The organism is Kribbella pittospori (genome assembly GCF_004331465.1).
Taxonomy (GTDB): Bacteria; Actinomycetota; Actinomycetes; order Propionibacteriales; family Kribbellaceae; genus Kribbella; species Kribbella pittospori.
In genome coordinates, this window is the sequence record NZ_SJKB01000013.1 from 1 (window position 1) to 56,369 (window position 56,369).

57 protein-coding genes, 2 tRNA genes and 1 pseudogene (1 of these 60 running past the window's edge) are annotated in these 56,369 nt (G+C 68.1%); 26 read left to right on the top strand and 34 right to left on the bottom strand.

Annotation, left to right across the window (positions count from 1 at the left end; genetic code table 11):
• The first annotated feature begins 97 nt into the window (after positions 1–97).
• Positions 98–1,036 (top strand): hypothetical protein, encoded by a 939-nt coding sequence (locus E0H73_RS33420; protein WP_131363175.1) that lies wholly within the window; start codon positions 98–100, stop codon positions 1,034–1,036.
• A 44-nt stretch (positions 1,037–1,080) separates the two neighbouring features.
• Here the strand turns inward: E0H73_RS33420 and E0H73_RS33425 are convergent, their stop codons facing one another.
• From E0H73_RS33425 to arfA, 4 genes are all read right to left on the bottom strand, one after another.
• The gene (locus E0H73_RS33425) at positions 1,081–1,986 is read right to left on the bottom strand and encodes a hypothetical protein (protein WP_131363177.1); all 906 of its coding nucleotides are present in this window, start codon (positions 1,984–1,986) and stop codon (positions 1,081–1,083) included.
• Positions 1,987–2,330: 344 nt separating this feature from the next.
• Positions 2,331–3,233: a glycoside hydrolase family 43 protein gene (locus E0H73_RS33430; RefSeq protein ID WP_131363179.1), complete on the bottom strand. Its 903-nt coding sequence runs from the start codon at positions 3,231–3,233 to the stop codon at positions 2,331–2,333.
• 35 nt (positions 3,234–3,268) lie between these two features.
• Complete coding sequence (locus E0H73_RS33435) at positions 3,269–5,491, bottom strand: family 43 glycosylhydrolase (RefSeq protein WP_238164437.1); 2,223 nt, start codon at positions 5,489–5,491, stop codon at positions 3,269–3,271.
• A 26-nt stretch (positions 5,492–5,517) separates the two neighbouring features.
• The gene (gene arfA, locus E0H73_RS33440) at positions 5,518–7,020 is read right to left on the bottom strand and encodes an arabinosylfuranosidase ArfA (protein ID WP_131363181.1); all 1,503 of its coding nucleotides are present in this window, start codon (positions 7,018–7,020) and stop codon (positions 5,518–5,520) included.
• Between the two features lie 125 nt (positions 7,021–7,145).
• Between arfA and E0H73_RS33445 the strand changes: the two genes are divergently transcribed.
• A complete protein-coding gene (locus E0H73_RS33445; RefSeq protein ID WP_131363182.1) occupies positions 7,146–8,147 on the top strand; it encodes a LacI family DNA-binding transcriptional regulator in 1,002 nt (333 codons plus the stop codon).
• Positions 8,148–8,181: 34 nt separating this feature from the next.
• Here E0H73_RS33445 and E0H73_RS33450 read toward each other — a convergent pair whose 3' ends face one another.
• Positions 8,182–9,327 carry an FAD-dependent oxidoreductase gene (locus tag E0H73_RS33450; protein WP_131363184.1) on the bottom strand — a complete coding sequence of 382 codons (1,146 nt, stop codon included), beginning with the start codon at positions 9,325–9,327 and terminating at the stop codon, positions 8,182–8,184.
• 93 nt (positions 9,328–9,420) lie between these two features.
• On the opposite strand from E0H73_RS33450, the gene E0H73_RS33455 reads away from it, so the two are divergent.
• Positions 9,421–9,972 carry a TetR/AcrR family transcriptional regulator gene (locus E0H73_RS33455; RefSeq protein ID WP_131363186.1) on the top strand — a complete coding sequence of 184 codons (552 nt, stop codon included), beginning with the start codon at positions 9,421–9,423 and terminating at the stop codon, positions 9,970–9,972.
• Here the strand turns inward: E0H73_RS33455 and E0H73_RS33460 are convergent.
• The 3 genes from E0H73_RS33460 to E0H73_RS33470 form a co-directional block, all read right to left on the bottom strand.
• Positions 9,948–10,733: a sugar phosphate isomerase/epimerase family protein gene (locus E0H73_RS33460; RefSeq protein WP_131363188.1), complete on the bottom strand. Its 786-nt coding sequence runs from the start codon at positions 10,731–10,733 to the stop codon at positions 9,948–9,950. The genes E0H73_RS33455 and E0H73_RS33460 overlap by 25 nt on opposite strands.
• 12 nt (positions 10,734–10,745) lie before the next feature.
• Positions 10,746–12,986, bottom strand: coding sequence for a DUF4328 domain-containing protein (locus E0H73_RS33465; protein ID WP_238164438.1), 2,241 nt, complete (start codon positions 12,984–12,986; stop codon positions 10,746–10,748).
• Between the two features lie 235 nt (positions 12,987–13,221).
• A complete protein-coding gene (locus tag E0H73_RS33470) occupies positions 13,222–13,947 on the bottom strand; it encodes a DUF4328 domain-containing protein (protein WP_131363191.1) in 726 nt (241 codons plus the stop codon).
• A 143-nt stretch (positions 13,948–14,090) separates the two neighbouring features.
• On the opposite strand from E0H73_RS33470, the gene E0H73_RS33475 reads away from it, so the two are divergent.
• Positions 14,091–14,564: a methylated-DNA--[protein]-cysteine S-methyltransferase gene (locus E0H73_RS33475; RefSeq protein WP_131363193.1), complete on the top strand. Its 474-nt coding sequence runs from the start codon at positions 14,091–14,093 to the stop codon at positions 14,562–14,564.
• 186 nt (positions 14,565–14,750) lie between these two features.
• On the top strand, positions 14,751–15,107 hold the full coding sequence (locus tag E0H73_RS33480) for a hypothetical protein (RefSeq protein WP_131363195.1): 357 nt from the start codon (positions 14,751–14,753) through the stop codon (positions 15,105–15,107).
• 85 nt (positions 15,108–15,192) lie between these two features.
• Here the strand turns inward: E0H73_RS33480 and E0H73_RS46150 are convergent, their stop codons facing one another.
• A complete protein-coding gene (locus tag E0H73_RS46150; RefSeq protein ID WP_165555923.1) occupies positions 15,193–16,071 on the bottom strand; it encodes a hypothetical protein in 879 nt (292 codons plus the stop codon).
• Positions 16,072–16,320: 249 nt separating this feature from the next.
• Between E0H73_RS46150 and E0H73_RS33485 the strand changes: the two genes are divergently transcribed.
• Together E0H73_RS33485 and E0H73_RS33490 are read left to right on the top strand one after the other, a co-directional pair.
• Positions 16,321–16,863, top strand: coding sequence for a peptidylprolyl isomerase (locus E0H73_RS33485; RefSeq protein ID WP_131363197.1), 543 nt, complete (start codon positions 16,321–16,323; stop codon positions 16,861–16,863).
• A gap of 63 nt (positions 16,864–16,926) precedes the next feature.
• Positions 16,927–17,667: a rhomboid family intramembrane serine protease gene (locus E0H73_RS33490; RefSeq protein WP_131363199.1), complete on the top strand. Its 741-nt coding sequence runs from the start codon at positions 16,927–16,929 to the stop codon at positions 17,665–17,667.
• On the opposite strand, the gene E0H73_RS33495 is transcribed toward E0H73_RS33490, so the two are convergent.
• Positions 17,664–18,080, bottom strand: coding sequence for a PPOX class F420-dependent oxidoreductase (locus E0H73_RS33495; protein WP_131363200.1), 417 nt, complete (start codon positions 18,078–18,080; stop codon positions 17,664–17,666). The two genes, E0H73_RS33490 and E0H73_RS33495, sit on opposite strands and share 4 nt — an antisense overlap.
• A 45-nt stretch (positions 18,081–18,125) precedes the next feature.
• On the opposite strand from E0H73_RS33495, the gene E0H73_RS33500 reads away from it, so the two are divergent.
• The gene (locus E0H73_RS33500; RefSeq protein ID WP_131363201.1) at positions 18,126–18,728 is read left to right on the top strand and encodes a TetR/AcrR family transcriptional regulator; all 603 of its coding nucleotides are present in this window, start codon (positions 18,126–18,128) and stop codon (positions 18,726–18,728) included.
• Positions 18,729–18,926: 198 nt separating this feature from the next.
• Here E0H73_RS33500 and E0H73_RS33505 read toward each other — a convergent pair whose 3' ends face one another.
• The 3 genes from E0H73_RS33505 to E0H73_RS33515 are packed head-to-tail and all read right to left on the bottom strand — an operon-like array spanning position 18,927 to position 22,263.
• Entirely contained in the window at positions 18,927–19,958 is a 1,032-nt protein-coding gene (locus E0H73_RS33505) for an S-adenosylmethionine:tRNA ribosyltransferase-isomerase (protein WP_131363202.1), read from the bottom strand.
• Positions 19,955–20,674, bottom strand: a complete 720-nt coding sequence (locus E0H73_RS33510) for an SDR family NAD(P)-dependent oxidoreductase (RefSeq protein ID WP_131363203.1) — start codon at positions 20,672–20,674, stop codon at positions 19,955–19,957. Before E0H73_RS33510 ends, E0H73_RS33505 begins: the two co-directional genes overlap by 4 nt.
• 29 nt (positions 20,675–20,703) lie before the next feature.
• Positions 20,704–22,263: an FAD-binding oxidoreductase gene (locus E0H73_RS33515; RefSeq protein WP_131363204.1), complete on the bottom strand. Its 1,560-nt coding sequence runs from the start codon at positions 22,261–22,263 to the stop codon at positions 20,704–20,706.
• Between the two features lie 118 nt (positions 22,264–22,381).
• On the opposite strand from E0H73_RS33515, the gene E0H73_RS33520 reads away from it, so the two are divergent.
• Genes E0H73_RS33520 through E0H73_RS33530 form a run of 3 tightly spaced genes read left to right on the top strand, consistent with a single transcriptional unit; the run spans position 22,382 to position 25,537 of the window.
• Positions 22,382–23,002 (top strand): TetR/AcrR family transcriptional regulator, encoded by a 621-nt coding sequence (locus E0H73_RS33520; RefSeq protein WP_131363205.1) that lies wholly within the window; start codon positions 22,382–22,384, stop codon positions 23,000–23,002.
• Between the two features lie 38 nt (positions 23,003–23,040).
• Positions 23,041–24,573: a glycerol-3-phosphate dehydrogenase/oxidase gene (locus E0H73_RS33525; RefSeq protein ID WP_238164439.1), complete on the top strand. Its 1,533-nt coding sequence runs from the start codon at positions 23,041–23,043 to the stop codon at positions 24,571–24,573.
• Between the two features lie 43 nt (positions 24,574–24,616).
• A complete protein-coding gene (locus tag E0H73_RS33530) occupies positions 24,617–25,537 on the top strand; it encodes a DUF4328 domain-containing protein (protein WP_131363208.1) in 921 nt (306 codons plus the stop codon).
• Between the two features lie 9 nt (positions 25,538–25,546).
• Here the strand turns inward: E0H73_RS33530 and E0H73_RS33535 are convergent, their stop codons facing one another.
• On the bottom strand, positions 25,547–26,305 hold the full coding sequence (locus tag E0H73_RS33535; protein ID WP_131363210.1) for a protein phosphatase 2C domain-containing protein: 759 nt from the start codon (positions 26,303–26,305) through the stop codon (positions 25,547–25,549).
• A gap of 39 nt (positions 26,306–26,344) precedes the next feature.
• Positions 26,345–27,232, bottom strand: coding sequence for an NAD-dependent epimerase/dehydratase family protein (locus E0H73_RS33540; protein ID WP_238164440.1), 888 nt, complete (start codon positions 27,230–27,232; stop codon positions 26,345–26,347).
• 150 nt (positions 27,233–27,382) lie between these two features.
• Here E0H73_RS33540 and E0H73_RS33545 point away from each other — a divergent pair, with 150 nt between their 5' ends.
• Positions 27,383–27,988 carry a pentapeptide repeat-containing protein gene (locus E0H73_RS33545; protein ID WP_131363212.1) on the top strand — a complete coding sequence of 202 codons (606 nt, stop codon included), beginning with the start codon at positions 27,383–27,385 and terminating at the stop codon, positions 27,986–27,988.
• Positions 27,989–28,067: 79 nt separating this feature from the next.
• On the opposite strand, the gene E0H73_RS33550 is transcribed toward E0H73_RS33545, so the two are convergent.
• The 4 genes from E0H73_RS33550 to E0H73_RS33565 all read right to left on the bottom strand — a co-directional run bounded on the left by E0H73_RS33550 (position 28,068) and on the right by E0H73_RS33565 (position 31,311).
• Positions 28,068–28,712: a VanZ family protein gene (locus E0H73_RS33550; protein ID WP_165555924.1), complete on the bottom strand. Its 645-nt coding sequence runs from the start codon at positions 28,710–28,712 to the stop codon at positions 28,068–28,070.
• A gap of 415 nt (positions 28,713–29,127) precedes the next feature.
• Positions 29,128–29,739: an FMN-binding negative transcriptional regulator gene (locus E0H73_RS33555; RefSeq protein ID WP_131363216.1), complete on the bottom strand. Its 612-nt coding sequence runs from the start codon at positions 29,737–29,739 to the stop codon at positions 29,128–29,130.
• 93 nt (positions 29,740–29,832) lie between these two features.
• A complete protein-coding gene (locus tag E0H73_RS33560; protein ID WP_131363218.1) occupies positions 29,833–30,471 on the bottom strand; it encodes an SDR family NAD(P)-dependent oxidoreductase in 639 nt (212 codons plus the stop codon).
• Between the two features lie 42 nt (positions 30,472–30,513).
• Entirely contained in the window at positions 30,514–31,311 is a 798-nt protein-coding gene (locus E0H73_RS33565) for an LLM class flavin-dependent oxidoreductase (RefSeq protein WP_131363220.1), read from the bottom strand.
• A gap of 56 nt (positions 31,312–31,367) precedes the next feature.
• Here E0H73_RS33565 and E0H73_RS33570 point away from each other — a divergent pair, with 56 nt between their 5' ends.
• Positions 31,368–31,871 (top strand): nitroreductase family deazaflavin-dependent oxidoreductase, encoded by a 504-nt coding sequence (locus tag E0H73_RS33570; protein ID WP_131363222.1) that lies wholly within the window; start codon positions 31,368–31,370, stop codon positions 31,869–31,871.
• Between the two features lie 25 nt (positions 31,872–31,896).
• Here E0H73_RS33570 and E0H73_RS33575 read toward each other — a convergent pair whose 3' ends face one another.
• Complete coding sequence (locus tag E0H73_RS33575; protein ID WP_238164441.1) at positions 31,897–32,370, bottom strand: GyrI-like domain-containing protein; 474 nt, start codon at positions 32,368–32,370, stop codon at positions 31,897–31,899.
• 83 nt (positions 32,371–32,453) lie between these two features.
• Between E0H73_RS33575 and E0H73_RS33580 the strand changes: the two genes are divergently transcribed.
• On the top strand, positions 32,454–33,260 hold the full coding sequence (locus tag E0H73_RS33580) for a metalloregulator ArsR/SmtB family transcription factor (protein WP_131363226.1): 807 nt from the start codon (positions 32,454–32,456) through the stop codon (positions 33,258–33,260).
• Positions 33,257–33,847: a dihydrofolate reductase family protein gene (locus tag E0H73_RS33585; protein ID WP_131363228.1), complete on the top strand. Its 591-nt coding sequence runs from the start codon at positions 33,257–33,259 to the stop codon at positions 33,845–33,847. The genes E0H73_RS33580 and E0H73_RS33585 overlap by 4 nt, the downstream gene beginning before the upstream one ends.
• Here the strand turns inward: E0H73_RS33585 and E0H73_RS33590 are convergent.
• Positions 33,829–34,665, bottom strand: coding sequence for a class I SAM-dependent methyltransferase (locus tag E0H73_RS33590; RefSeq protein ID WP_131363230.1), 837 nt, complete (start codon positions 34,663–34,665; stop codon positions 33,829–33,831). The genes E0H73_RS33585 and E0H73_RS33590 overlap by 19 nt on opposite strands.
• A 111-nt stretch (positions 34,666–34,776) precedes the next feature.
• On the opposite strand from E0H73_RS33590, the gene E0H73_RS33595 reads away from it, so the two are divergent.
• The 3 genes from E0H73_RS33595 to E0H73_RS33605 all read left to right on the top strand — a co-directional run bounded on the left by E0H73_RS33595 (position 34,777) and on the right by E0H73_RS33605 (position 35,954).
• Positions 34,777–35,121 carry a ClpX C4-type zinc finger protein gene (locus tag E0H73_RS33595; RefSeq protein WP_165555925.1) on the top strand — a complete coding sequence of 115 codons (345 nt, stop codon included), beginning with the start codon at positions 34,777–34,779 and terminating at the stop codon, positions 35,119–35,121.
• A gap of 72 nt (positions 35,122–35,193) precedes the next feature.
• Positions 35,194–35,412 (top strand): hypothetical protein, encoded by a 219-nt coding sequence (locus E0H73_RS33600; protein ID WP_131363232.1) that lies wholly within the window; start codon positions 35,194–35,196, stop codon positions 35,410–35,412.
• Positions 35,370–35,954, top strand: coding sequence for an META domain-containing protein (locus E0H73_RS33605; protein WP_131363233.1), 585 nt, complete (start codon positions 35,370–35,372; stop codon positions 35,952–35,954). The genes E0H73_RS33600 and E0H73_RS33605 overlap by 43 nt, the downstream gene beginning before the upstream one ends.
• 141 nt (positions 35,955–36,095) lie before the next feature.
• Here E0H73_RS33605 and E0H73_RS33610 read toward each other — a convergent pair whose 3' ends face one another.
• The 7 genes from E0H73_RS33610 to gyrB form a co-directional block, all read right to left on the bottom strand.
• Entirely contained in the window at positions 36,096–36,659 is a 564-nt protein-coding gene (locus tag E0H73_RS33610) for a GNAT family N-acetyltransferase (protein WP_131363235.1), read from the bottom strand.
• A 270-nt stretch (positions 36,660–36,929) separates the two neighbouring features.
• A tRNA-Ala gene (locus E0H73_RS33615) sits at positions 36,930–37,005 on the bottom strand.
• Between the two features lie 13 nt (positions 37,006–37,018).
• Positions 37,019–37,150: a DLW-39 family protein gene (locus tag E0H73_RS47525; RefSeq protein WP_238164442.1), complete on the bottom strand. Its 132-nt coding sequence runs from the start codon at positions 37,148–37,150 to the stop codon at positions 37,019–37,021.
• Positions 37,151–37,183: 33 nt separating this feature from the next.
• Positions 37,184–37,260, bottom strand: a tRNA-Ile gene (locus E0H73_RS33620).
• A gap of 108 nt (positions 37,261–37,368) precedes the next feature.
• Positions 37,369–38,307 (bottom strand): DUF3566 domain-containing protein, encoded by a 939-nt coding sequence (locus E0H73_RS33625; RefSeq protein WP_131363237.1) that lies wholly within the window; start codon positions 38,305–38,307, stop codon positions 37,369–37,371.
• Complete coding sequence (gene gyrA, locus E0H73_RS33630; protein ID WP_131363239.1) at positions 38,307–40,988, bottom strand: DNA gyrase subunit A; 2,682 nt, start codon at positions 40,986–40,988, stop codon at positions 38,307–38,309. Before gyrA ends, E0H73_RS33625 begins: the two co-directional genes overlap by 1 nt.
• 81 nt (positions 40,989–41,069) lie before the next feature.
• Positions 41,070–43,046, bottom strand: coding sequence for a DNA topoisomerase (ATP-hydrolyzing) subunit B (gene gyrB / locus E0H73_RS33635; protein ID WP_131363508.1), 1,977 nt, complete (start codon positions 43,044–43,046; stop codon positions 41,070–41,072).
• Between the two features lie 452 nt (positions 43,047–43,498).
• Here gyrB and E0H73_RS33640 point away from each other — a divergent pair, with 452 nt between their 5' ends.
• Genes E0H73_RS33640 through E0H73_RS33650 form a run of 3 tightly spaced genes read left to right on the top strand, consistent with a single transcriptional unit; the run spans position 43,499 to position 45,284 of the window.
• Positions 43,499–44,134, top strand: coding sequence for a hypothetical protein (locus E0H73_RS33640; RefSeq protein ID WP_131363241.1), 636 nt, complete (start codon positions 43,499–43,501; stop codon positions 44,132–44,134).
• Complete coding sequence (locus E0H73_RS33645) at positions 44,131–44,724, top strand: type 2 periplasmic-binding domain-containing protein (RefSeq protein ID WP_131363243.1); 594 nt, start codon at positions 44,131–44,133, stop codon at positions 44,722–44,724. Before E0H73_RS33640 ends, E0H73_RS33645 begins: the two co-directional genes overlap by 4 nt.
• 2 nt (positions 44,725–44,726) lie before the next feature.
• Positions 44,727–45,284 (top strand): hypothetical protein, encoded by a 558-nt coding sequence (locus E0H73_RS33650; RefSeq protein ID WP_131363245.1) that lies wholly within the window; start codon positions 44,727–44,729, stop codon positions 45,282–45,284.
• Between the two features lie 13 nt (positions 45,285–45,297).
• Here E0H73_RS33650 and E0H73_RS33655 read toward each other — a convergent pair whose 3' ends face one another.
• From E0H73_RS33655 to dnaA, 6 genes are all read right to left on the bottom strand, one after another.
• Positions 45,298–46,641, bottom strand: coding sequence for a hypothetical protein (locus E0H73_RS33655; protein WP_131363247.1), 1,344 nt, complete (start codon positions 46,639–46,641; stop codon positions 45,298–45,300).
• Between the two features lie 43 nt (positions 46,642–46,684).
• Positions 46,685–47,263, bottom strand: a complete 579-nt coding sequence (locus E0H73_RS33660) for a DciA family protein (RefSeq protein ID WP_131363249.1) — start codon at positions 47,261–47,263, stop codon at positions 46,685–46,687.
• Positions 47,256–48,395 (bottom strand): DNA replication/repair protein RecF, encoded by a 1,140-nt coding sequence (recF, locus tag E0H73_RS33665; protein WP_131363251.1) that lies wholly within the window; start codon positions 48,393–48,395, stop codon positions 47,256–47,258. Before recF ends, E0H73_RS33660 begins: the two co-directional genes overlap by 8 nt.
• 1 nt (position 48,396) lies before the next feature.
• Positions 48,397–49,317: a phosphogluconate dehydrogenase (NAD(+)-dependent, decarboxylating) gene (gene gnd / locus E0H73_RS33670; protein ID WP_131363253.1), complete on the bottom strand. Its 921-nt coding sequence runs from the start codon at positions 49,315–49,317 to the stop codon at positions 48,397–48,399.
• 26 nt (positions 49,318–49,343) lie between these two features.
• A complete protein-coding gene (dnaN, locus tag E0H73_RS33675) occupies positions 49,344–50,489 on the bottom strand; it encodes a DNA polymerase III subunit beta (RefSeq protein ID WP_131363255.1) in 1,146 nt (381 codons plus the stop codon).
• Positions 50,490–51,009: 520 nt separating this feature from the next.
• Positions 51,010–52,560, bottom strand: a complete 1,551-nt coding sequence (dnaA, locus tag E0H73_RS33680) for a chromosomal replication initiator protein DnaA (protein ID WP_131363509.1) — start codon at positions 52,558–52,560, stop codon at positions 51,010–51,012.
• 1,211 nt (positions 52,561–53,771) lie between these two features.
• Between dnaA and rpmH the strand changes: the two genes are divergently transcribed.
• The 5 genes and pseudogenes from rpmH to E0H73_RS33705 all read left to right on the top strand — a co-directional run.
• Entirely contained in the window at positions 53,772–53,909 is a 138-nt protein-coding gene (gene rpmH / locus E0H73_RS33685) for a 50S ribosomal protein L34 (protein WP_130386492.1), read from the top strand.
• 26 nt (positions 53,910–53,935) lie between these two features.
• Complete coding sequence (gene rnpA, locus E0H73_RS33690; protein ID WP_131363257.1) at positions 53,936–54,295, top strand: ribonuclease P protein component; 360 nt, start codon at positions 53,936–53,938, stop codon at positions 54,293–54,295.
• Complete coding sequence (yidD, locus tag E0H73_RS33695) at positions 54,292–54,603, top strand: membrane protein insertion efficiency factor YidD (protein WP_131363259.1); 312 nt, start codon at positions 54,292–54,294, stop codon at positions 54,601–54,603. The genes rnpA and yidD overlap by 4 nt, the downstream gene beginning before the upstream one ends.
• 66 nt (positions 54,604–54,669) lie before the next feature.
• A pseudogene (gene yidC, locus E0H73_RS33700) lies at positions 54,670–55,587 on the top strand (membrane protein insertase YidC); the annotation flags it as partial.
• Positions 55,588–55,915: 328 nt separating this feature from the next.
• On the top strand, positions 55,916–56,369 hold the 5' portion of the coding sequence (locus E0H73_RS33705) for a Jag family protein (RefSeq protein WP_475009307.1). The gene runs 65 nt beyond the window's last position; only the first 454 of its 519 coding nucleotides appear in the window; the start codon lies at positions 55,916–55,918; its stop codon lies off the right edge, out of view.

Genomic DNA, 56,369 nt, shown 5'->3' on the forward strand with positions numbered 1-56,369 from the left:
CCGACCAAAACCCCGACCAAGCCACGAGGCGCCCGCCCCGGCAACCGGGACGGGCGCCTCACCCTGCCACTTGACAAGAACTCACTCCATATCAGCTGTGCTGGCACTCGGCATCCCGGTGCTGGCACCGGTGGCTACGGCGGCGGCCGCACCGCCTGAGCAGTGCCTACAACATCCGATGGCCACACTGCCCGAGCTGACAGCGTTCGGCCCGAGTGCCGTCGCACCCGGCGGGCGGTTCGTGTCCGGGGGCGCCGAAGCGGCGGCCGACCGGCAAACCGCAGTGCAGTGGATCGACGGCGTACCCGAGAACGTCGGCATGGTCGCCGAGTACACGTTCGCGTCGGATGTGAACGACGCCGGACAGCTCGTGGTCCTGGGAAGGACCAGGGGCAGCTACAGGAGCTTCATCTACGACGATGGCACCCTGCAGAACCTGCCGACACCGCCGGGTTACACCCAGGCCGTCGCCAGATTCATCAGCAACACCACGGGTGTCGTGGCCGGCGTCACCTACTCTGATGCCTCGAAGTTGCGCGCCGTCATCTGGGGTGCCGATCATCAGCCGCACGTCCTGCCGGTCCCGGACGGGTTCGATGACGTGACGGTCAACGACATCGACGAGGACGGGACGGTCGTAGGGTCCGTCATCGCCCGGGATGGCGACGTCGTGTCGGCAGCGTACTGGCTCCCGGACGGGACGGTCACGCTGCTGCCGGGGACGTCGTCGTCCGAGGTGACAGCAGTTCGTGATGGTGTTGCCGTGGGCACCGATTCTGGACAGGCGGTGCGGTGGGTGCTCGGCTCGGGAGAGCCGGGTACGCCGTTCGCCGCCGGCCGGCCGGTAGCGATTGCGGGTGATGGGACCGTGCTGATGGAGCACAGTGTGATCACGCCCGACGGCGTCGAACGGCAGCTGGAGCAGAAGCATCCGGATGAGTACGGTGTGTGGGCCGCCGGGATCGATGACAACCATCAGGTCTACGGGCTCGAGAACGCCTTCACCGGTGGAGCGGTGCGGTGGGACTGTAGCTGACAGACGAGACCGGCCCGGCCGGTGCCAGGGCCGGTCTGTTGGTGTCAGTCGCCGTTCAGTGGGTCCAGGTCGGCGACGACGCCCCAGCGGAAGTTGACGGGGTCGGGGAAGGTGCCGTTGACCTTGCCGCGGCTCTGGATGACGGTGGCGGTGCCGTTGGCGTGGCCCACGGCGTACAGGTAGCCGGACTTGGTGTCCTTGTCGATGCCGAGCAGGAGGGTGCTGTTCACGCCGCACTTGGTCGCGGTCAGTTTCTCGAAGCCCTGCCAGGTGCCGGCGCGGACCTGCTTCACGATCGGTTTCATCGGGGCCGTGGTGGGGATCCGGATGGTGTAGAGCGAACCGCCGCGGAGGTTCGCCAGGAACGTGTCGTACGTCGGGGTCTTGCTGATGAGCGCCATCGACTTCACCGCGCCGAACCCGGTCGCCGAACCCGTGAGGCGCCAACTCGAGCCGATGTTCCACCGGTACAGCGTGCCGTCGCTCCGCAACCCGTAGGCGGTCTGACGGTAGACGGTGAAGTTCACATCGGCGTACTGCGACACCTCCAGCGCGGTGTAGTTCGTCCAGCCGCCACCGATCCGGGTGAGCTTCTTTTGCTCCGGCTCGTTCGTCGAGTAGAAGCTGCGGTACAACCCGTCGCCCTGCACCACCCAGCCCGACACGTCCACGCCCGGGATGTTCGGCTCATGGATGAACGTCGTCGCGAGCCGCACCTGGCCGGGCTGATAGATCCCGGGCGTGGTGCCGGTCGCGCTCTTGCCAGGCGGAGTGGTAGCCGTAATCACACTGCCGGCGTCCGTCCCATTCGCCGTAATCGACTCGGCAACCAGACTGCACGCAGCGGCCGTTCCCTCCGCGGCCGCTACACCCGCCTGAGCCGGCACCCCAAGCACCGCCGCAGCAGTCAGCACCGACGCCCCAGCCAGACCCCCAACAAACCGTCGCATCACAGCCGCTCCCCGCTCTCGAGTGCCTCTATACACATCGATGCAAGAGCAACCAAAAAGGTTGCAACCGGCCTCAGTCCCCGTTGAGCGGATCGAAGACGCCACGCCAACGGAAGTACAAGTTCTCAGGGAACGTCCCCTGGACCTTGCCAAGACTCTGGATCACCGTGGACGTCCCATTCGCGTGCCCTCCCGGGTCCGCAGTCGCGGAAGTGGCTCGATCGCACGCCACCACAGTGTTTTCCGTTGAGGAGCACGCGACGGCAGGAGCGCGCGTACGAGGGGCGCGTGGGACGCCCGGCGGAGGAGGGACGACGGAGCGAACGTGCCGGGCGCGGGGGTTTCTACGGGGTGAGGGGATTGTGGCGCAGTGGCGGTTGGACGGTGGGGACCTCGTCGGGCCAAGTGAGTTCGGAGAGCCACATGGTTCGGCCGCGGGGGTCGGTGCCGGGGGACTCGGGGTGCCAGGCGTGGTAGACGAACCAGTCGCGTCCGCCGTGGTGGAGGACCATGTTGTGGCCAGGCCCAGCGGCGTCCGGGGAGGAGGACAAGATGGGGTCGCCGGACTTCGTGCACGGGCCGGTGGGCGACGAGCAGCGCGCATGACCGACGGCGTACTCGGCGCGGTCGAAGGCGTTCGCCGAGTAGAAGAGATGGAAGACGCCTGACCGTTCCACCATGTACGGCGCTTCGACCAGCGCACCCTCCCACGGGAGGTCCTGCTTGATCAGCCGATGCACCGGACCGGTCAACGAAAGACCGTCGGGCGACAGTTCCGACGCGTAGATCCAGGTGTCGACGCCGATCGAGTTGCCGTCGTTCTTCCAGTACAGCCAGCGCCGCCCGGACGAGTCCTGGAACGGCGACGCGTCGATCGAACCGCCCTCGTCTGCCTGACAAATCAACGGTTCAGACGATTTGTCGACATATGGACCTGTCGGCTCGGACGCGACCGCAACCCCGATGCACTGCCGGCCGAAGGCAGTCCCGTGAGTCGTGTAATACATGACGTACCGATCGGGCCCGTGCACCGAAATCTCCGGCGCCCAGACCCGACCCGGCGACGACCAATCCGGCAACGACGGCAGAGCGTCGCCGACCTGCTCCCACGCCACCAGGTCGGCAGACCGCAGAGTCTGCACGTTCCCCAGCGGACCGTTGGTCGCGAAGGCGTAGAAGCCGTTGCCCACCGCAATGATGGCTGGGTCGGCGAAGTTGCCGTCGTAGACCGGATTGGTGAATCCCACGTGTCTCCCTACGTGCTCTCGCAGAACCGCACGAACTACTTGCTCTCGTAGAACCGCAGATAATCGAACGTCGCCACCGGCGCCGGGTTCGCACCGGTGAACTCACCATGTGCATACAACCCCAGCTTCGGCGTCTGCCCCGCAGGCAGCACCCACGACGCACCCCACGTCCAGTTCTTCCCATCCACCGAAGTCCCAGCCCGGTAGACATTCTCACCAGCAGCGTTCTTGCTATACGCGATCCGCATCCACAACGTCGACGCCGACCGCCCGATCGCCGCCGCACCGTACGTAGTCGCACCATCCGACGGTCGCGCCACCAACTCACGCCCGTACTCCGTCTGCCGTGTCTTCCAGATCGAGACGGAGCCAAGCCGCGCGAAGTCGTCGTCGTTGAGATAGACGATCATCCCGGCCTGCTGATAGTTGCGTACGTCGTCCGCACCGAGGTCGAGGTGCAGTTTGGTCTCGGCGATCCAACTGTTCCCGGCCGGCGTCTGGTGGAACAGCAACCCCGCGTTGTTCCCACTGCCGACCATGTCCGCGTTCTCCAACGGCCACGATAACTTGCCATCAGCAACAACCGCGTTGGCGTCCTGACGCACCCACGACCACTCGTCACCCAGGTCCGACGAGAAGTCGTCCCCAGCCAACAGCTCCCCGGTCCGCGGTACGTCGGCCATCCGTCGTACCGGCTCCGCCACCGGCCGGACGGTCAGGTTGTCGACCTCGGCCGACCCGAGCCACCGCACCGGCGCAGCCCGAAGCTTCAGACCGGGTACGGCGAGCTGCGCCTCGGCGTACACGTCACCTAAACCGGCGTCGTTCACCCGAGCAGACACAGTCGTACCGGAGACCTGCACGCTCAGCTTGTTCCATTGCGACCGGTCGAAGTCGGCCGGCAGCGCGGCCGAAGCAGTCCGGTGTCCCGCCACAACCGTCACCTTGCCGCCAGACACAGTAGCGACGACCTCGTTGCCGAGCACCGTGCTGAACGAACCGCCCAAGAGGACGTCGGCCTCGACACGGAGCGAACCACCCGGCGCGGACTGACGCGTCTGCGCAGCACCGGAAATCGACGCCGTCGGTCCGCCCAAAGCATCACCAGGTTGCCGGCCGGCACCAACCAGACCGCCAGCCGGATCGGTCGAGTCGATCCCGAGTCCGGACCCGGTCGTCGGCGCGGGCACCGGGCCCTCGGACGGGCCGAGACCGGCTCGGGTCCGCGGCCAGCCGTCGATCCAGTCGATCCGGTCGATCAGCATCGGCCGGCGGTTGACGCCGAGCGGGTTCGTCAGCCACGGCGTACCGCGGTCGATCGCGTGGTAGACGATGTGGTCCTGGCCGGCCGCGTCGGTGATGAACGCATGGTGGCCGGGTCCGATCCACTTGTTGCCGTTCTGCGTGATGACCGTCGTACCGCCGACGTGCGAGTCGGTCAGCGCGACACCGTCCTTGTCGAGGAACGGGCCGCGAGGTGAGCGGGACCGGCCGGCGAAGACCGAGTAGCCGGTGCTCGGGCCGGCGCAGCAGTTCATCGACGAGCCCATGAAGTAGTACCAGCCGTCGCGGTAGACGACGTACGAGCCCTCGTAGCGGTCGCCGATGGTCACCTGGGTCGGCGTACCGACCGAGTGGAGGCCGTCCGGCGAGAGTTCGGTGACGGAGATGCCGCCGTTGAAGCCGCCGTAGTACAGGTACCGCTTGCCGTCGGCGGCGGTCAGCAGAGCGGGGTCGATCGTGCCGAGGAAGCCGCCGTTCCCGTCCGATCTCGGCGCGACGACCGGTCCGTCGGTAGCGGTCCACGGTCCGGTCGGGGTCGGGGCGGTGGCCACGCCGATCGCAGGATCGCCGCCGGCGTTGGCCGTGGTGTCGGTGACGGTGAAGTACATGACGTACCGGCCGCCGAAGTAGCGGATGTCGGGCGCCCAGAAGAACGAACCGGGCGCGGCCCAGGCCGGCTTGGTCGCGTCGGTGAAGACGGTGCCCAGATACTCCCAGGAACCGAAGTCCTTGGTCCGGGCCATGTGCATCAGGCCGAACGGGCCGTTCGCGACCAGCGGGTCGGAGGTGGCGTAGGCGTACCAGTAGCCGTCCCGGCCCTGGATGATCGACGGGTCGGCGAACGTGTCGGCGAAGCTGGACGTGATCGGGTTGGTGGTCTTCACCGCGGGGTCGGGTGCAGCCGTGGCGGCCGTCGTACCGGCGGCCAGGGCAGCCACAGCGCAGACTGCGGCGAGGAATCTTCTCGGAGGCACGGGCGGGTTCCTCTCTGTTTGGTGCATCAGCCTTCGTCGGTGCGGAGGCGGATCAGGTGCCACGACGCGGGCGGCAGCGTGGCGGTGCAGTTCCCGTCGACGACCTCGGTGCCGTCGACGGACCGGGGCACCACCCGGTCCGGGTCGTCCGCGGTGTTCGCCGCGGCCCGGTCGTCGTCGTACAGGGCCAGGTGCTCGACCACACGCAGACCGCGGCCGAGCGGGATCTCCAGGTCGACCTTGTCGGTCTCGCTCCGGTTCACCACGAAGATCGCGGTCTCGCCGGTGCTCTCGTCGTACGTCGCTGTGCTCCACAGCGCCGGGATGCGGCCGAAGGCTGCGGTGTCGATCTCCGGTCCGTCGCCGATCGCGGTCTGCAGAACGGTCGGACCGGCGTACCGGGCGGTCAGTGCGAAGGGGTGGAAGGTGGTCTGCCGCCAGGCCCGGCCGTCCGGCTCGGTCCGGATCGGCGCGATCACGTTGACCAGTTGCGCGAGGCAAGCGATCTTCACCCGGTCGGCGTGCCGCAGCAGCGTGATCAGCAGGCTGCCGACCACCACCGCGTCGTCGACCGTGTAGGTGTCCTCGATCAACGGGCTCACCTCGCGGATCCCGAGGCCGAGCTCGCCGGGGAAGTGCCGCTGATTCCAGACATTCCATTCGTCGAACGACAAGGTGATCTCCGTGTCGCTGCGCTTCAGCGCCTTCACGTGATCGGCGGTCGCGACCACCGAGGAGATCATCCGGTCCATCTCTTCGGCCGCCGCGAGGAAGCTGGCCTGGTCACCGTCGTGCGGTTCGTAGTACGCGTGCAGGCTGATGTGGTCGACCAGGTCGTACGTGCGTTCCAGCACGACCCGCTCCCACTCACCGAACGTCGGCATCCCCGCATTGCTCGAGCCGCACGCGACCAGTTCGAGACCGGGCTCGACCCGGCGCATCGCGTTCGCGGTCTCCTCGGCCAGCCGGGCGTACTCCTCGGCGGTCTTGTGGCCGATCTGCCACGGGCCGTCCATCTCGTTGCCCAGGCACCACACCTTGATGCCGTACGGCGCCTCGTGGCCGTTGGCGACCCGGCGATCGGGCAGCTCCGTGCCGGCCGGGAGGTTGCAGTACTCCAGCAGCTCGACCGCTTCCTTGATCCCGCGGGTGCCGAGGTTGACGGCCCAGATCGGCTCGACCTCCGCCTTGCCGGCCCAGGCGACGAACTCGTCGGTCCCGAACTGGTTCGGCTCGATCGCCCGCCAGGCCAGGTCGAGCCGGCGCGGCCGCTGGTCCTTCGGCCCGACGCCGTCCTCCCAGTCGTAGTTCGAGACGAAGTTCCCACCGGGGTAGCGGATCGTGGTGACGCCGAGCTCGCGGACCAGCTCCAGCACGTCCTCGCGAAAGCCTTCCGGGTCGGCGGTCGCGTGGCCGGGCTCGTAGATCCCGGTGTAGACGCAGCGGCCCATGTGCTCGACGAACGAGCCGAACAGACGCCGGTCGAGCGCACCGACCACGAACGCACGATCCACGACAAGGCGTGCCACGAGGCCTCCCAGCGAGTGTTTACAACGTTTAACGTGGATGTCTACAACGATTGATATCCGGTGTAAAGGGTTCACCCCCTGCGGGCATGACACACTCAGGCGACAGGCGGTGACAGGAGGTAGGGATGGCGACCAGGCTGAGCGACGTGGCCGCACGGGCCGGCGTGTCGGTGAAGACCGTGTCGAACGTCATCAACGACTACCCGCACATCACCGCGCACACCCGGGCGAAGGTCGAGGCCGCGATCGCCGCCCTGGACTACAAGCCGAACGTCAGCGCCCGCTCGCTGCGCAAGGGCCGGTCGGACTTCATCGCCCTGGCCATCCCCGAGATGGCCTCGCCGTACTTCGCCGAACTCGGCGCGGCGATCAGCCGGGCGGCGAAGCGGCGTGGCATCACCGTGCTGATCGACCAGACCGAGGGCGAGGCAGCGGCCGAGAAGCTTGTCCTTGACGGGATGCGCGGGCAACTGATCGACGGCATCATCTTCTCTCCGATCACCACCGCCCCGGCGAAGATCGGCACGGCCGGTACGGCGAAACCCCTTGTCCTGCTGGGCGAACGGCCCGCCGGTGGCACCTTCGACCACGTCGCGGTCGACTCGGTCCAGGCATCGTACGACGCGACCACGCACCTGATCTCGATCGGCCGGCGGCGGATCGCGGCGATCGGGGTCGGCGGGGGAGCAGGCACCGGAGCGGTCCGGCGGAAGGGATACCGGAAGGCCCTGAAGGCGGCGGGATTGCCGCACGACCCGGCGCTCGAGCTGGCCGGGACCGGCTATCACCGCGACGACGGCGCGGCCTCGATGCGTGAACTGCTCGCGTTGCCCGGGCGACCGGATGCGGTGTTCTGTTTCAACGACCTGCTCGCGCTCGGCGCGCTGCGAACGCTGGCCGACGTGGGCCTGTCGGTGCCGGGGGACGTCGCGGTCGTGGGCTTCGACGATATCGAGGACGGCCGGTACCACTCGCCGTCGTTGACCACGATCTCGCCGGACAAGGAGTGGCTGGCGCGCAACGCGGTCGATCTGCTGCTGGAGCGGATCTCCGGCAACGGTGAGGCCGCACGCCGCGACCTCACCGTTCCGTACACGTTGGAGATCCGCGAGACGACCGCCGGCTGATCAGCGGCCGGGGCTGATCAGCGATCGGGGCTGATCAGCGATCGGGGAAGCCGGCAAGCTGCTTCGCGAAGGCGACCTGCACCTTCTCCCGACGGCCGGCCAGACCGAGGACAGCGTTGCGGACCGGGCGCAACGGGCGAGGGAGGTTCGCCAGCCGAGTCAGCCGGTGGGCCAGCCCGATCACCCGGACGGCCTCGGCGCGGCTGTTGGTGGCATAGGCGTCGAGCTCCGACTCATCGTCGCGGGTCAACGCGACAGAGAGCGCGTCGGCCAGGACCATCGCGTCCCGCAGACCGAGGTTCATGCCCTGCCCACCCGCTGGGCTGTGAGTGTGCGCGGCGTCGCCGGCCAGCAGCACCCGTCCGGCGCGGTACTCATCGGCCACCCGTTCGTGGATCCGGAACCGGGAACCCCAGATCACCTCGGTGACCTTCGGTGCGCTCTTGCGCGGACCGCGGCCGACCAGCAACTGCTGCGCGTACGCCGCGTCCGGGTGCTCCGGCGCGTCACCCACCTCGGCGACCAGCCGGAACGAACCGTCCGGCAGTGGCGCGACCACGAGCAGCCCGGCGTGGGAGAAGTACAACGCGACCTCGTCGACCGGCAGTCCGCCGTCGACGCGGACGTCGACCAGGCTGCAGGACAACTGCAGCGTGTTGCCCGGCATCCGCAGTCCGGCCAGCTCGCGGATCGTGCTGTTCATGCCGTCGGCGGCAACGACGTACCGCGCCTTGATCACGTCGCCGCTGTCCAGGGTCACCTCGGCGCCGTCCGCGGTCTGGGTCAGGCCGGTTGCCGCGTACGGACGAAGTACCGAACCGCCGAGCTCCTCGAGCCGCTCCAGCAGAACCCGCTCGGTGAGGTACTGCGGGAGCATCACGATGAACGGGTAGTCCGTCGGTAGGTCGCCGAAGCCGACCGGGACGAGCCGTCGGTCACCATCGCGTACGGCGAAGTCCTCCAACTCCAGGCCCAGCTCGACCAGGCGCTTGGTGACGCCGATCTGATCCAGCATCTCCAGCGTCCGCGGGTGGATCACGCAGGCCCGGGAGGTGTTCGCCCCCTCGGCCTGCCGGTCGATCACGACCACCGAGTGCCCCTGCAGCCGCAAGCCGGCCGCCACCGCGAGCCCGACCGGACCCGCACCCACCACCACGACATCCGTACGCTCCGGAGTCATCGTTGCTCCTTCCGAGGTTTATCAACGCTTGTTGACTTTTACTGTAGGAGCGCCCAGGAGAAAAGTCAACAAGTGTTGGCATATGCTGGGGGCATGGCGGAACGGAAGTCGGACCGGACCCGGGCGGCGATCCTCGCGGCGGCCCGGGAGCGCTTCGGCGCGGACGGGTACGAGCGGGCCACGATCCGGGCGATCGCGGCGGACGCGGCGATCGACCCGGCGATGGTGATGCGGTACTTCGGCAACAAGGAGAAGCTGTTCGCGGCGGCCGCCGAGTTCGATCTCCGGCTGCCCGACCTGCGCGACCTGCCGCCCGAGGAACTCGGCGACGCGCTGGTGCGGCACTTCGTCACCCGATGGGAGGGCGACGACACCCTCCTGGCGTTGCTGCGTTCATCGGTCACGAACGAGGCCGCGGCCGACCGGATGCGCGGCATCTTCGCGGCGCAACTCGCGCCGACGTTGCGCGCTCTCGCCGTCGAGGAGCCGGCCGTCCGGGCCGGCCTGGTCGCGAGTCAGACCCTCGGGTTCGCGCTCTGCCGCTACATCCTCGGAATCGCGCCGATCGCCACGATGTCCCACGATGAGGTGGCCGCGTGGCTCGGCCCGACCATCACGCGCTACCTGACGTCGTCGGCGCCCTGATCCAGCCAAGCCTGCGTGGCCGGAAGGGCCTCCTCCAGCGGCGGGAGCTGTGGGTGCCATTTCAGTTCCCACTCGAGGGACAGCGGGTAGTCCGTGCCGTCGAGGACCTGCAGTAGGTCCCGGATCGGGTAGTCGCCGGCGCCCATCGCGACCGGGCGGTAGTCCTGGCTCGAGTCGCTGTCCTTGATCTGCACGAACTCGATCCACGGCTTCAACAGTTCGTACGCCTCGGCCGGGGTCTCACCGTGCGACCAGGTGTGCGCGCTGTCCCAGATCACCTTGACGTTGTGGCCGGGAACGTCGTTGTCGAGCAGCGTGAGCAACGCGGCCATCTTCCGGCCGGCCGAGTGCGAGTCGTGGGTCTCCAGCAGGATCTGCGCGTCCCGGGGAGCGGAGGTGACCCGGTCGAGCGCCCTGATCTCACCGGCGCTGGGGCCATCCGTCGTACCGCTGTCGACATCGCCGGGGAAGACCCGGACGCCGCGGGCGCCGAGGTCGGCGGCGAGCTCCAGGTGCGCCTCGAGTGGCTGGTCCTCGACCGCGCAGAGCTTCACGTAGCTGCTGACGGCAAGGATCTCCAGGCCCGCGTCCTCGATCCGGGTCCGCAGCTCACGGCGTTCCGACGTACTCAGAACGGTGTTGGTGAACTCGTCCGGCGCGGTCCGCAGCTCCAGGCCGGAATTGTCGTTGCCTTTGGCAAGTTCCAGGACGTGGTCGAGTGGTGCTCCGGGGCAGCCGAGCGTGGAGAAGGCGAATCTCATACCGCTATCAGATCAGACCCAGCGTCGCCGCGGGTGAGTGCGTGGCGTGGTGGGCTGCTCAGGCTCCTGCTCCGGCTGCTGCTGCTCCGGGGTGTAGTACGCCTGCTGCTGGTACTCCGACGGCTGCTGCTCGGCCTGCGAGTAGTCCGAGGTGTACGGCGACCCGTAGGACTCCGTCGCGTAGTTCGGGCTGTAGGTCTCGTAGGACTCGGTGCTGCCGCTGTACTCCGTGCTGTACTCCGACCCGCTGTACGACGTCGGGCTGTAGGAGTCGTACGACGGCGTCTCGTAGCTGCTGCTCGAGTAGTCCGACGCCGGGCTGCTGTTGCTGTAGCCGTACTCGGTCGACTCGTAGTTGCTGGTGCTCGTGTATTCCGAGCTGTACGACGAGTAGTCCGAGGCCGGCTCGTACGACGTCTGGTAGCTCGAGGACGAGTCGTCGTACGACGAGTTGTAGTCCGACGTGTAGCTGGTCTGCTCCGGCGTGTACGTCGGCTCCGGGCTGTACGACGACTCGGGCGTGTACGTCGGCTCCGGCGTGTAGGACGGCTCGGGTCCGTACGACGGGACCGGCGGGAGCGGCTTGGACGGGGTCAGGAAGTCGTCCTGTTGCTGCTGCCCGAGGGCCGGTGCCGACGGCTCGTAGTAGCCGGAGGAGCCCGACACGTGCGACGACGGCATCGTGTGCGCGGACGGCGCGTGCACCGAGTGCGAGGCGACCGTCGGCTGCTCGATCGCCGACGGGCTGTCCACCGCGACCCGAGCGGCCCGGCGGCCGGCGCGCGCAACTGGCGCGGGCTCAGGCTCGGGTGCGGGTTCGGCCTCCACCGGGGAGGTCGTCTGGGTGAGGTAGTCCGAAGTGCTGTCGTACGTGTAGGGCTCGGAGTAGTTGGCGGCCCAGGACGGCTCCGGCTGGGCCGGCTGCTGCGGCTGGTAGCTGTACGGCTCGGGCTCGACGACGGTCAGCGGCGGAGTCTCGTCGCGCCAACTGCTCGGCTGCGGGCTGCTCGGCTGCGGGCTGCTCGGCTGCGGGCTGCTCGACAGCGCGTCGTCGCTGCCGCCGGCGCCCAGGTAGTCGCTCCAGCTCGTCCGCGGACCCGGCTCCGGCTCGTAGCTGGTCTGCTGGGCCGGCTGCTCGTCCCGCCAGGTCTCCACCGCGTTGAACTGCTCAGTGGCCGGACCGCTGTCGACGTCCTCGTTCTGCCAGCTCTCCACGACCGGGGCGAACGGGCTCCACTTCGGAGCCTCCTCGACGGGCGCGTCACCACCGAACGCGGCCGGCGCTGCCGGACCTGCGGCGAACGGGCTGCTGCCGACGGGGAAGTCGCCCGCCGCAGCACCGTCACCCGGGAAGCCTGCAGGGGCCGGCGCAAACGGGTTGGCAGCCGGACCGCCACTGGCCATACCGCCACCGGCCATCTGCAGCTCCCGCCGGCGCGCCGCCGGAGGAATTGCCGAGGCCGCGATCGGCTCGGAGATGGCGGGCTGCTCGTCGGTGTCGTCGTTCGCGTACGTCGGCACCGCCATCAGCTTCGGCTCGCGCTGGTCCCACCACGGCACCCACTCGCGGGTGGTCTGCATGGTGTTGATCCGGCGGATCACCATCGTCGCGGCGACCGCCGACACCGCGGTCAGCACCAGCGACGCCGTACCGGCCAGGGCGATACCGCGCAGCGACCCGACGGTCGCTTCCATCCACATCAGGAACCGGCGGACGACCACGTCGAACGCGAGTGCGCCAATCCAGGCCACCCACCACACGGACGTGAGAGCGGGAGTCCTGAACCGGCGCAGGTCATCGGCGTACACCGGGGTCTTCGGATCGCTCGCCAGCCAGACGTCGTCGACGATCTGCTTGGGATACCACAGGTTCGGTCCGGGACAGAACCAGCTGGCCAGCACCCAGCCGTGGCTGCGGCGATGGTCGGCCTGGCAGAAGACCTCGGAGTTGACCCGGGCCCGCCACAACCAGATGACGAAGACGACCGCGGCGGCGACGGAGATGATCACGTTCGGGACCGCGGTGACCTTGGCGATCGCGTCGGCGCGGTTCAGGTCCGCGTCATCGACGTTCGGCATCCCGCCGAGGTAGCGGTGGACGACGCCGTAGGTGTTCCAGTCCGACCAGGTGGACAGCAGGTGGGTGATCGTGGAGGCTCCGAGTAGACCGATGGCGAGCTTGCCGACCGTCCCTACGTGCTGGAACTCCTCGGCTGCGTGCGGCTGCCAATCTTCCTGATCTGGGGAGGACAAGACAAGGACTGCTGGCTGCGGGTGGCTCACGTCGTGCGTCCCTCGCGTTGCTGGAACTCCGTCTGTTCGGCGTCTCGGCCAAATCCTGCCCCCGCATGACCGAGCCACATTGATACCACGAAGTAGGTACGCGTGTGCAGTCGGTCCCAGCACAGAGGGTATCGACTTAACGTGTTCTTTTCGTCCGCCCATCACCTCTTGTAACGAGGCATTCGACCCTGCGTGACGGTTTGGTTTACCGCGCAGGAGGTTGGAAGCCGGTCTCCTGCTGGCCGGCCGCCCACCACGGCACCCACGGCCGCTGCGTCTGCAACTCGTCGATCCGCTGGATCAGGATCACCCCGAGAACGGCGGCCGCGGTCGTGAACAGGGCGGAGATGCTGGACAGGATCACGTTCGTCCGCAACTGCCCGACCTCGGTCGCGCCGCCGAGCACACCGCGCTGCACGATGTTGCCCGTCACCAGTCCGACCACCCAGGTCAGCCACCAGGCCCACACCAACTGGGTGCCGGGGATGGTCTTCAGCGACAGCGTCTGCGGCGGGGTCCGCGGGTCGCTGGCCGCGACGATGTCGTCGACGACCTGCTTGGGGTACCAGAGGTTCACCACCGGGCAGATCCAGCTGCCGAGCACCCAGCCCCGGGTGAACCGGTGCTCGCCGCGGCAGAACATCTCCGCGTTCCACCGGACCCGCCACAACCAGACGATGAACACCGCCGCCGCTGCCAGCAGCGCCAGCGCCGAGACGATACCGAGCGAGCCGGAGATCAGATCGGCCTCGGCCAGCTGATCCGGGTCGTCGCCGTACTCCTTGAGTGTCTGGAACGAGTACCAGTCGGACCAGGCGGTGGCCCAGGTGGTGGCCGTGACCACACCGATCAGGATCGACGCGGCCAGCCCCATCGCGCGCTCTGAGCTGAACCAGCGGTCCAGCGGCGGCTGCTGCGCCTGGCTCGGCATGGATCAGAAATAGCACAACACCGCGTGACCGGGCGAGGACATCACGTCGCGGACCCGCTGGTGTCGGTATCCGTCGCCGGTGGTGTCGGTATCCGTCGCAATTCCGCCGGAAACTGTCGGTGCCCGGCGCGAAGATGGGTGGCATGCGCTGGTCCGTGGTCGATTCACCCATCGGCGACCTCTCCCTGGCCGTCGACGAGGCCGGGCTGTGCCGGTTGCATTTCGGGCGCGCCGACCGGCCCCTCGAGACCGATCCGCTGCTGACGGAGACCCAGGAGCAACTGAAGGCGTACTTCGCCGGCGAACTGCAGGAGTTCACCGTGCCGCTCTCGGTCCGCGGCGGCTCCGAGTTCGAGCGCGCCGTCTGGGCGCAGCTCTGCCGGATCCCGTACGGCGAGATGCAGACGTACGGCGAGGTCGCCAAGATCGTCGGGGACGTGGGAGCCGCCCGGGCCGTAGGCACCGCCTGCAACCGGAACCCGATCGCCGTCGTGATGCCCTGCCACCGGGTCGTCGGCGCCGGCGGCAAGATGGTCGGCTTCGGCGGCGGGATCCCGCTGAAACGGCACCTGCTCGAGCTCGAGGCACGGATCGCTCTCGAGACGCTGTGGACCTGACGATCAGGCACACGATCAGACACACCGTCGGCACGCTGCGAAACCTGACGAAGATCTGACACCGGGCGACGCGTGCGAAAGCGCGGTAAGGGCTACTGGAGGACTACCGTTGCTAACAGCGATCGGATCGTCACGCTTGAAGCGAGCGATTCAGTCGTCACCAACCCTGCCCCGGAAGACGCATAGATGACCAAAACCCGCTCCACCGCACACCTCCACCCCGACCTGAGCGCACTGATGGACAAGAGTGCCGAGGAATGGTCCGCGCCTGAGATCCAGAACGCGGCCCGCTCGGCCCTGCAACTGCACGCCCCCGACCGCGAACCACTGACCTGGGTCAAGCGCTTCGGCGTCCTGCCCTGGCTACACCGCAACGATGCCGTCTGCCTGCACTGCGGCGGCACCTATCCGTGCATCACGCACCGCTATGCCACCCAGCTCCTGTCGGCCGGCCGCTACACGATGACCAAGCCGGACCATGACGACGAGCACGATGAGCAGGGCGAGCAGCACGCCGATGACCAGGATCCGCGACCGAACTGACGCCGTACGCGCAAGGCGCCGTCAGCAAAACGAAGGCCGCGAACCCCAGCCGGGGTTCGCGGCCTTCGCCGTTGCGGTGTGTTTGTCAGGAGTCGGACGGCTTCGGGTTGCTCGTCTTCCGCGGCGTGGCCGCCTTCTTCGTGGTGCCGTTGGCCGCCGCGTTGACCTCGGTGTCGTCAGTCTTCTCCTCAGTCGGCTTGGCGGGCTCCGGCTTCGACTCGACCTTCGGACCGTCGACCTTCGGCGACTCCGCCTTGGCCGTGTCCGTCTTGGCCGTGTCCGTCTTGGCCGTGTCCGTCTTGGCCGTGTCCGTCTTGGCCGTGTCCGTCTCAGGCGTGTCCGTCTTGCCGTTCGACGACGCGGCGGTGTCCGGACGGGACGTCGTACCGGCCGGGGCGGAGCTGTAGTCGCGGCCGCTCGTCGGGGTCGACTGCCAGGCCGGCTCCGGCGGGGTCAGCAGCTTCTTCACGGCCGCCGCCGCCAGGGCCCCGAAGCCCAGGAACAGCACGACCTTGCGGAGCCTGTGGCTCTTCTTCTTCGGCGCGTCGATCTCACCGTTGAGCGCGGCCTTGGTGGCCCTGCCCCGGCGCGAGGTCTCCTGCACGACCGGCTCGGCCGCGGCCGCCAGCGACGCCAGCGCGGCGGTCACCTTCGGCAGTACGTCGTCGTTGAACCGCTCGCGCGCCTTCTCGGCGGCCTGCTCGGTGGCCGGGCCGACCTTCGCCAGCGCGTCGTCGATCATCGGACTTGCCTTCTCCACCGCGACTCCGGCGTAGTGGGCGCCGCGCTCGACGGCCTTCTCGGCGTACGGCGACACCTTCTCCCGTGCGGTGCCCACGGCCGGCCCGAGGTGCTCGCGGACCTGGCCGACAGCCGGCCCGATCTTCTCCGACGCCGACTCGGCGAGTGGCTTGACCTTGCCCTTCGCGGTCTCCACCCGGCCCTTGGTCTTCCTCGAACCCACGATTCCCTCCTCGGTGCCGTCCGTCCCCGGACGGCGTTCCGGCCCATCGGCGACATGGACGCTGTGCTGATACGGATCTGGACATTTCCGCTCTGGTTTGCATCGTACGACGTACCCAGCCGACAAACCGGCCTTCCTGTACCCACTACCGGCCGGTTCGATCACACTGCCGGCCAGCCGCTCCGCGTCCGGTTGGACTCACATGACAGGATCGAGGGGTAAGCCGTTTCTGATGAGGAGTGAACACCCGTGGCCGAAGAGCTGTACGCGACCCTGCAGACGACGAAGGGTGACGTCGTCATCAGGCTGTTCCCCAACCACGCGCCGAAGACGGTCAGCAACTTCGTCGGCCTGGCCGAGGGCACCAAGGAATGGACCGACCCGCAGACCGGCGCGCCGAGCACCGCGCGGTTCTACGACGGCCTGACCTTCCACCGGGTGATCGACGGATTCATGATCCAGGGCGGCTGCCCGCTCGGCACCGGCACCGGCTCGCCGGGGTACTCGTTCGACGACGAGATCCACCCGGAACTGCAGTTCGACCGGCCGTACCTGCTCGCGATGGCGAACGCCGGCATCCAGTTCGGCCGCGGCACCAACGGCTCGCAGTTCTTCGTGACCGTGGTCCCGACGCCGCACCTGAACCGCAAGCACACGATCTTCGGTGAGGTCGCCGACGACGAGTCGAAGAAGGTCGTCGACGCGATCGCGACCGCGAAGACCGCACCCGGCGACCGGCCGATCGAGCCGATCGTGATCAACAGCGTCACCATCGAGCGCAAGAACGCCTGATTTCCGCGGTGGGCCGGGCCGTCGCGCCCGGCCCTCCGCGCCTCTTGGGAGGAACCCACCCGCGTGACCGAGACCGTTTGCTACCGGCACCCGGATCGGCCCGCCGGGGTCCGGTGCCAGCGCTGTGACCGGCCGATCTGCCCGCAGTGCATGAACAGCGCCTCTATCGGCTTCCAGTGCCCGAGTTGCTTCAACGAAGGCGTGAAGTCGGTCCCGCGCACCCGGACGTCGCTCGGCGGTGTCGCCCGCGTCAACGGGCAGATCGTCACGATCGTGCTCCTGGCGCTCAACGTTCTGGTCTTCATCGCCGTGCGCACCGGCAGCAGCCGGGTCGTCAACGACCTGGTGCTGGTCCCGTTCCTGGTGGATTCCGAGCCGTGGCGGCTGCTCACGTCGGCCTTCACCCACGTGCAGATCTTCCACATCTTCTCGAACCTGTTCATGCTCTGGCAGCTCGGTCCGCCGCTGGAGCAGATGCTCGGCCGGCTCCGGTTCTCGATCCTCTACCTGCTGTCCGCACTCGGCGGCAGCGTGGCGGTGTGGATGCTGGCCTCCCCGGTCTCCGCGACGCTGGGCGCGTCCGGCGCCGTACTGGGTCTGGTCGGGGCGATGCTCGTGATCAGCCGGGCCCGCGGCCTCGACATCACCTGGATCATCGCCTACGTGGCGATCACGGCGGTCATCTCGTTCACCATCCCGAACATCTCCTGGGAAGGTCACCTCGGCGGGTTCGTCACCGGCGCGGCCGTTGCCTGGATCTTCCTGCAGATCACCAAACACCGCCGCAGCAAAGCCCGCACCTAGACGGCCGTGTGGTCGGTCCGCCGCGGGCCGAACTCCTCCTGGTCGTGGTTGACCGGCCGGCCGTCGAGGTGCCAGCTCCAGGTGGTGGTCGGCGTGATCCGCAGGTACGTGCCGTCGCCGAAGCGGCCGTCCCGCTTGACGACCTCGGCCGTGCCGTAGACGCGGAGGAAGCGCGGTGACCACGGGTTGGTCGAGACCAGGTCGTCGATGACGAGTGCCACCTGTTCGTGGCCGGCTTCGACGTTGCGGACCTTGCGCGTCTTCGCCGGGTCGACCCCGCCGACGTAGAAATAGTGGCCGTCGTACTCGAATCCGACCGGTACGACGTCCGGCTGACCGTCCGGGCCGACGGTGGCGAGCCGGGCCAGTGGCTGGGACTTCAGGTACGCCAGTTCTTCTGTCGTGAATGCCATACCTGCTAAAGTACAACGGTCGTTGTAACTACGCCAGGAGACACCATGCCACAGGCCGGGAAGCGGCAGGAGGTGCTGGCCGGTGCGTTGACCGTGTTCGCGCGGGACGGGTACGCGCGGGCGAGCATCGACGTGATCGCGGCCGAGGCGTGCGTCTCGAGCCGCACGCTCTACAACCACTTCGGCGACAAGGCCGGGCTGTTCCGGGCGGTGATCCAGGAGAGCGCGACGCGGGTCGCCGCCGCCCAGCTCGCGATCATCGAGCAGCACCTCAGTCACGTCACCGACCTCGAGGCCGACCTGGTTGCCTTCGGCATCCACTGGCGTACGCCGATGCCGGACTACGCCGAGCACTCGGCACTCGTCCGCCAGGTCAACGCCGAGGCCGGTCACATCCCCCAGGAAGCCGTTGACGCCTGGCAGGAAGCCGGACCTCTCGCCGTACGACGTGCTCTCGCCGTACGACTGGCCGTCTTCGCAGCCGACGGCCTGCTGCGGATCGACGACCCGCTGCGGGCGGCTCTGCACTTCTCCCTCCTCATCTCCGGCGCCAACCCGTCGTACCGCGGCGGACCGATGACGCCGGACGAGATCACCGAGGCCGTCACCACCGGAGTCCACGCCTTCCTGCACGGCTACGCGAGCTGACCGTTCAAATCGCAATCAATCGGCCTAGGCCACAACTTTCCTTCGGTTGTCTGAATCCAGATGACAGGCGGGCCCGGATGCTCGTCTAATCAGGTGACGTCCCGACGGGGGACCAGAACTGGTAAGGACATCCACATGAGCCCACGCGCAGTGGACAAACGGGCCCGCCCGGGCAACGAGCGGTATCTGCCGCCGCCGTCAACGCAGCAGCAGGCAAACGTCGCCGAACTCGTGCCAGAGGTAGTGCTCATTCAGGGCGGCGGTGTAGGCACGCTGGACGGCGTCGGGCCCGGCGACCGACTCCAGCAGGAGGAGATGCGAGGCCTCCGGGGCGTGCATCCCCGTGATCAGGCCGTCGACAACGCGCGACGGGTGGTCCGGGCCGAGGACAAGATCCGTCCAGCCGTTTGACGGGCTGACTGTGCCCTCTTGGGTGACGGCTGACTCGATGGCTCGGACCGCGGTGGTGCCGACGGCGATCACGCGACCGCCGTTGGCCCTGACCCAGTTGACGAGGCGCGCGGTGTGCTCTGGTACGTCGTACCGCTCGGGCAGCGGTGGTTCGTGGCTCTCCAGGGACGAGACACCGCAGTGCAACAGGATCGGTGCGATCAGAACGCCCTGCGCTGCGAGGTGACTCACCAGCTCGAAGCTGAACGGCCTTGCGGCGCTGGGCATCTCCGCACTACCAGGCTCGCGGGCAAAGACAGTCTGGTACGACGCCAGCGGCCAACGCTTCCCGACGTAGCTGTAACTGATCGGCCGGCCGTGCCGAGTCAGATAGCCAAGCACGTCGGCCACCGGCGGCTTGGCACGCCACAGACGGTTGGACTCCGACTGGTACGGCGCCAGCAGCGTCAGCACGCCCTCGGGCATTTCCACCTGGTCGCCCGCCGTACCTCCGAGCATCGGTGCGCGGTTGCTACGGAGTTCGACGACCCAGGTGCCGTCGTCGAGCGCGGTGGAGAAGTGCACGACGACAGGTGCCACCCCGGCGCCGGTGATCCACGAGCCGTCCACTGCCGCGGGCAGTGTGCCGGAAGTGTTCACCAGCAGCAGGTCACCAGGCCGCAGATGTTCACCGATCCGGTCGAACCGGGTGTGCGTGATGGTCGACCCCTCCGCGACCAGCAGCTTCACCTGATGCCGCGAGAGCCCTCTGGCCTCGGGTGGTTCGGAGGCGTTCAGCGAATCGGGCAGGACGAAGTGAGTCTGTGGATGGACCGTCACGGCGCCACCGCCGCGGCGAAGTCGGCTGCTCGGTACCGTCCACTCGCCGGCCGGCTGTCCAGCAGTTGAAGAAATGCCGGTACTACGGTCGCCGGCTCAGGCCGGTCCGAGATGTCCTCACCGGGGAACGCGGCCTGGTGCATCGCCGTCCGGAGGTCGCCCGGATCGACGGCGTACACAGCAAGCGAGGGGTGCTCGGCGGCCAGCACTCGGCTGGCGTGGTCGAGCGCGGCCTTGGCCGAGCCGTAGCCGCCCCAGCCTTCGTACGCCTCGACCGCGGCGTCGGAGCTGATGTTGAGCAGCACACCGGCTGCTGTAGTGAGTGCGGGCAGCAGTGCCTGCGCCAGTGCGATCGGCGCGATGACGTCGACCTCATAGACGCGGCGCAGTTCGTCGAGGTCTGCGGCATCCAACTGCTGCAGGGGACTCGGGCCGAGATAGCTGGCGTTGTTGACCAGTAGGTCGAGCCGGCCGAGCTCGGCGACGGCATCGACCAGGTCGGCACGGTGTTCGGGGTCGGTGATGTCGCCCGCCAGCGGGACCACGTCGGTGCGGCCGGCCAGCGCGTCGGCCGCGTCCTTGAGGGCGTCGGCGCCGCGGGCGTCGATCACCAGCGCCCAGCCGCGGTCGGCCAGGCCGTGCGCCAGCGCGAGTCCGAGGCCGGCGGACGCGCCGGTGACGAGAGCGACAGGACGGTTGGCGGATTCAGGTGTCATGTCCGCCACTGTCATACTTCAAGTCGACTTCAGGTCAAGAGGATCCCTGGATTGAGGACGTGGCTGGGATCGAGCACCTGCTTGACGGCCCGGAGAGCTTCGACTGCCAGCGGGCCGATCTCCTCGGCGTAGGCCTCTCGATGGTCGGTGCCCACGCCGTGGTGGTGGCTGATCGTTCCGCCGGCAGCCGCGATCGCCTGGCTGGCCGCGGCTTTCGCCGTACGCCATTGGCCGATGGGATCGTGGGTCTGCGCGGAGATGACAGTGAAGTAGAGGGAAGCACCGGTGTCGTAGACGTGCGAGACATGGCACAGCACTAACGGCGGAGTGCCTTGGTCGGTCAGGGAGCTCACAAGTGCCCCGGTGACGGCGGCCTTAAGTGCGGGCACCTTGGACCAGAACGCTGCGGTCTCGAGCGTCTCGACCAACGCCCCTTCGTCCAGCAAGGGATCCCGCAAGTACGGCGCCCGGTAGCGGCCGACCCGCCAGGTCTCGCCAGGCCCTTCGCCGACGTTCTGCCCACCGGCTGCGGTCAGCACATCTGCCGTCGCCTGTGTGTACGGACCGTCGAACCCAACAATCGCGAGTACGCCGCCCGTCCCGCCGCCGAGCACATCCGGATCCGCGAGGTTCACCGCGGTCTCCGCTTCGTCGGACAACCGCAGTACGGTCGGCAACGGCCCGTCCTGCGCCAGCCGGCGGATCGCGGTCAGCCCAGCCTCGAAGTTCTCGAACCGCCAGCCCTCGAAGTGCCGCTCGGTCGGTCGCGGCCGGATCCGTACGACGACCGACGTGATGATCCCGAACGCGCCTTCGGACCCGAGCACCAACTGCCGCAGATCCGGACCGGCCGCGGACATCGGCGCGCGGCCGAGCTCCACGGTCCCGCGCGGAGTCGCCAGCGTCAGCCCGACCACCATCTGGTCGAACCGCCCGTACCCGGCCGAGGACTGCCCACTCGACCGCGCCGCCGCATAGCCGCCAATGCTCGCGCCCTCATAGGACTGTGGAAAGTGGCCCAGCGTGTAGCCGCGGTCGGCGAGCAGCGACTCGGCCGCCGGACCGCGCACGCCGGCCTGCAGTGTGGCGGTCCGCGACACCTCATCGACCTCGACGAGTTGGTCCAGTCGCCGCAGATCCACGGTGACGAAGCGCCGTGACGCCGCCAGCCCTCCCACCACCGACGTACCGCCGGAGGACGGCACCACCGCCAGGTTGTGGTCCGAGCACGCCGCCAGCACTGCGAGCACCTCGTCGTGGCTCCCTGGGTACACCACCGCGTCCGGCATGTCCGACGTGTCGCCGGCACGGTGCCGCAGCAGATCCGGAGTGGAGTAGCCGCGGGTGTGGGCCCACCGGGAGTCCAGGTCCGTGGTCACATGCTCGGCCCCGACCACTCCGGCCAGGAAGCTCAGCTGCTCGGCCGTCAGCCCGGGCCGGTCCACCGGGTCCACGGGACCCGCGGCAGGGCGTCGTACGCCGAGATGCTTCAACGCATCCACGGCCGCGGCGGGGAGGTCGACGGGGTGGGCCGGATCGCCCCAGCGTCCCGGCGTGAGTTGCACAACAGGGAGGTCCGATTCGGTCAAGGTGGGCTCCCTTTCGGTGCACCTGCGAGGTAGCGTCCGTGGGAGGTGGAACCCCCTGGCTCCCACCTCCCACGGACAGTTCCGGGACGGCAGAGTCGCTGATACACTCTGACGTGTGATGTCTCAGCGTAGCAGCGACCAAGAGCCGGAGACCAGCGCGCGTCCGGCGCCCGCGAACGCGATCGGCGAGGAACGGATCCTGGACGCGGCCTATGAGCTGCTGCTGGCGATCGGGATGCGCCGGATGACGATGGCCGACATCGCCCGGCACGCGGAGGTTTCGCGCGCGACGCTCTACCGCCGCTGGCCGAACGTGCAGGCCGTGGTCGCGGCGCTGATGACTCGGGAGTGGACCACCGCGCTGATGTCCGCGTTCCAGCCGGACGCGGCCGACGGTCGGTCCCGGCTCGTCGAGGGCGTGGTCGAGGTGGTCGCGAAGACCCGGGTGCATCCGCTGATGCGGAAGATCATCGAGCTCGATCCGGAGTTCCTCACGCCGTACCTGCTCGAGCGCCGTGGCAGCAGCACGGTCGCCCACCTGGCGCTGGTCGAGGAGGGCATCAAGGCGGGGCAGGCGGATGGCTCGATCCGGACCGGCGACCCGATGTGGCTGGCTCGGCAGATCATCCTCGTGTCCCTTGCCTCGGCGGTGTCCGGTCCGGTGATGGCCGCCAAGGACGAGTACTCGATGCTCGACGAGCAGCTCCGGGAGATGCTCACCAGGTATCTGGCGCCATGATCGACCGGGGCGGTGGGGCGGGGAAGCCATTCAGCACCGTGGGCAATGCCAGCTTGAACGCGGCTCGCCGTGCCCGCGAGCTGGACTGGCTGGAGACCACCGGCAAGGTCGACGTCCTGGTCATCGGCGGCGGAGTGACCGGTGCCGGCGTCGCTCTCGACGCGGCTGCCCGCGGACTGTCCGTCGCCCTGGTGGAGAAGCACGATCTGGCGTTCGGCACCAGCCGGTGGAGCTCGAAGCTCGTGCACGGCGGTCTGCGCTACCTGGCATCGGGCCACGTGGGCATTGCCTACGAGAGCGCGGTCGAGCGCGGCATCCTGATGAAGACGACGGCGCCGCATCTGGTCCACCCGGTCCCGCAGGTCGCGCCATGGTTGCCACAGGCAAAGTTCGCGCAGGCGGCGTTGCTGCGTGGTGCCTTCCTGGGCGGCGACGTCCTGCGCACGTTCGCGCGGACCAGCGACGACTACCTGCCGCACTCGCGCCGGGTCAGCTCGGCGGAGATCCTGCGGTACGCGCCGACGCTGCGGCCGGACGGCATGCGCGGCGGCTTCCTGACCTGGGACGGGCAGTTGTACGACGACGCCCGGCTCGTGGTCGCGATCGCCCGGACCGCGGCGCAGTACGGCGCTCGCGTGCTCACCCGGGTCGCGGCGACCGAGGTGACCGGCCGAGGCGCCGTACTGGTCGATCAGCTGACCGGGCACCGGCTGCAGGTGGACGCGTCGGCGGTGATCAACGCGGCCGGGATCTGGGCCGATCAGGTTGCCTCCGGCATCAAACTGCGCCCGAGCCGGGGGACGCATCTGGTCTTCCCGCAGTCCGCGTTCGGCGGGCTGTCCGCCGTACTGACCGTGCCGGTGCCGGGTCAGTTGCGCCGGGTCGTGATGGCGATCCCGGCGCCGGACGACCGGGTGTACGTCGGGCTGACCGACGAGGACGCGCCCGGTCCGGTGAGCGACGTACCGCGGGCGACCGAGGCGGAGATCGACTTCTTGCTGGACACCATCAGCCATGCGGTGCAGACGCCGCTGACCCGGGCCGACCTGCTCGGGACGTACGCCGGACTCCGGCCGCTGCTCGACACCGGACACCACAACGGCGAGCACAAGACCGCGGACATCTCCCGGCGGCACGCGGTGATCACCGGTGCGGACGGACTGGTGACGATCGTCGGCGGGAAGCTCACGACGTACCGGCGGATGGCGCAGGACGCGCTCGACGCCGCCCTCGACCAGTCCGATCTCGCAGTACGACGGCCGTGCCTGACGCACCGGATCCCGCTGGTGGGGGCGGCCGACCGCGTCAGGTTGGCGGCCGTGCGGGCGCCGTCGCGGTTCGTCCAGCGGTACGGCGTGGAGGCGCCGGAGGTGATCGCCGGAGCGCCGGGGTCGCAGGAGCCGATCGCGCCGGGGCTGCGGACGACGTACGCCGAGCTGCTGTTCGCGGTTCGGCATGAAGGCGCACTGACGGAGGACGACGTACTGGACCGGCGGACGCGGATCGGGCTGTCCGCGGCGGACCGGGAGCTGGCGCTGCCCGCGGTCCGGGAGGCGTTCGCGGCCGTGTGACTCTCCCAGGGCTGAGCTAGCTTGGCTGCGGGGAGGTGGACAGGTGTCGCAGCCGTATCCGTACCAGCCGGGGCCGTATCAGCCGATGCCGTACCCGGCGCCACCGCCGCGTTATCGGCCGTTGCGGCGGATCGCGCAGGTCAGCATCGTGCTGATGGGGCTGACCTGTGTCGCCGCGGTGATCCAGTCGGTCCTGCTCTGGCGCTCGTACGACGACGTGAAGCGGTTCGTGTACGGCTTGCTCTCCGAGGAGGAGATCGACCGCGGCGTCCGCTCGATCGCCGGCAGCGGCCCGCTGCTCGACCTGGTCGGCTACCTGCTGCTCGGCACGGCCATCATCTTCATCCTGTGGCTCTGGCAGGCCCGCGAGAACACCGACTTCATCACCTCGCCGTTCGGCCCGAAGCCGTCGGACCTGAGGCCGCATCGGCTCGTGCAGGGCTGGGTCATCGGGTCGTGGTTCTGCCCGATCGTGCAGTTCTGGTACCCGTTGCGGATCGTCGAGGACGTGGTCGCCGCGAGTGAGCCGCGGGACCAGCCGGGTGCGTCGCGGACCGGCGAGATGCGCGGGCTGCTGTACGGCTGGTGGGCGGCGTGGACCGGGTTCTGGGTGATCCTGGTCGGCGGTGGCGGGGTCGCGCTGATCGGCTTCATCGTGTGGATCGTCCGCCTGGTCGACGCGGCCGATGCTGCCGACGCGACCGGTGAGTACGTCGATATCTACGATCTGCAGGATTTCATGGTCCGGGTCGCGCTGGGCGTCAACATCGGCTTCACCATCGCGACGGTCCTGCTCATTGCAGCGGGGGTGGCCGCGTCAGTGTTGCTGCTCCGCGTCAGCCGATGGCAGCACGACCAGGTCGCCCTTCCGCCGGTTGCCATGGCGCCACCGCCGCCTCCGCAGTACGCGCCGCGCTACACCAACCCCGGCCCGACGTTCCCGTCCTACCGACCGCCGCCCTAGAGCCGAACTCTAGAGTCGACACAGTACGGCGGTGGCGTCGTCGTACCGCTTGCCGCGGAAGGTGTCCGGATGCGCCGCCTCGTCGTACGTCCAGACGCGGTCGACCAGCGTCGCCGGGCCTTCCGTCTCGAGCAGGTCGAGCAGGTCCTCCCACGAGTGCCCGTAGCGCTCGGTGTACCGCGCCGCTCCGTCACTCAGTACGGCGATCAACTCGACGTCCCCGCGATCCGTCGTACCGGTGAGCGCCTCGTACGCCGCCTTGGGCTCGGTGCTCGCGGCCCAGAACCCACCCGGCTGGTTGCGGAGCCGGCGGACCGCCTCGAACGTGTACTCCGGCAGGAGGTCGACGCGGTTGTCGCTGTGAACGGTGATCGCTCCATCCGGGGCCTGCACGACCAGAGGCGAATCGGCCAGGACCAGGTGTTCGACGTGATCCGGCCCGGCGCGGAACATCGCGACTGTGGACGACGGACTGTCCGGGTTGGTGAGGTCACAGGTGCCGGCGTGCACGGCGCAGACGGCCACGATCGCGTCGGCCAGCACCTCGGGCAGCGGTGCGGACGACCGCGAGAGGAGCGGTACGGCGAGCTCGCGGGCCAACTGAGCGACCAGCCAGGCGACCGTGTGCCGGCAGCCGGAGTCGATGCCTTGCCCGGCAGTCGCACCGTCGAGCACGACGGCGAAGTCAGGTCCGGTCAGTACGAGGTCCTCGTTCACTGCGGGCGGTCGCCGATCCGGCGCAGGCAGACTGATCGAGCGAATCTCCACCCACCCATTCTCCCTTCCCACCCGAACGGCCGCGGCTGGCTAGGGCTGGGCGGCCCAGCTGTCGGTGAGGGACTGGTCGAGGGAGATCTTCGGCGACCAGCCGAGGTGCTTGCCGATCAAGGTTGTGTCCGCCTGCTGCCAGGCGACCACCGGTGTGCCGTCGTGGATGTCCTCGACGATCCGCGCCGGCTGACCGCTCAGCTCGAACAGCTGACCGGCCACGTCCCGCGCCAGCACCGCCCGCCCGGTCCCGACGTTCAGCACCGGCGGCACCTTGACGTCCGTGAGAACGACAATGACCACCGCCTCAGCCACGTCCCGCACATCGACAAAGTCCCGCCACACGTCCAGCGACCCGACCTCGATCAACTGCCGGCCGCGCAGATCCCGGATCACCCGGCCAGTGAGCGTGCTCTCAGGCGCACCGGGCCCGATCACGTCGAAGATCCGGAGTACAACGGCATCCGCGCCGTTGCGCTGGGCGCGGAGAACCAGTTCGGAGCCGGCCAGCTTGGTGAGGCCGTACGGACCGGCCGGGCGGGGCTCACCCTGCTCGTCCTGGCTGGTGCCGTGCGAGGCACCGCCGTACTCGGCGGCCGACCCGAGCTGGACGAACCGCGCGTGGCTGGCGTTGTCCCGGACCGAGGCGAGGAGCGCCTCGACGGCCGTGACGTTCGCACGGACCAGAGTCGCCGGCTCACCGAGTGTGGCGCCGGCCGCGTTGATGACCACCGTCGGCTTGTACATGCCGATCTGCGTGTCCAGCGCATAGGAGTGCATCGTGGCCAGGTCGCACAGCCGGTGTGGCTCACCCCGGCTCCGGCTCAGACCACGGTGCTCCACCCCGCGGTCGGCGAGCAGTGCGCAGATCCTGGCGCCGAGGAAACCTCCCGCGCCGAACACCATCACCCGCTCAGTTCCGGTCACGCTTCCATCGTGCGGCCCGTATTTGTCGGTGGGCTGAACGTTGGCCCTCGTCACCATCACAACTAGGTCGTGGCTGGTCATCTCGGCGTACACGGGTGTCGGTACGGCGTGGCAGGGTGGGGGCTCCGGCGAGCGGGTGGAGGGTGAGCGATGGCAGACCGAGGGCACGTGCCAGTGCCGACGGAGTCGACGATCCGGGACTGGGACGACGCCGATCCGTCCGGGCAGACGTACGAGCGGGTGCTGTTCATCGACAGCGACTTCACCGAGCTGGAGAACCGGGGCGGGACGTTCCAGGAGTGCACGTTCCGCGGGGTCAGGTTCAACGCCTCCACCCACACCGACGCGGCGTTCGTGAACTGCACCTTCGTCCGGTGCTCGCTGTTCGACGCCACGTTCACCGGGTGCAAGCTGCTCGGCAGCTGCTTCGACGACTGCACCTACAACCTGCTGAAGGTGTCGGGCGGCGACTGGTCGTTCGCGGGGCTGCCGGGTGAGGACCTGCGCGGGACCGAGTTCACCGGCACGAAGTTCCGTGAGGCGGACCTGACCGGCGTACGGGCGGGGAAGGCCGTACTGCGGGATCTCGACCTGTCGGGCGCATCGCTGCATCGGGCCGACTTCACCGGGGCCGATCTGCGCGGATCCGACCTGTCCACGCTCGACCCGCTCACGGTCGAGCTGAAGGACGCACGGGTGGACATCACCCAGGCGATGGTCATTGCGACCTCCCTCGGGCTGGACGTACGCCCCTGAGCCTGTGGATATCTCCGCGTAGTCGCGTAGTTATCCCCCGTTTTCATCCACAGCCTGTGGATAAGTATTCGGCGTGTCCTCACCGGGCCCGCGCCGCCGCCCGGAAGCCGGTGGGCGGTTTCGCCACCTGAATCGGCCGCGGGACGAGTCGGCCACGGCGGTGCCGGGCCGGTTGGCGCCCGCGGACGACGATCATCGCGGCGTGCTCGACGACGTACGGACCGGTGACCAGGCGGCTCGAGCGGGTCAGCGTCTGCAGACCGGCGACCAGGCCGACGCCGGCGAAGGTGCCCAGCGTGTTCGCGATCAGGTCATGCAACTGGCAGGAGCGGCCGAGCTGGGGGATCAGCGCCTGAACCGCCTCCACCGACGCGGACAGCCCGATGCCGGCGGCGAGTCCGTCGACCGGGCGTCCGCTGGCGAGCGCCAGCATTCCGGCTGTCGGCACGAACAGCAGGACGTTGAGCAGGCCCTGGAGCGAGGTGAGACCGCCGGTGGTGGCCAGGTGCGTTCCGCACTGGCCGACGCTCCCCAGCCGGTGCGCGGTCGGGCTGAGCGTCGCCGCCAGGACCAGAGCGAGCGCTGCCGGCAGGCAGAAGGCCGCCAGCCGAGGGACCAGATCCCCCGGCCGCCGCAACGACGAGAGCGCGACCGGCAGTGCCATGCCGGTCAGCACGAGCCAGGTGTCCAGTAGGTGTGGGATGCCGCGATAAGTCTCGAGCACTCGTCGGACCCTCCCGTGGTCGACCGGCTGACTCGAACGCTTTCTCGTCGATCTCTTCCACATCAGACGATCTGTCGTCCGATCCCACGCTCGCCAGAGGGGTCCGGACATCTGCACGCACCCGCAAACAGTCCGTGACAATCCGTGCACAAACTGTCACGGAAGGAAGGTGCTCTAGGCAACGATCATTTGCTCCACGGTCGTCGGCGGCCCGCTCGCGGTGGAGCCAGGATCAACCGATCGGTTGAGTCGGGTCGGGCCGGGTGAGCGATGTGGGGGAGGGGTGCAGCGCGCGACGGTGGGGTATGGAGATCAAGGGAAAGCAAGCGGAGATAACAGTGGAACTGGAGGAGCCGCGGGCGGCGGCTGCGCTGCGGGCTGCGGCGTACAACCGTGGTCTCCTGAAGCCTCCGGGTTAGCGGCGGTATTGGGCGACGGCGGTGGCCGTGGCCTCTTCGCCGTCGGCCGTGAGGCCGGTGATCACCCCGTCGACGTCCGCCTCCGGCCGGTTCTGGCTGAGCTTGAACTTCGCCTCGATCCGCTTGATCGCGATCTCCACGCCGACGATCGCCCGCAACTGCCCGCTGACGAACTTCTCCGGCGCATCGTCCACCGACCACGGCTCCGCCCGGCCCGCCTCGTGCAGATCGGACAACCGCCGTACGACGTTCTCGACCCAGGCCGGGTCGTCGTACACGGTCATCGTCCCGTGCACGTGGGCGGTGATGTAGTTCCAGGTCGGGACCACTCGGCCATGTTCGCGCTTGGAGGCGTACCAGGCCGGCGAGACGTACGCGTCCGGCCCGCGCACGATCACTAGCGCGTCCCCGAGCACGGGCTGCTTCCAATGATCGTTGTTGCGGGCGAAGTGCCCGAGCAGGACGTTCCTGGAGCGGTCGTAGATGAACGGCAGCATGGTCGCCACCAGTCCGTCCGGTGTCATGGTCACCAGGTCGGCGGCGCGGTGGCGGGCGAGCAGTTCGTGCACCGCCTCGTCGTCGGCGGCAAAGTGCGCGGGAACATACATGCAGGGATCCTTGTCGGTGGCGAACACCCTCAGTCTCCCTGGCGCCGGCCGCCCGGCGACAGGTCCATTCCGGTCAGGCTTCGCCCAGGCCACTCAGTGCAGGACTTCGTGCGTCCACTCGGCGCGCGGCTGGATGTGCAGTCGCCAGTACTGCTCGGCGATGCCGTCCGGGTCCCACGCCCCACCCGGTGCAACCCCTCCGGCGACCGTGACGGTGGCCGCGTGGACGCCCGAGGCGCCGTACTGCTGGTCGAGCAATGTCACCAGCGTGCGGACGCCGGCCTTGCCCAGCGACAGGCTGGCGTAGTCCAACTTCGGCTCGGGCATCCCGCCGGTGATGATGAACGTGCCGCTGCCGCGCTCCGCCATCGCCGGTACGACGTGCGCCGCGGTGGTGATCGCACCGACCACGTTGACCGCCCACGCGTCCAGGTGCTCCCGCGCGGTCAGATCGCCGACCGCGTCCGGCTGGATGATCGCGGCGTTGTAGACGACCACATCCGGTACGCCGTACTCCTCGGCCACTCGATCGAGCGCGGCCCGCAGGCCGACCTCGTCCGTGCTGTCAGCGGTCACCGTGAACACCTCGGCACCCGGCAGCGCATCGGCCGCGGCCTTCAGCGTCTGCTCCGACCGCGCGATCAGCCCGGCACTCATTCCCTCCCGCACGAACCGCTTCGCCACCGCGACGCCGATCCCCGGCCCGACTCCGACAATCACCACTCCTGCCATGCGTCGACCGTACGACCTGACATCAATGTCAGAGTCAAATGGTCAGGCTCGGAGTTTGGCGGCGAACTCGTAGTCGCGGCGCCAGTCGCCGGAGGGCGCGAAGATCACGCGTTCGGCGCCGGCTGCGGCGTAGGCCTGCAGTTGGTCGGCCGCGCGCGACGGGTCGGCGTCGAGCTGCGGCGCGACGACGGTCGCCTTCAGCGGCGGACGGTTGTGGTCCGCGGCGAGTTTGTTGATCTGGGCAAGGTTCGCCCGGACCTCCGTCGGCGACATCGCGATCGTCGCCCACCCGTCGCCGTACCGGGCGGCCCGGCGTATGGCCGGCTTACCGTTGCCCGCGACAACGATCGGGGGTACTGCGGACCCCGGTGCGAGCTTGGCCTCGAGCCCGTCCGCGAGCACCGCGGATCGTCCGGCGATCAGATCCGGCAGCACCTTCAATGCCTCGTCGGTGAGCCGGCCGCGATCCGCGAACTCCACGCCCGCTGCCCGCCAGCCGATGTCACCGTGGGCCGGATTCCCCGTCCCCACACCGAGAACGAGCCTGTTGCCCGACACCAATTGCAGCGTGTTCACCTGCTTCGCCGCCCACGCCACTGGCCGCAGCGCCAGCAACATCACGTTGAAACCGACCGTGATCCGCTCCGTCACAGCCGCCGCGGTCGCCAGCACGACCGAGCTGTCCAGCATCGGCCCACTCGCGATCAGATGATCCGTGGACCACACGGAATCCAGCCCGATCTCCTCCGCGAACCGGGCGCTCTCTCGTACGTCGCCCAGGATCGGCCGCGACGGATCCGGCGTGGACGTCGGCAGGATCACTCCGAACTCAAGTCCCATACCTGCCGCAACTCGTCCCTCTCGGCCGCTATTCCAGTGCCGTGGGATGCTGGGGCATGACCTCGGTGTTCGCCGACGCCAACCGCGTCCAGAAGTCGCTGCGCACCTTCGCCGCGAGCAGCACGGGGGCCTGGTTCTTCAGCCGTACGGCGCACCATCTCGATCGCGCACTGGCGCGGGCTACGAAGGGCCGCAAGACAGTAGCCGGCGTCCTCTTCGGCGTACCGACGGTTCTTCTGACCACAACCGGCGCCAAGACCGGGCAACCGCGGTGCGTGCCTGTGCTCGGCGTACCGTACGGCGCCTTCCTCGGCCTGATCGCCTCGAATTGGGGCCAGGCGACGCATCCCGCTTGGTACTACAACCTGAAGGCCAACCCCGACGCCGAGGTCTCCGTCGACGGCACCGCTCATCCGGTCCGCGCCCGGCTGGCGACCCCCGCCGAACGCGACGAGATCTGGTCCGCCGGCCTCGCCTACTACCCCGGCTGGCGCAACTACGAGGTCCGAGCCGGCAGCCGCCACATCGAAGCCTTCGTCCTCGACCGCCGCACACCGTGACGCGATCGACGCCGCACCAGGTCCCTTAACCCTCCACCGGCCAGAGCACTTCGATCAGATGGTCGTCAGGCAGCAGGTTCCAGGTGGGGTTGGTGTGGTAAATCCAGCGCGGTAGCCCGACCCGGATCAGGCCGGCCTCGTCTGTCTGCTGGATGAGGTGCTGGACAACGGCCTGGCCTGCGGTCAGGTGAATGTTGTCGCGGTACACGACCGACACGGCCTCGGTGGCAGGCTGCACGATCGCCTCGACGCGTCCCATCGCCGTACCGAGGCGATCAACCGGTACGACGCCCTCGCCTCGGACCAGGCCGGCATCGTCCGGCTCGCCAACACAGATGTACGGCGAGCCGGCCTGCTCCAACTGTTGTGCCTCGCGCACGCGGCGGATCTCCTCCAGGTCCACTCCCGCGCCCGACTCCGGATCCGTCGAATCCCAGACGGCGCGGATACGCAGCACCGGCTGCGCGAGTAGTGACCTCCGCACCATCATGTGCGTCATCCTCACCCCTCACCCAAGGGCAGGGTCAAGAATCCTGAGATATTCATTGACAGGAATATTCTCTATAGTGAATACTTCGAGGCATGGACCAGATCGCATCAGCTCTCGGCGACGGCGCGCGGTGGCGCATCGTCGAGCTGCTCGCCGAGCGGCCGCGGTCCGTCGGGGAACTGGCCGAGCTGACCGGCCTGCGCCAGCCGCAGACCACCAAGCATCTCCAGACCCTCGGCCGGGCCGGCCTCGTCACGGTAACCCCGCTCGGGCAACGCCGTGTCTACGCGCTCGAGGCCGCACCACTGCGGTCCTTCGAACGCCGACTCGGTGAACTGGTCGGAGCGATCGAGGCGCACGCGGGCGACCGAGTCGTGATCGCGCGCCACCGGGCCTCCATCGACGCCGAGTCCGCGATCGCGGACCGGGAACGCTGGGCGGACGGACGGACCTTCTCGTTCGAGCGCTTCCTGGCCGTGGCCCCGGAGGTCGTCTGGCAGCACTGGGTCGATCCGGACCTGCTCGCAAACTGGTGGGCGCCGCCGTCCGTCACGATCGCCGACTGCATCCTCGAGCCGGAGCCGGGCGGCCGCGCGGTCCTCGACTACCGCGACGGCGAGCAGCTCTACCGCTCGCGCGGACACGTCCACACCGCTGACGAAGCCTCACATCTCGTCTTCGATCTGAGGTTGCTGGACGACTCCGACGCGGTCTCCTTTCACAGCGAGTACGACGTGCGGTTCGCAGCGGTCCCCGAGGGCACCCGGCTGCAGGTCGACGTACGCATCAACGAGACGACCGTCGACGCCGTCCCGTACATCGCCGGCATCGCGACCGGCTGGGGTCAGGTCCTCGACAACCTCACCAACCGCATCAACGACAAGGGAGCAGACAGATGAGTGAACGCAAGGTACGAGCCAACATCAGCCTCACCCTCGACGGGCGGTACAACGGTCCCGGCGGCCCCGGCGATCTCGGCGCGATCGTCCCGTACGCCGTCACCGACGTCGCTCGCGACCACCTCACCCGCATCTGGGAAGGCGCGACGACAGCACTGCTCGGCCGAGTGAACGCCGAGGGCTTCATGGGCTACTGGCCGCCGCTCGCCGACGACGAGACCGCCGACCCGCGCGATCGCGGCTACGCGAAGTGGCTCCGCGACACCGAAAAGGTCGTCCTCTCGACCACGCTGACCGAGGCCCCCTGGGAGCGCACCCGCATCGTCAACGCGCCCACCGCCGACGTCGTCACCGAACTCAAGTCCGCCGGCGAAGGCGACATCCTCGTCAACAACAGCACCACCGTCATCAAGGCCCTCCTGGCCGCCGACCTCCTCGACCGCCTCTACCTGATCATCACCCCCGAAATAGCCGGCGACGGCGACCGCCTCTTCGACAACAGCCTCCCCGCCTCCAAATGGACCCTCACCCACCAAGAAACCGGCGACCTAGGCGAACTGGCCCTCATCTACAACCGCACCCGCTGACCCAAGCCGGGCTTGGTTGCTCGGAGGGAGTAGGTGACTGGGAGGTCCTGGCCGCCGATGGGGAGGCGGTACCAGCCGTCGGGGTCGCGGACGAGCACACCTGAACGATGTTCTTGTTCGTCGCGGAGGTACTCGGTGAGGTCGTCGACGGCGAGGCCCGCGCGGACCGCTGCAGTGACGATCTCGCCCAGGCCGTGCGGATACCCGACCGACGGTTGCGAGATGGGCACGTCTCCACCGGCGTACGTCCCCTCCCACTGATCGACCTGGGCGGCGCCGCCGAGGTACGCCGTACCGAACGCCACCGGTGCCACCGCGTCGACCATCAGCATCAACGGATGCACCTCGACCACAACGAGTCTGCCGCCGGGGCGCAGTACGCGAGCCGCGCCGCCGAACCACGCGTCCAGCGACGCGATCCAGCACAGCGATCCGTACGACGCGAATACCAGGTCGAACCGGCCGTCCAACTCCTCCGGCAACTCCTGGGCGTCCGCCTGGACGAAGGTCGCCGCAAGGCCCGCCCGGGAAGCCAGCCCTCGCGCGAACTCAACCGCGGCCGGCGAGAAGTCCACGCCGGTCACCCGCGCGCCTTCTCGCGCGAACGACAGCGTGTCGAGCCCGAAGTGGCACTGCAGATGCAGCAGATCCAGACCGCCGACCGGCCCGACCTCCGACCGCACGATCGAGGTCAGCGACGACCGGCCCGCGAGAAGTCCGTCGATGTCGTAGTACGCCGACTCTCCGGTCGTGTGGACCTCGGTCAGCCGATCCCACAACTGCCTGTTCACCTCAAGATCCGCGTTCTCGTCCGTCATGCAGCCCACCATGACGACCTCGGGCTCCGGTGTCACCCGTTGACGTGTCGAGGTTGTCAGGCCTAACCTGACAGACATGTCAGGGTGGTCCTGACAGATTGGGAGAGCATCATGCCGGACAACGTGATGCGTTGCTCGTTCTGCGGGAAGGCCAAGGATGAGGTGAGCCGGCTCATCGCCGGCCCTGGCGCGTTCATCTGCAACGAGTGCGTCGTCCTGTGTGAACAACTCATCGGCGGGCAACCCATGACGACATTCCCGCCACTCGACGGCAAGACCAACGACGAACTCCTGGCCGAGATGGTCCAACTCGACGCCTCCCGCAATCAGGTCGAAGCCGCCGTCCACGATCGCGTCCAACTCCTCCGCACCCGCTCCGTCACCTGGGCCAAAATCGGCGAGTCCCTAGGCACCACCCGCCAATCAGCCTGGGAACGCTTCTCCAACGAGGAATAGCTCCCGTCAGGGCACGGAGGGCGAGCGGGCTAGGACATCAACAGTGAACACCGAATGGGAGAGGAGCCGGGCATGGTCGGACCGACCGGTTCACCGATGGGCAAGACCTATCTGTCGACCGCGGTGACGGAGGATGGCAGTCCCAAGCAGTTGGTCGCGAACACCCGCATCCGGCTGGAGTTCGCGAAAGTGCCCAACCCGAACGAGGAGGGCCCGCGCGGCTATGACACCCTCAACGCCTACGCCGGGTGCAACAGGATCGGTGCGGACGCCGCGCCGGTGAGTTACTGACCGACGGCAGGTTGTGGATCGACGGATACTTCACGACCCAACAGGGCTGCGAACCGCCACTCCACGCCCAGGACGAATGGTTGACCTCATTTCTGGTCAGCAAGCCCAGCTGGCATCTGAACGGCGACCAGCTCACCCTCACATCAGCCGGTACGACGATCAGTCTGCTGGACAGAAAGATCGCCGAACACGACTTCCCACTCGACGGGACCAGGTGGAAGGTGGACACCGTCATCATCAAGGACGGCGACCTCCGCCGTCACCACCATCGCGCCGAGGCGGCATGGGTCACCTTCGACGGCGAACGTCTGACCGGCTGGACCGGTTGCAACGAACTCTCCGGCACCGTCACCCGCACCAGCACAGCGCTGACCTTCACGGACGTCGTCACCACCGACCGCGCCTGCACAGGGGAAACCGCCGAGGTGGAGACCGCGATCCTGACCACCCTCAGGGCCGATGTCACCTACACCATCGACCACAACTGCCTGACCCTGCTGACCCCCACCGGAACCGGCCTCGACCTCACCGCAGTCCGCTGAGCTGAGGTCAAAGTCCTGCACAACGCTGGGTTTGGTTGTCCTGCTTGGAAGGCTGGCGCAGGCCCCGGTCGGAGCTGATGTCTCGGGTGGCGGACGACAGGGCCGCGACCGGTCGAGCTCGGCTTTCAGTTGAGGGCAGGGTTACCACTCGTCGGCTGCGCGCAGTGGGTGCTCGCGCAGGGAGGCTTTGAATGCCGCGCTGCGAGGACCGACCGATCGTGTCAGGAGGACGTCATCGGAGACCCAGGTACTCCCGTCCTCTCCGGCCACGATCGTCGCACCGGGCGCAAGCTCCCAGCCGGCTCGACTGTAGAACTCGACAAGGTGGGGGCCACACGTCAGGACCCCCACGTCTGCCTGGCCGGCGTCGATGCGGGCAACCGCAGCGGCAACCAGCCGTCCGGCCCAGCCCTCACCTCGAAAGGCAGGGAAAGTCAGCACCGCTGTCGGGCTCTGCACGACGTACTGCTCTTCGTCAACCGAGACGGTCGTAGTGATGATCTCCAGGTGGCTCACGAGCTGAGACCCAGCCGCGTACAGCAGGTGGTGAGGCCTCAGGTCCGGATGAGAGGTCCAATCACGGAACCGGTTCGGTCCGGTGAATCCGTCCGGCCAGGTGATGCGCAAGAACGACAGGACCTGCGCCTTGAGAACCTCCGGCAGATGGTCGTCGGCATACTCGCAGAAGTCGATGTTCGTCTGCACGTCCTCAGGGTTCTAGTCTCACGGCACGCGCCGCAACACATTTACCGTGAAGGGCCTCTCTCGTCGGGCGGGCAGGCGAAGCCCATACCTGGGTTCTGAGGGGCGGCAGCCTGCCGCAGTCACAAGCCGGGCGACGAAGGAGTCCGGCGCAAGCAAGGAACGGGCGGGGTGGGAGCGACTGCGCAGCACGCGACGACAGGAGCGCGCGTAGCGGGCGCGTGGGGGAGATACGCGAAAGGCCGGTCTCCCAGTGGAGACCGGCCTTTCGTGTGGTGGAGACGAGGGGACTTGAACCCCTAACCCCTGCCTTGCAAAGGCAGTGCTCTGCCAGTTGAGCTACGCCCCCGTGGGGGTATTGGTCAGCGGCCCGGGGTGACCGGGTCGACGGCCTCGGCCCAGAGGTCCTTCTCGGCGCGGGACTGCTGGGTCTTCTTGTAGGCGAAGTATCCACCGATGCAGGCGACCAGCACCAACAGAATCTTTTTCGGCACCGGGACTCCTCGGATCGGGGTTCGCCATGGGGATGGTGGGCCTAACTGGACTTGAACCAGTGACCTCTGCCTTATCAGGGCAGCGCTCTAACCGTCTGAGCTATAGGCCCGCGTTCTGCGGGATCGAACCCGGGAGAGATTACCGCACCAAGTGCCCCTCTCCCAAACCGGTTCCGGTCAGGCCCGCGCGGGGCCCGACCGGAGACGAAGGTACGCCGTCAGTCCTCCGACGCCAGCGTGACTTCGAGGCCGCCGAGCAGCGTGGCGGCGATGTTGTAGAGGAAGGATCCGAGCGTCGCGAGCGCGGTGATGATGAGTACGTCGGCACACGCCAGCAGCGTGGTGAATCCCATCACCTTTCCGGTGTTGATGTAGTTCTCGATCCGGAACGGTTCGGCGGTCGGCGTACCCAGAACTTCCTGGACCGTGTTGTTGATGTTGTCGAACACCCCGGCCGCGCCGATCGCGGACCAGACGATGAACACCGCGACCCAGGTGACGATGCCGAACGCGATCGACAGCAGGAACGCCGTCTTCATCACCGACCACGGGTCGATCCGGGACATCCGCAGCCGGGCCTTGCGGGTCTGCGGCCGGTGCGATGCCTTCGGCGTCTTCTGGGTCTTGGCCGCGAGCCTGCTCTCGGTCTTGTCCGGCTTGGCGGTCTTCCCCGACGAAACCGGCGAGACCGACGCAGCCTTGTCGAGCACCGCCTGACGCGCGGCGCTGAGCCGGTCACCCAACGTCTCGGTCTTGGCCGGCTCCTCGGTCAACCCGTACGACGCTGCCGCCGGCCCGGTGGCTCGCGGTGCACCCGTCGCACCGGGGGACCAGGGCTCAGGGCGGCCCGGCGTACTCGGACCGGGCGCTACCTGGCCCGGGCGCTGCTGCTGCGGGCGGACCGGCTGCTGCTGAGGCGGCCGAGCGGTCTGGCCAGGCAGTGGAGCGGCACCCGGCGCTGAGCCGGGTCGCTGCTGCGGCCGGTACTCACTGGCCCGCTGGCCGTTCGGAGCACCTGTTCTCGGCTGGCCGTTGGAACGACCGTTGGAGGCCGGGTCGGCCGGTGGGGTGGACTGCTCCCGGCCCTGCGCCGGCCGCTGGGTCTTGGAGCTGTCCGCCGCACCGTCTGGCCATGTCGGCCTCGCGCGGTTGGTCATCAGTCACCCTCCTGGCCGGCTTCGTCGTCTTCGACGGTAGCCGCGCCGTCGACGTCCGTCGAACGCTGGTCACCATTGTTGACGCCCTCAGGGGTGGATTCGGTTGTCGATCCGTCCACATCCTGGGCACCTTCGGAGGGTGTACCCGCTTCGGCCGGGTCCGATACCTCGCCGTCGAGATCGCCGTCGAGATCGCCGTTCACGGTCAGATCGGTGTTCCGGGCGATTGCGACCACCGCGTCGGACTCGCCGACGCCGGCGAACCGGACGCCCATCGTGTCGCGGCCCTTCACCGGCACGCTGTCGACCCGGCTGCGGACGACCTGGCCGCTGGCCTTGATCGCCAGCACCTGGTCCTCGGCGACCACGATGATCGCGCCGACCAGCGAACCGCGCTCGTCGTTCAGCTTGACCGCCTTGATGCCGAGGCCGCCGCGGCCCTGCTGGCGGTACTCCGAGACCCGGCTGCGCTTGGCGTACCCGGCGTCGGTGACGGTGAAGACGTACTGCGTCTCCTCGTCGGCGCCGGCCCGGATCACCGACATCGAGAGCAGCTCGTCGCCGGAGCGGAACTTCATCCCGGTCACGCCGGAGGTGGCCCGGCCCATCGGGCGGAGCTGCTCGTCGTTCGCGGTGAAGCGGATCGACTGGCCCTTGCGGGACACCAGCAGCAGGTCGTCCTCGGCGGTGGCCAGGTCGGCGCCGATCAGCTCGTCGTCCTCCTCGCGGAAGTTCACCGCGATGATGCCGCTCTGCCGGGCCGAGTCGTAGTCGGTCAGCGCGGTCTTCTTGACCAGGCCCCTCTTGGTCGCGAGCACCAGATAGTCGGACTGCTCGTAGTCGCGCAGCGTCAGTACCTGCGCGATCTGCTCGTCCGGCTGGAACGAGAGCAGACCCGCCACATGCGAGCCCTTCGCGTCCCGGGCCGACTCGGGCAGCTGCCACACCTTGGCCCGGTAGACCCGGCCCTTGGTGGTGAAGAACAGCATCCAGTGGTGGTTCGTGGTGGCGAAGAAGTGGCTGATCTCGTCCTCTGCCCGTAGGGCAGCGCCGCGGACGCCCTTGCCGCCACGGTTCTGGGTCCGGTACAGGTCGGTCTTGGTCCGCTTCGCGTACCCGCCACGGGTGATGGTGACGACGACGTCCTCGTCCGGCACCAGGTCCTGCACCGACAGGTCGCCGTCGGCCGCGATGATCTCGGTACGCCGCTCGTCGCCGTACTTGTCGACGATCTCGGCGAGCTCGTCCTTGACGATCGACCGCTGCCGCTCCGGGCTGGCCAGGATGTCCTCGAGGTCGGCGATGATCGCCTCGAGCTCCTGCAACCGCTCGATGATCTTCTGCCGTTCCAGTGCGGCCAGCCGGCGCAGCTGCATGTCCAGGATCGCCTGGGCCTGGATCTCGTCGATCTCCAGCAGCTCGATCAGGCCGGTGCGGGCCTCGTCGACGTCGGGGCTGCGCCGGATCAGCGCGATCACCTCGTCGAGGGCGTCCAGCGCCTTCACGTAGCCGCGGTAGATGTGCGCGTTCTTCTCGGCCTCACGCAGGCGGAATCGGGTCCGCCGCTGGATGACCTCGATCTGGTGGTCGATCCAGTGGCTGATGAACAGGTTCACGCTGAGCGTGCGCGGTACGCCGTCGACCAGCGCGAGCATGTTGCAGCCGAAGGTGTCCTGCAGCTGCGTGTGCTTGTAGAGGTTGTTCAGTACGACGCGCGGCTGGGCATCCCGCTTCAGCACGATCACGAGCCGCTGCCCGGTCCGCGACGAGCTGTCGTCGCGGATGTCGGCGATGCCGTTCACCTTGCCGGTGTTCACCAGCTCGGCGATCTTCTGCGCCAGGTTGTCCGGGTTGACCATGTACGGCAGCTCGGTGACGACCAGGCTGGTGCGGCCCTTCGAGTCCTCCTCGATGTCGACGACCGCGCGCATGGTGACCGAACCGCGACCGGTGCGGTAGGCGTCGTCGATGCCCTTGTAGCCGACGATCAGCGCGCCGTTCGGGAAGTCCGGGCCCTTGATGTGCTGCAGGCAGGCGTCGAGCAGCTCCTCCGGGGTCGCGTCCGGGTGCGCCAGCGCCCAGTCGACCGCGGCCGCGACCTCGCGCAGGTTGTGCGGCGGGATCTGCGTCGCCATCCCGACCGCGATACCGGACGAGCCGTTCACCAGCAGGTTCGGGAAACGGGCCGGCAGGATCACCGGCTCCTGCGACTTGCCGTCGTAGTTGGGCCGGAAGTCGACCGTGTCCTGGTCGATGTCGCGGACCATCTCCATGGCCAGCGGCGCCATCCGGCACTCGGTGTACCGCATCGCGGCCGCCGGGTCGTTGCCCGGGGAACCGAAGTTGCCCTGGCCCTGGATCAGCGGCGCCCGCATCACCCACGGCTGCGCCAGCCGGACCAGGGTGTCGTAGATCGCCGAGTCGCCGTGCGGGTGGTACTGACCCATCACGTCACCGACGACGCGAGAACACTTGTTGAAACCACGGTCCGGCCGGTAGCCGCCGTCGTACATCGCGTAGAGGATGCGGCGGTGCACCGGCTTCAGGCCGTCGCGGACCTCGGGCAGTGCGCGGCCGACGATGACCGCCATCGCATAGTCGAGGTACGACTGCTGCATCTCGGTCTGCAGGTCGAGTGGCTCGACCCGGTCGTGGCCCGGAGTGGTGGGGGTCTCGGTCATGAAAAGCTCGTCCCGTTCAAGTCAGTACGTCGGTCGATGGCGCCAGTGGATCGTGGCCCGGGGCAACGGGCCACGGATCCATCAGATGTCGAGGAAGCGAACGTCCTTGGCGTTGCGCTGGATGAAACTGCGCCGCGCCTCGATGTCGTCGCCCATCAGCGTCTGGAACGTCTCGTCGGCGCGGACCGCGTCGTCCAGGGTGATCTGCAGCAGCACCCGGTTCGCGGGGTCCATCGTGGTCTCCCACAGCTCGTTCGCGTTCATCTCGCCCAGACCCTTGTAGCGCTGGATCGGGTTCTCCTTGGGCAGCTTCCGGCCGGCCTCGGCGCCGGCCTCGAGCAGTCCGTCGCGCTCGCGGTCGGTGTACGCGAGCTCGTCGGCGTGGTTGCTCCAGCGGATCTTGTACAGCGGCGGCTGTGCGGCGTACACGTGCCCGCGCTCGATCAGCGGCCGCATGAACCGGAACAGCAGCGTCAGCAGCAGCGTCCGGATGTGCTGGCCGTCGACATCGGCGTCGGCCATGATCACGATCTTGTGGTAGCGGAGCTTGTCCTCGTCGAAGTCCTCGTGGATGCCGGTCCCGAGGGCGGAGATGATCGCCTGGACCTCGTTGTTCTGCAGGACCTTGTCGATCCGGGCCTTCTCGACGTTCAGGATCTTGCCGCGGATCGGCAGGATGGCCTGGAACTTCGGATCCCGGCCGCCCTTCGCCGAGCCACCGGCCGAGTCACCCTCGACGATGTAGACCTCGCACTCCTCCGGGTTGGTCGACTGGCAGTCGGCCAACTTGCCGGGCAGACCGCCGCCACCCAGTAGACCCTTGCGGTTGCGAGCCAGGTCGCGCGCCTTGCGGGCCGCGATCCGGGCGCTCGCCGCGGCGGTCGCCTTGCGGATGATCTCGCGACCCTCCTGCGGGTTCTGCTCGAACCAGGCGCCGAGCCGGTCGTTCACGACCCGCTGGACGAAACCCTTGACCTCGGTGTTGCCGAGCTTGGTCTTGGTCTGGCCCTCGAACTGCGGCTCGGCGAGCTTGACCGAGATGATCGCGGTCAGGCCCTCCCGGATGTCGTCACCGGTGAGCCGGTCCTCCTTCTTCTTGATCATGCCCTGGTCCTCGCCGAACGAGTTGACCAGCGAGGTGAGCGCGGCCCGGAAGCCTTCCTCGTGCGTCCCACCCTCGTGGGTGTTGATCGCGTTCGCGAAGGTGTGCACGGACTCCTGGAACGAGCCGCTCCACTGCAGCGCGACCTCGAGGCTCATGCTGTTCTCACCGTTGGCCGCGGCCTCGAACGAGATCACGTCGCGGTGCACGGTCTCGCGGATGCCGGTCAGGTACTTCACGTAGTCGACCAGGCCGTTGTCGGCCTTGAAGGACTGCTCGACCGGGTGGCCGTCCTCGGTGTGATCCGGACGCTCGTCCCGGATCACGATCTCCAGGCCCTTGTTCAGGAAGGCCATCTCGCGGAACCGGGTGGTCAGCGTCTCGTAGGAGTACGTCGTGGTCTCGAACACGTCCGGGTCGGCCCAGAACGTCACAGTGGTCCCGTTCGAGTCCGACGTACCGATCTCGGCGAGGTCCTCGTCCGGGACGCCGTGGGTGAAGGACTGCGTGTACAGCTTGCCCTTCAGCTTCACGTCGACGCGGAGCTTGGTGGACAGCGCGTTCACCACGGAGACACCGACACCGTGCAGACCGCCGGAGACCTTGTACCCACCGCCGCCGAACTTGCCGCCGGCGTGCAGGACCGTCAGTACGACGGTGACGGCCGGCTTGCCCTCGGACTCGACGATGTCGACCGGGATACCGCGGCCGTTGTCCTCGACGCTGACGGCGCCGTCGGGCAGCAGGGTCACGACGATGCGGTCGCCGTACCCGGCCATCGCCTCGTCCACGGCGTTGTCGACCACCTCGGTGACGAGATGGTGCAGACCACGCTCACCGGTGGACCCGATGTACATCCCTGGACGCTTCCGGACCGCGTCCAGACCCTCCAGGACCTGGATCGCACTCGCGTCGTACTCGCGGTCCACGACGTTCGACGGGATCGCGTCGAGCATCGCGGGAAGTTCACCGCTGTCGGGTGCGACGGTGCCGATGGGGTCGGCGGACTGGTTGGCGTCGATCTCGGTCGGCTCGTCGGTCACCGGTGGTTGTCCTCCTCGGACCCCGCGTTCGCGAGGCATCGCTGCACAGTGGAAGCCGCCCCCTACAGTGTTGTCAGAGGCGCGGCTCGCTCTACAGGCTCTATCTTACCTGTCGACCGAAGCAGAACCTGCCACCAGGCGCCTGAAACTCGGGTCAGGGCGTCTTTTCGCCCTCCTTTCCATGTCCCCTCTCGCGGGTGGGGTGCCTGAAAGCGCTCAAGGCCGCTCAGTGGCCTCCGGCCGGTTCACCACTGACCGTCTGGGAACCGAGACGATCCGCACCGGTACAGACCGGTTCAACGGACTGGGGCGAGCGTGGACGAGGCGGTCCGTCGCGCACCCCCATCGCCCTTAGGATCGCTGCCGTGGAAAGTCTCGACGACGTCATCGACGCCATGATCGCGGAGCGGGTGATCCACCGGCATCGGCGCAAGTGGCTGATCGCGATCGCCCTCGTCGTCGTCCTGGCCCTGATCGTCCTGGCCACCGGTGGGTGGAAGGAGAAGAAGGGCCGGACCGTGCCGACGCTGACCGCGCCGGTGACGGTGACGTCCGGCAAGTGGGAGTACAACTTCACCAAGGCCGAGATCGTCCAGCACCCGAAGAAGGAGTACTCGCCGGCCGAGGCCGAGCTGCTGGTGTACTTCGACCTGAAGAACATGGACGACGAACAGGACACCAGCGACTCCCTCGACGGCCGGCTGCTCCGCCTGGTACCCGGCGACGGCAAGGATCTGGTCGAGTCCAACGGGGCGACCTGCCGTGGACAGCTGGGCTGGGTCGTGGTCTTCGGTCTCCCGCCGGTCAGTTGCGTCACCAAGTTCGAAGTACCGCCGGACTTCACCGCGGACATGGTCGAGATCGGCGTCCTCGGCGAGCGGTTCGAGTCCGACCAAGGCTTCCTCGGCGCGAACGAGGACCCGTACTGGCAGCAGCCGGAGGCGGATGCGGTGGTCCAGGTCAAGCCGACCGTCGTCGTCGACAACGGGGAGAAGAAGTGAAGCTGTATCGCCCCGCCACCGTCCTGGTCGGTGTCCTGTTCATCCTGCTCGGTGGACTGACCCGGCTCGCCACTCCGGACCACGTGTACGAGAAGCAGAACATGGAGGTCGTGCACGGCACGATCGGCGAGAAGCTTCCGTACGGCGACTCGTCGGTGACCATCACCCGGATGAAGTTCGCCAAGACGGTGCTGGAGAGCGGCGCCAGTGAGGACGACGAGCCGGTCGAGACCGACGGCGTGTTCATCGCGCTCGAGTGGGACGCCGTCCGCGGAGTCACGGAGCCGCTGTCGGCCAACCCGACGCTGCGTGCCGACGGCGGCACCATCTACCGGCCGCTCGGCGTCACCGAGTCCGGCGTCGACTTCCCGGATCCCGGGTTCGCCCAGATCGGCGCCGTCGTCTTCGAGGTCAACCCGTCGGATCTGAAGGGCCTGACGCTACGGCTCGATCCCGCGCCGCTGTACAACGTCCTGTACGTCGCCATCGACGTCGACCTCGGCATCCCGAGTGAAGAGGTGGCTCAGCGGCTCGTCGACGGAGCCGAGGCGCAGTACGTGTTCGGGAACCGCGAGGTGAGGGTGGCGTGAAGATGACCAGGCACCGCGCGGTCCGGTGGGGTGTACAGCTCGCCTTGATGCTCGCGCTGCTGTCGACGAGTTCGTTCCTGATGCTGCGGGACTACATCGACAACGACGAGGAGTTGTTCGACGAGGGCCGGGTCACCGAGGTGGTCAAACAGGGCCCGGTGACGATCGGCAACGTCGAGTGGAAGCTGGACTCGCTGGAGACCTACACCACCCTCGTCAACGACGAGGGCGAGGAGATCTCGCTCGACGACAGGCCGGCCGGCTCGGTCATCGTGGTCGCGAAGATGACCGTGAAGCCGCTCGACGGCCTGTACATGAAGGAGAACGGCTTCAGCTGCTCGGCCAACCTGCGCGACGACCGCGGCAACCTCTGGCAGACCAAGCAGCCGTTCAAGTTCGCGCTGCCGACGTACTGCACGAACGAGGACCAGCCGTTCTACCGGAACAAGCCGGGGTTGCTCGCCGGGGTGTACGTCGTCCCTGAGTCGGCAGTCCCGCACCTGACCGGCGTCGTCGTACAGAACCTGGAGGAGCGCCGGCGCGTCATCCTCACTCCCTGAGGTCAGCCGACGATCAGGCGTTGACCGGCTGCTTGGCCGCCTCGTTCGTCTCCGCCTTCGCCGCCTCTGCCTCGGCGGCCTCGGCGCGGCGCTGGGCGCCGACCGAGATGCAGAGGTCGAACGCCGCCGCCAGCAAGGCGATCCGCAACGGCTCGAAGATGAGGCTCTGGCCCAGGTTGGCGATCTCGTGGACCATCAGTCCCCAGTGCATGCTCTCCGGTCCGACCGCCCGCTGGATCAGGACGAACGCCCAGTCGCTGCCGAGCAGCCAGAACGTGTAGACCATGCAGACGACGCCGAGGAACACCGGACCGACCCGGACCAGCAGCCGGAACGCGTTCAGCGTCGGGTAGAACTTCTCCCGCAGTCCGCCGAGCACCAGGTTCGGGGCTTTGTTGGTGAGGGCAACGATCCGGTTCTGCTGCGGTGCCTCCTGCTCGAGCTGACCGCCGAAGCGGCGCTCCACCCGGGTGCCCTTGAAGACGCCGCCACTGGTCAGCACCCGGTGACCGAAGACGACGGTCGTGATCGCGAGCCAGGTCAGCGGCTCGGCGACGCCGAGCTTGAACAGCGGCCAGAGGCTCTCCCAGAAGAAGCCCCAGAGGAACTCGATCCCGGCCGGGATCGGGATGTGGATCCCGGCGAAGAAGTCCTTCAGCCCGTCCCACCAGTCCAGCGACCAGTACCAGAACGTCCGCTCGCTGATCCAGCCCTTGGCGTCGTCGACCGCGAACGGCGTGACGACGACCGTGATCAGCAGGAAGAACGCCTCGGCCCAGACCTGGACGAACTTCGCCGGCCGGCTCGGCCAGCGGTCGTCGACCGCCTCGATCACCCGGCGCAGAACCAGCAGGATGACGATCGCCGGTAGGTACTTGTGCCACTGACCGCCGCCGAGCTCGAAGAAGGCGGCGCCCGACTGCAGACCACGCTGGACGTTGTTCGTGGACGTCAGCGATCCGATCTGGTCCTCGAGGAATCCCCAGGCCGACCACACCGCGACCAGCGGCAGCAGGGTGACGGCCAGCAGCTCCATCACGCCTTGCTGCGTCGGGTCGGAGGTCTCCTCGCTCTTGTTGGACGCCGCGTCACGCCAGCGGTAGAGCGAGGTCGCGCAGGTCCGGATCATGCCGACGGACGCGGCGATCTGGAGCAGCACACCGATCGAGAACACTCCGGTGCCGAGGCTCGAGTGCGCGTGCTCGTCCAGCCAGATCGCGGCCTCGACGCAGGCCTTGAAGCCGAGGAAGCCGGCCAGCCACCACGTCGTCAGGGGCAGGAGGTTCCGCCACCAGAGCCGGAAGGTGTCTCCGATCAGCTGGACCATCTCGCGGAAACCATCGACGATCGTGCGCATCGCGCCTGATCCTAGGGGCTTTGCGGGTCGCTGGGGGAATCGGTCAGCCGTAGGTGTCGCGGGGGCCGCGGCCGCCGCGGATGGTGCGGGGACCCTTCCGCCAGCTGGGGGTGTGGGGTCCCTGGACGTTGACCTGCGTGACCGTGCCGTCGCCCAGTTCGGTGTTGAGGCGGCGGACCAGGTCGGGGGCGAGGAGCTTGAGCTGGGTGGCCCACGCGGTGGACGACGTACGCACGGTGAGCACGGTGTTCTCGTACGACTCCGGCGTACAGTGCTCGGCCATCTCCGGACCGACGATCGACGGCCAGCGCGCCATCACGCCGTGTACGGCGACATCGACCTCCCAGCCCTGGTCGCGCATCAGCCGGCCGACCGTGTTGGTCAACTTCTGCGGATCCCGGTCGTCCGGACGCGCGCTGCTGATCTGGGCGCCGTCGATCCGCGGCCGCCGGCGGGTCCGCTTGACCGGCTTGATCGGGCCGTTCGCAGCCTGCTGCTTCAGCCGCCCGGCGAGCGATTTCGCCAGGTCCAGTCCCTGCTTGTCGTGGTCGGCTTCGTCCGGACGCTCCGGAGCCGCCTCGCTCTCGAAGCCGCTCTCAGAGGAATTCCGGGGTTCAGGCACGCCGCACGGATCCTTCACCGACATCGAACCGGATGCCGCTGAGCTCAGCGGGCACGTCCGCGCCGACCGCCGCGGTCACCAGCACCTGCTCGGCCGGCGCAACCAGCTCCGCCAATCGGTCCCGGCGCTGCGTGTCGAGCTCGGCGAACACGTCGTCCAGGATCAGCACCGGTTCACCCCCGTCGGATCGAAGCAGTTCGTACGACGCCAGCCGCAGCGCGAGCGCGAACGACCACGACTCACCGTGACTCGCATACCCCTTCGCAGGCAAGTCCCCGAGCCCGAGTACGACGTCGTCGCGATGCGGACCGACCAGCGACACCCCTCGCTCGAGCTCGTCCTGCCGCTTCTCCCGGACCGTCGCGCTCAGCACCTCGGTGAGTTGCTCCCGCGACACCACACCGGGCTCGAGCAGGACCGACGACTTGTACTCCAGCCGCGCATTACCCTTGCCTCGGGCAACAGCGTCGTACGCGCCGGAGACCAGTGGACGCAGGGATTCGAGCAACTCCAGCCGGGTGGCGAGCAGTTCGGACCCGGCCCGGACAAGGTGCGAGTCCCAGACTTCGAGCGTCCGCAACTGCCCCTCGGCGGCGCCCGACCGGTTCTGCCGACGGGCCATCGAGGCGCTGCGCAGCAACGAGTTCCGCTGTTTGAGCACGCGGTCGTAGTCCTGCCGTACGCCGGCCATCCGCGGCGATCGCAAGGTCAGCAACTCGTCCAGGAAACGGCGTCGCTCGGACGGATCGCCCTTCACCAGGGCGAGGTCCTCCGGCGCGAACAGCACCGTGCGGAGCAGACCGAGCACTTCCCGTGGCCGCGGCACCGGCGAACGGTTCACGCGGGCCCGATTTGCCTTCCCAGGATTGATTTCCAGCTCGACGACGACGTCCCGGTCGTACTGGCTGCGGATCTCGGTCCGCACGATCGCCCTGCTGGCCCCGGCCCGGACCAGCGGCGCGTCGGTCGCGACCCGGTGTGATCCGAGGGTCGCGGTGTAGTGGATCGCCTCGACCAGGTTGGTCTTGCCGTGGCCGTTCGGCCCGACGAAGGCCGTCACGCCCGGAGCGAGCTCGACCTCCGCCTGCGCGTAGGACCGGAAGTCGAGCAGACCCAGGGCGGTGACATACACCTCAGTGCTTGGGCGGTGTCGCGTACGACGGGTCCGCGGCCTCGGCGCCCTTCACCGCGTGACCGCCGAACTGGTTGCGCATCGCCGCGATCGCCTTCATCGCCGGCGAGTCCTCCTGCCGGGAGGCGAACCGGGCGAACAGCGCGGCCGAGATGGCGGGCATCGGCACCGCGTGGTCGATCGCGGCCTCGACGGTCCAGCGGCCCTCGCCGGAGTCGTCGGCGTACCCGCGGATCTTGGCCAGGTGGTTGTCGTCCTTCAGCGAGGCGACCAGCAGGTCGAGCAGCCAGGACCGGATCACGGTGCCCTCGCGCCAGGACTCGAACGCCTCCGGCACGTTCTCCACGACGTCGGCGGCCTCGAGCAGTTCGTAGCCCTCGGCGTACGCCTGCATGATGCCGTACTCGATGCCGTTGTGGACCATCTTCGAGAAGTGGCCGGCGCCGACCTTGCCGGCGTGCACGAAGCCGAACTCACCCTCGGGCTTCAGCGCCTCGAAGATCGGCATCACGACGTCGACGGTGTCCTTGTCGCCGCCGCACATCAGGGCGTAGCCGTTCTCCAGGCCCCAGACGCCACCGGACACGCCGCAGTCGACGAAGCGGATGTCCTTCTCGGCCAGCTGAGTGGCCCGGCGGGTGTCGTCGGTCCAGCGGCTGTTGCCGCCGTCGATCACGATGTCGCCGGGGGAGAGCAGGTCGGAGAGCTCGGCGACGACCGCGTCGATCGCCTGCACCGGCACCATGATCCAGACCACCTTCGGCTGGCCGGGCGCGGTGAGCTTGCCGACCATGTCGGCCAGGTCCTTGGCGTCGGAGATGTCCGGGTTGTGGTCGACCCCGACCACGGTGTGGCCTGCGTTGCGGATCCGCTGGCGCATGTTGCCGCCCATCTTGCCGAGACCGACAAGGCCGAGCTCCATCGTGAATCCCCTTGTTCTGTTGGCTTTCAGCTGTTCAGGCGAACCGGCATCAAGACGTACCGGAACTCGCTGATCGGATCACCGTCGAAGTCCCGCACACCGGTCAGCTCGGCCGGCTTGGTCGCCTGCGTGAAGGCCAGGTGCGCGACCGGCGTACCGATCGCGTTCAGGCCGTCGAGCAGGTACGTCGGGTTGAAGCCTACGGTCACCGGTTCACCGGACACCCGCGCCTCGATCGACTCGGACGCCTGGGCCTCGTCACCACTGCCGGCGTCGAGCGTCACGGTGTCGTCGCTGAACGTCAGCCGGACCGGCGCGTTCCGCTCGGCCACCAGGGCCACGCGCTTGACCGCCTCGACCAGCGTGGCGGTGTCGATCCGGACCCGGGTCGCGATCGCGGCGTCGGTCGGGATGATGCCGCGGACCTTCGGGAACTCGCCGTCCAGCAGGCGGGTGGTCGCCCGCCGGTTGCCGCCGGAGACCTCGCCCTCGAAACCGACGATGCCGTCACCGGTGCCCGGCGCGGCCAGCGACACGATCACGTCCGATCCGGTCATCGCCTTCGCGGTCTCGGACAGCACCCGGGCCGGCACCAGCGCGGCCGCGGACGCATCGGGGGACTGCGGGTTCCACTCGAGTTCGCGGATCGCGAGCCGGTAGCGGTCGGTGGCCAGCAGGGAGATCGTGGATCCCTCGATCTCGACCCGGACACCGGTCAGCACCGGAAGCGTGTCCTCACGCCCGGCCGCGGTCACCACCTGCGAGACCGCCTGGGCGAAGACGTCGGCCTTGACCGTCCCGCTCGCGGCCGGAAGCTCCGGCAGAGCCGGATATTCCTCCGTGGGAAGCGTTTGGAGCGTGAAGCGCGAACTGCCACACGTGACTTGGGCCTTCGCACCGTCGACGGCGATGTCCACCGGCTGGTTCGGAAGGCTCTTGGAGATGTCGGCGACCAGCCGGCCGGAGATCAGGCACTTCCCGCTGTCGGCCACCTGTGCGGGCACGGTGACGCGAACGGAGGTCTCGTAGTCGAAACCGGACAGGGTGATCTGCCCGTCCTCGGCCTCGACCAGAAGGCCGGCAAGGATCGGGACGCTGGGACGACTGGGCAAGCTGCGCGCGGCCCAGGCCACCGACTCGGCCAGTACGTCGCGCTCGACGCGAAACTTCACCGCTGGGTGCCTCCTGATTCGGCTGTGTGCCAGGCAGATCCTGCCACGGACAAGTGTGCTCTGCGCCAATCGGGCGTGACGTGGCGCTTCGGGCGGGTCGCGTCGGCGTCGTTCCGGTGGTTCTGCGTGCTGCCCCTCATTGTGCTCCGAGGACAGCCTGACAGGTGCCGCAAGCCGGCGCGAGACCGGGGTTTTCCCCAGGTTGGGCCGCTCGATCGTTTTGTGGACTGGGAACTCTCTACAGATTCCATAGGGTTCTTAGCACCGGTGGATACTGTGGAAAAGCCCCGAGTTCGCAGGTCAGACGTGGTTTTGCCCTGTGTACGCCGTGTGGATGAATCCCGGTCTGGCTGAGGACGCCTGGTGATGACGAATTCTGTCCCCACAGCCAATCCACAACACACAGCGATGTGTCCACGGTGATACCCACAGTTATCCACAGGAGTATCCCCAGCCTGTGTGGTTCCGGTGACCGCGGCGTAGCCCTCGGCGTACAGAATTCTGGACGCGGTCACCGGCCTCATTGCTGCTTCGCTTGGTGCTTGATCCGGTTGGTCAGTTCGGTCACCTGGTTGAAGACGCTGCGCCGCTCCGACATCAACTGCCGGATCTTCCGCTCGGCGTGCATCACGGTGGTGTGGTCGCGGCCGCCGAACTGCTGACCGATCTTCGGCAGCGACAGGTCGGTGAGCTCGCGGCACAGGTACATGGCGATCTGCCGCGCGGTCACCAGCACCCGGCTCCGGCTCGAGCCACACAGGTCGTCGATCGACAGACCGAAGTACGACGCGGTCTGGCCCATGATCATGCTGGCCGTCACCTCGGGCTTGCTGCCTTCGGGGATCAGGTCCTTCAGCACGATCTCGGCCAGGCTCAGATCGACCGGCTGCCGGTTCAGGCTGGCGAACGCGGTGACGCGGATCAGTGCGCCCTCGAGTTCACGGATGTTGGTCTGCACCTTCGAGGCGATGAACTCCAGCACCTCCGGCGGCGCGGTCAGCCGCTCGGTGGCCGCCTTCTTCCGCAGGATCGCGATCCGGGTCTCCAGGTCGGGCGGCTGGATGTCGGTGATCAGGCCCCACTCGAACCGGTTCCGCAGGCGGTCCTCCAGCGCCTCCAGGCGTTTCGGTGCGCGGTCAGAGCTGATCACGATCTGCTTGTTCGCGTTGTGGAGGGTGTTGAAGGTGTGGAAGAACTCCTCCTGGGTCTGGATCTTGCCCTCGAGGAACTGGATGTCGTCGATCAGCAGGACGTCGACATCGCGGTACCGGCGCTGGAACTGGGACGCCTTGTCGTCGCGGATCGCGTTGATGAAGTCGTTGGTGAACTCTTCGCTCGACACGTACCGGACCCGGGCACCGGTGTAGAGACTGCGGACGTAGTGGCCGATCGCGTGCAGCAGGTGGGTCTTGCCCAGACCGGAGTCGCCGTAGATCAGCTGCGGGTTGTACGCCTTGCCCGGCGCTTCGGCGACGGCGACCGCGGCCGCGTGGGCGAACCGGTTCGAGCTGCCGATGACGAAGGTCTCGAAGGTGTACTTCGGGTTCAGCCGCGCCTCACCCTGCGCCTCGGTGGCCGGCTGGGGCATCCCGTTCGGCGGCGGGGCGACCGAGCCGAGCTGGTGACCGAACGGCTGCTGCTGCGGCGCGGGACCACGCGGCTGCTCGTAGTGCTGCGGCGCGGGCTCCTGCCGCTGCGGCGGGCTGAACTGTGGAGCGTTGTTGTTCGGTTCGCTCAGCGCGGACTGGATCGTCGGCTGGTACGCACCGTCGGTCCGCAGCGGCTCACGTACGACGGGCTGCGGCGGCGCCTGCGGTTCGCGCAGTTCGGGGTCGAGCGACGGGTCGACCGTCACGGCGATCCGGATGTCGCGGCCGAAGCTCTCCGACAGGATCCGCTCGAGGTCGGGACGCAGCCGGGTCTCCAGTTGGCCGCGGGTGAAGTCGTCGGGCACCGCTACGATCGCGGTGCTCTCGTGCAGCGTCACCGGGCGGGAGTTGGTCAGCCAGGCACGCTGGTTCGGCGGGAGGCCCGCGAGGACTCGGGTCCAGGCATCACCGAGGTCCGTCACCGGACCGGGTCCTTCGGCTCGAGGCTCGGCAACCCCGGGCCCACCGATCTGCAGCTCGGGCACCCGAACCTCAGCAGTGCCGCTCTCATTGTTCGCACGCCCATCACCCTCGTTCCGCACCGGTCCTGCTCCGTCCCCGTACACGGGGCGATCGTTTCCTGGCGGTTCAGCCGGTCCTCGTGCACCGGCCCAGTTGTTGCTGGTCTCACCGGAGTACCTGAGATTGCCGACCACCGGTGCGGCACCGAAGTACGCCGTACCCGCTGGAGGCTCTGGAGTGGGCGCCGGCGTCGGTGCCGGGCCGGTCGGTAGATCGGTGGCTGCTCGCTCCAGCTCGGAGCGGTACCCGTAGCCCTGGTACTGCGGGCGGTAGCCGGACGCGGGGAGCTCGGGGAGGGGAATCGGAAGAGAGGGGCTGAGGTGGTCGGCCGGATCGGTCCGCGGCGCCGGCTCTGGGGCCGACGGAATCTCGGACCGGAAGTCCGCCGCCGGTTCCGGCCGCAGATCGTGTCTGCCGTCGCCGGTGTATTCCACCTCTGTGAATTCCGCACTGGCGGAATGGTCCTCGACCACGCGTTGCTCCCCGAATCCATCGCTGCGGTGGCCGGCGCGTTCCGGGTTGGACCCGTTCGGCGCGACCGTTAGACCCGACACCCGTGCAGCCGGTGCGTCGCCCGTTCCGGCTCGGCGCGGTTGCCGTTGTCCGCAGTCGGGCGCCGTACTTTCCACACGGTTGTCCACAACTGTGAACGACGCGTGGAGCAGGTTGGTTACCGATCGCGGGGTGTGGGACCTCTGGTGTGAGGGGGAGACGCTAACAAGGTTGCCCAGCCTGCTTCAAGCCGTCATCCACAGGCTATGAACAGCAATTTGGGGGAAACGTCCGGCGTGTCGGGTGGACGCCGGAGCGTAGTCGTGTTGAAGAGATCGCGGTCGGTGACCATCCTGACCACTGCGTGACGACCCGTTGACTGCCCGTGTGGCCACTATTCTGTCCACAGGCCTGTGGATAACTATGGGGACGGCTGGTTTGACCTGTCCACAGGCGGCCACGTACCGTTGATCAGTCGGTGTTGAACCGGCCCTTTTGTGCTGCGCTCCCTGCTGGACCACACTGGTTCCTGAGTGGCGTGTGTGCAGGACTGCACCAGCGGCAGATCTATCAGTGGATCTGTCGATCATTGTGATCTCGAGTAACCGGAGTCATTCCAGTGAGCAAGCGGACGTTCCAGCCGAACAACCGTCGCCGGCACAAGAAGCACGGCTTCCGTCTTCGGATGCGTACCCGTGCCGGGCGCGCGATCATCGCCGCCCGCCGTGGCAAGGGTCGTCAGCGCCTCGCGGCCTGACCGACCTCCTCGACGGTGACCACCTCGTGTTGCCCGCGTCGAACCGGTTACGCCGGTCCGACGACTTCCGCCGCGCCGTCCGATCGGGACGGCGTGCCGGGCGGCGTGCGGTGGTCCTCCATCTGTTGGTGCGGGACGACCGGGCGGACGACGCTCCGGCCGCGCCCGCTCGCGTCGGATTCGTGGTGAACAAGGCGGTGGGTAACGCGGTTCTGCGGAACCGGGTCCACCGTCGTCTGCGTGCTGTCCTGGCCACGCGGCTCCCTGATCTACCGGCCGGCAGCCTGACCGTCGTCCGCGCCCTTCCGTCGTCCGCTTCGGCGTCGTACGACGAACTGGCCGCGGACGTCGACGGTGCGCTGCGGCGGATCCTGGACCCACGATGAGGATCAATCCCGTGAAGAGCGGGATCATCGGTTTTCTGAAGTTGTACCGACTGACCATCAGCCCGCTGTACGGGCAGGTGTGCAGGTTCTACCCGAGTTGTTCGGCGTACGCCCTGGAGGCGGTCGAACGCCACGGTGCGGTGCGCGGTTGCTGGCTGGCGGCGAGGAGACTCGTGCGCTGCCACCCGTGGAACCCCGGCGGCTACGACCCCGTTCCACCCACAGATGTCGACCAGCGCGGAGAGTCGATCTCCGCCAACCAGCCCGGACCGTCCACCGACGCCGGGCCTGTGCAGCGAGGTGCTTGAGTGACTCTTCTGGCCATCCCCGAACTCGCGTTGTGGGACGGGATCGTAGACCTGTTCAACGCCGTTATGACGCCGTTGTACTGGGCCGTCTCGGCGTTGCTCGTCGGCTGGCACTGGGTGTGGAGCCAGGTGCTCGATCCGAACGGCGGCTGGGCCTGGGCGTTGTCGATCGCCGGCCTGACCATCGTCATCCGCACCTTGCTGATCCCGCTGTTCGTCCGGCAGATCCGCTCGAGCCGGAACATGCAGTTGCTGCAGCCGAAGATGAAGGAGCTGCAGAAGAAGTACGGCCACGACCGGGAGAAGCTCGGTCAGGAAATGATGAAGCTGTACAAGGAGACCGGGACGAACCCGTTCTCCTCGTGCCTGCCGCTGCTGCTGCAGTCGCCGATCTTCCTGGCCCTGTTCCGGGTGCTGGACTACGCGGCGAACGGCAAGGCTCACAGCAAGATCATGGAGCCGTACGTCGAGTCGCTGCAGCACGCCAAGATCTTCGGCGCGGAGATCTCGCAGACCTTCCTGAAGGCCAGCGGTCCGGGCGAGAACAACGTCAAGATCGTCGCGATCGTGCTGATCATCCTGATGACCGCGACGATGTTCACCACGCAGCTGCAGCTGATGCGCAAGAACATGCCGAAGGAAGCCCTCACCGGCCAGGCCGCGCAGATGCAGAAGATCATGCTGTACGTCTTCCCGGTCTTCTTCCTGATCGGTGGCTTCAACTTCCCGATCGGTGTGCTGATCTATTGGTTCGTCTCCAACGTGTGGACGATGGGTCAGCAGTTCTACGTGATCCGCCGCAACCCGGCTCCGGGCACCCCGGCGTACGACGCGATGGAAGCCCGCAAGCGCGAGCACAACCTGCGCGCGGGCAAGCCGGCCGACGAGGGCCTGGCGTCCGCCGACGGTACGACGGAGCCCGGTTCGGACCGTCGTCCGGCACAGCGGCAGCAGCCGAAGCGGCAGTCGCGCAGCGACCGCAAGGGCGGCGCTCCCGCCGGCGGTGCTGCGAGCGGCGCCTCGGACTCCGGCGGTTCGGCTGACGATGCGAAGGCCGCCAGTAACGGGCAGGCGTCGAACACCCAGCCGAACGCGGCGAAGAAGACTCAGGCCGGTGCTGCCAAGAAGCAGCCGGCCGGCAAGAAGAGGACGGCTGCCAAGCGCCAGCCGGCGGCGAAGTCTGCCGCCCAGAAGAAGGCTGCGCAGAAGAAGTCCGGCGGATCACGCTGACCTGCCTGCGCTGATTCCTCTTCCTGCTTGTGTATGACCTGGGTCCCCGTGGGGCGGATCTCGACATTGTGAAGGAGTGGCCGTGAGCGACGGCATGCAGAACAACGAGGCGACAGGGGAGTCCACCGACTCCGCTGCCGATCGTCTGAAGGCGCTCGAGGCGGAGAGCGACATCGCCGCCGACTACCTCGAGGAGTTGCTGGACATCGCCGATCTCGACGGTGACATCGACATGGACATCGACGGCGACCGTGCCGCGGTCTCGATCGTCGGTGCGGAACTGAACAACCTGGTCGGCGAGAACGGCAAGGTGCTCGAGGCGCTGCAGGAGCTCACCCGGCTGGCCGTGTACCGGGAGACCGGTGAGCGGTCGCGGCTGATGCTGGACGTGTCGAACTACCGGGCGAACCGGAAGGCCGAGCTGGAAGAGGTCGGCCGGAAGGCCGTCGAGGAGGCGAAGGCGACCGGTACTCCGGTGCGCCTGGACGCGATGACGCCGTTCGAGCGCAAGGTCGTCCACGACGTGGTGGCCGCCG

Bases quoted from the DNA above. Each gene is read 5' to 3' on its own strand.
- E0H73_RS33600 (WP_131363232.1), top strand. From the start codon at position 35,194: ATGGTCGGACCGACCGGTTCACCGATGGGCAAGACCTATCTGTCGACC.
- E0H73_RS33480 (WP_131363195.1), top strand. From the start codon at position 14,751: ATGACCAAAACCCGCTCCACCGCACACCTCCACCCCGACCTGAGCGCA.
- E0H73_RS33445 (WP_131363182.1), top strand. From the start codon at position 7,146: ATGGCGACCAGGCTGAGCGACGTGGCCGCACGGGCCGGCGTGTCGGTG.
- E0H73_RS33590 (WP_131363230.1), bottom strand. From the start codon at position 34,665: ATGACGGACGAGAACGCGGATCTTGAGGTGAACAGGCAGTTGTGGGAT.
- E0H73_RS33475 (WP_131363193.1), top strand. From the start codon at position 14,091: ATGCGCTGGTCCGTGGTCGATTCACCCATCGGCGACCTCTCCCTGGCC.
- E0H73_RS33450 (WP_131363184.1), bottom strand. From the start codon at position 9,327: ATGACTCCGGAGCGTACGGATGTCGTGGTGGTGGGTGCGGGTCCGGTC.
- E0H73_RS33560 (WP_131363218.1), bottom strand. From the start codon at position 30,471: ATGGCAGGAGTGGTGATTGTCGGAGTCGGGCCGGGGATCGGCGTCGCG.
- E0H73_RS33570 (WP_131363222.1), top strand. From the start codon at position 31,368: ATGACCTCGGTGTTCGCCGACGCCAACCGCGTCCAGAAGTCGCTGCGC.
- E0H73_RS33500 (WP_131363201.1), top strand. From the start codon at position 18,126: ATGCCACAGGCCGGGAAGCGGCAGGAGGTGCTGGCCGGTGCGTTGACC.
- E0H73_RS33655 (WP_131363247.1), bottom strand. From the start codon at position 46,641: ATGCGCACGATCGTCGATGGTTTCCGCGAGATGGTCCAGCTGATCGGA.
- E0H73_RS33565 (WP_131363220.1), bottom strand. From the start codon at position 31,311: ATGGGACTTGAGTTCGGAGTGATCCTGCCGACGTCCACGCCGGATCCG.
- E0H73_RS33580 (WP_131363226.1), top strand. From the start codon at position 32,454: ATGGACCAGATCGCATCAGCTCTCGGCGACGGCGCGCGGTGGCGCATC.
- E0H73_RS33595 (WP_165555925.1), top strand. From the start codon at position 34,777: ATGCCGGACAACGTGATGCGTTGCTCGTTCTGCGGGAAGGCCAAGGAT.
- E0H73_RS33625 (WP_131363237.1), bottom strand. From the start codon at position 38,307: ATGACCAACCGCGCGAGGCCGACATGGCCAGACGGTGCGGCGGACAGC.
- gyrA (WP_131363239.1), bottom strand. From the start codon at position 40,988: ATGACCGAGACCCCCACCACTCCGGGCCACGACCGGGTCGAGCCACTC.
- gyrB (WP_131363508.1), bottom strand. From the start codon at position 43,046: ATGCTCGACGCGATCCCGTCGAACGTCGTGGACCGCGAGTACGACGCG.
- E0H73_RS33575 (WP_238164441.1), bottom strand. From the start codon at position 32,370: ATGACGCACATGATGGTGCGGAGGTCACTACTCGCGCAGCCGGTGCTG.
- gnd (WP_131363253.1), bottom strand. From the start codon at position 49,317: ATGGAGCTCGGCCTTGTCGGTCTCGGCAAGATGGGCGGCAACATGCGC.
- E0H73_RS33585 (WP_131363228.1), top strand. From the start codon at position 33,257: ATGAGTGAACGCAAGGTACGAGCCAACATCAGCCTCACCCTCGACGGG.
- E0H73_RS33555 (WP_131363216.1), bottom strand. From the start codon at position 29,739: ATGTATGTTCCCGCGCACTTTGCCGCCGACGACGAGGCGGTGCACGAA.
- E0H73_RS33495 (WP_131363200.1), bottom strand. From the start codon at position 18,080: ATGGCATTCACGACAGAAGAACTGGCGTACCTGAAGTCCCAGCCACTG.
- E0H73_RS33545 (WP_131363212.1), top strand. From the start codon at position 27,383: ATGGCAGACCGAGGGCACGTGCCAGTGCCGACGGAGTCGACGATCCGG.
- yidD (WP_131363259.1), top strand. From the start codon at position 54,292: ATGAGGATCAATCCCGTGAAGAGCGGGATCATCGGTTTTCTGAAGTTG.
- E0H73_RS33520 (WP_131363205.1), top strand. From the start codon at position 22,382: ATGTCTCAGCGTAGCAGCGACCAAGAGCCGGAGACCAGCGCGCGTCCG.
- E0H73_RS33455 (WP_131363186.1), top strand. From the start codon at position 9,421: ATGGCGGAACGGAAGTCGGACCGGACCCGGGCGGCGATCCTCGCGGCG.
- E0H73_RS33510 (WP_131363203.1), bottom strand. From the start codon at position 20,674: ATGACACCTGAATCCGCCAACCGTCCTGTCGCTCTCGTCACCGGCGCG.
- E0H73_RS33460 (WP_131363188.1), bottom strand. From the start codon at position 10,733: ATGAGATTCGCCTTCTCCACGCTCGGCTGCCCCGGAGCACCACTCGAC.
- E0H73_RS33425 (WP_131363177.1), bottom strand. From the start codon at position 1,986: ATGCGACGGTTTGTTGGGGGTCTGGCTGGGGCGTCGGTGCTGACTGCT.
- E0H73_RS33650 (WP_131363245.1), top strand. From the start codon at position 44,727: ATGACCAGGCACCGCGCGGTCCGGTGGGGTGTACAGCTCGCCTTGATG.
- E0H73_RS33470 (WP_131363191.1), bottom strand. From the start codon at position 13,947: ATGCCGAGCCAGGCGCAGCAGCCGCCGCTGGACCGCTGGTTCAGCTCA.